We start from the raw sequence: 55,219 nt of genomic DNA, 5'->3' as shown, positions 1-55,219 counted from the left end.
TCTGGGGGCCATACTACGGCGCCGCGCTGCCAAAGCTGTGGCTGTCGGAAGGCGGCCAGTCGGCCACCGGCGCCCTGCTCGACCACATCATCCGCTGGCACGGCGCGGGCGGCGAGCCGAACGCGGCCATGCATGCGAGGATTGCAAGCCGCGTCGCCGAGCTGCGCGCGGCGGAGGGCGATGCACTTGCCGGCCGGCTGCATGTGCTGCCCGACTTTCACGGCAACCGCTCGCCGCTCGCCGATCCACATGCGGTCGGCGTGGTCAGCGGCCTTACGCTGGATTCCTCCTTCGACAGCCTGTGCCGGCTTTACTGGCGCACCGCCGTCGGCATCGCGCTCGGCGTGCGCCATGTGCTGGAAGCGCTGAACGAGAATGGCTATCTGATCGACACGCTGCATGTCACCGGCGGCCACACCAAAAACCCGCTCTTGATGGAACTCTATGCCGACGCCACCGGCTGCACGGTGGTCGAGCCGCTGGCGGACGAAGCGGTGTTGCTTGGCACCGGCATGGTGGCGGCGACGGCCGCCGGGCTTTTCCCCGACCTCAATGCGGCCTGTCTGGCCATGCAGCAGGGCGGCAGGACGCGCGCCGCCAACCCGGCCGCCGGCGCCCGCTTCGATCGCGACTACCGGATTTTCCTGGAGATGCACCGGCAACGCCAGGCGCTCGACGCGATCCAGTAGAACGCGCCTTACCGTGTCAACAAGGATAGGCCGGACTTGGCATCGAACAGATGCATATCCGATTCGTCAAACGTATAGCGGACATCGCTGCGGATAGTTGGGCAGACGCGGCTGGGAACGAGTGCGCTGATCTCCTTGCCGCCAAGAGCGAATGTCACCAGTGCATCGTTGCCATGAAACTCGATGAGATCGGCCGTTCCCGCCAGGAAATTTCCGGCGCTGTCGGGGTTCGCGGGCTTGAGATCCGGGGGCCTGATGCCAAGCACCGCCTGCTCGCCATGTTGGAGCTTGAAGCGCGAGCCGTTGACGGTGAAGACAGTTCCGCCATTGGTCAGCGTCCAGCCATTTCCTTTCCGGGCCATCGTCACGTCGACAAAATTCATGTTCGGCGTGCCGATGAAGCCGGCAACGAACAGATTGCCCGGCCGCTCGTAGATCTCCGCCGGCGAGCCGACCTGCTCGATGACGCCGTCCTTGAGCAGCACGATGCGGTCGGCGAGCGTCATCGCTTCGAGCTGGTCATGGGTGACATAGACGGTGGTGGTCTTCAGCGACTGGTGCAGCCGCGCGATCTCGACGCGCATGTGGTTGCGCAGCTTGGCGTCGAGATTGGACAGCGGCTCGTCGAACAGGAAGACTTTCGGCGTCTTGATCATGGCGCGCGCGATCGCCACGCGCTGCTGCTGGCCGCCGGAAAGCTCGGCCGGCTTGCGGCCGAGATAGGGTTCCAGCCCGAGCGTCCTTGACACCGCTTCGACCCGCTTCTGGATCTCGGCCGCCGGCACTTTCTGGCGCCGCAGCCCAAAGGCGATGTTGTCGAAGATCGTCATGTGGGGGTAGAGTGCGTAGTTCTGGAACACCATGGCGATGCCGCGGTCGCCCGGATCGAGATCGTTGACCACCTTGCCGCCGATCGAGACCTCGCCGCCGCTGATGTCCTCCAGCCCCGCCAACATGCGCAGCAAGGTCGACTTGCCACAGCCGGACGGGCCAAGGAACACGACGAACTCGTGCTCCTCGATCGAGAGATTGAGGTCGCGGATGACCGTCGTGGTGCCATAGGCCTTGTCGACATGAGAACAGGTGATCGCGGACATGGTCAGCCCTTTTCGCCGCTGAGCAGGATCTGCAGCTTGACGTCCTGCGGATGCGCTGCCGCCGCCCGCTCGAAAGCCTCGATGCTGTCGGAGAAGGGATAGGTGCCGGTGATCAGCGGCTTGAGATCGACCTTGCCGGAAGCGATGAGCTGCAAGGCGCGGTCGAAGATGTTGGCATAGCGGAACACGGTTTCGATGCGGACTTCCTTCGATATGGCCGCCGGCACGTTGAGCGCTACCGGCTCCACCGGCAGCCCGACGAGCACCACCGCGCCGCCGGGGCGCACGACGTCGAACAAATCAGCGAAGGCCTTGGGGCTGCCGCTGGCCTCGAAGACGATGTCCGCACCCCAGCCGTCGGTGGCCGCGCGCACCGCATCGACCAGCGGCTGCTCGCCGATGTTGACCGGAACGACGCCGGGATAGCGCCCGGCAATTTCGAGCTTGGGTGCGGAGAAGTCGGAAATCAGCACTTTCGAGCAACCACCGGCCAGGGCGGCCAGCGCGATCATGATGCCGATCGGGCCACAGCCGACGACAGCCGCCACGTCACCCGGAACGATGCGCGCGCGCGCCGCCGCCTGCATGCCGATGGCGAAAGGTTCGACCATCGCGCCTTCGGCGAAGGAGACGTTGTCGGGCAGCCTGTAGGTGAACGCCGCCGGATGCACGGCTTGCGGCGCCAGAATGCCGTGCACCGGCGGCGTCGCCCAGAAGGTGACGTCCGGGTCGACATTGTAGATGCCGAGTTTTGTCGCCCGCGACGACAGGTTCGGTACGCCCGGTTCCATGCAGACGCGATCGCCGACCTTCAGCGTCCGGACATTGGCGCCGATCTCGACGATCGTTCCGGACGCTTCGTGGCCGAGCACCATCGGCGCGCGCACGACATAGCTGCCGATGGCGCCATGGGTGTAGTAGTGCACGTCGCTGCCGCAGACGCCGACCGTATGGATGGCGATCCTGACGTCGTCCGGGCCTACGTCGAGCGGCAACGCGATCTCGCGCAGGGCCAGCTCGCCCTTTTTCTCAAGCACCAGTGCCCGCATCGTGTCGTCCTCGCTTCAAGTCTTTTTTTGCCGGAAAACGGAATTCAGGAATCCGCTGAGCACGCCGAGAAACAAAAGCGGCGGCAGCGACAGAAGCACGACCGAGGCGTTCAGGATTCCCCATGGCACGTTCATGCCTTGCTGGGAGAGTTCCGAGGCGACGATCGGCAAGGTCTTGGCGTTGGAGCTCGACAGCATCAGCGCTATCAGGAACTCGTTCCAGACCAGCACGAAACTGAAAGCCACCGCGCCGATCAGCGAGCGCGCCGCGACCGGCAGCGCGATCCTCCAGAACACCGAATAGGCGCCGTAGCCATCGACGAAGGCGGCTTCCTCGACCTCCTTCGGCACGGCCTGGAAGGCGGGAATGGCGAGCCACATGATCACCGAGATGGTGAGCAGGCAATAGGTGACGATCAGCGCGGCGAGCGTGTCGTAAAGCCCGAGCTGCAGCCAGATCACCATCAGCGGAATGGCGACCGCCACCGGCGGCAGGAAGCGAAGCGACAAAACGAAGAACTGGATGTCGCCGGCCCAGCGGTTCGGGTAGCGCGCTACCGCGTAGGCCGCCGGCAGGCCGAGCACCACGCCGATCAGCACCGCGCAACCGCAGGCGACGACCGAATTGTAGAGGCCGGTCATGACGCTGTCGCGGCCGACGATATAGCTGATGTTGGCCAGCGTCGGCGTGAACACCAGGCGCGGGACGCGGGTGATGATGTCGACATTGTTCTTCAACGAATTGAGCGCCGTCCACAGCAACGGAAACACGGCCATGAAGCCGGCAAACGCCAGCACGGTCTTGCCGATCAGGCGGCCGGGTCTCATGCGATATGGTCTCATGCCTGCACCCGCCTCCACAGCATGGTGAAGGTGATGACGGTGGCGATCATCATCAGCACCGCCATCGCCGAGGCGTAGGAGACCTTGCCGGACTCGATGAAACCTTGCGAGAAGGCGTACATGTCGAGCGTTTCGGTCGCCACGCCCGGACCGCCGCGGGTCATCACATAGATCAGGTCGAAGGAGCGCAGCGACTCGATCATCTTGACGAACATCAGGCTGATCAGCGGCGCCTTGAGCATCGGCAAGGTCACATAGGCGTGGATCTGCCAGCGTTTGGCATGGTCGAGCCGGGCCGCCTCGATCGGCTGCGGCGGCAGCGTTTCCAGGAGCTTCAGCACGATGACGGCGAAGAACAGGCCCCATTGCCAGACGTCGACCGAAGCGACGGCGAACAGCGCCGTCGACGGCTTGGACAGCGGATCGAAGATCAGCCCACCGGTCAGCAGCCGGTAGGGGTAAGTGGCGATGCCGTAGAGCGGATGGTAGGCGAACTTCCAGACGAAGGCCGCCGAGACGCGCGGCAGCAGGACCGGGATGATGAACAGCAGGCAATAGACGTTGCGCAGGCGCGGCGACGCGACCTCGAACATCAGGACGCCCAGTCCGATGGCGACCGTCATTGTCGCGATGACCGTGACGAATTCCCATTTCACCGACACCCAGACGGCATTGAGAAAGCGGCGGTCGACGAACAGGTCGGCGAAGTTCGAGAGCCAGACATAGGAATAGGCTGTCGAGCTGAGTTCACGGTTCTGCAGGGCGATGACGACCGCGTAGAGCGTCGGCACCATCGACAGCACCAGAAGGATGGCGAGTGTCGGCACGACGAAGGTGACCGGCAGGGATGAGCGTCGCGGCATCTGTCTAACCTCTGCTGCGTCTCGAATGATTGAGCATGACTGACCTTTCGCGCGAAGGCTGGCTCAAACCGCAATGATGAAACCAAGACCTGCGGCGCACAGGTTCCGGCGCTCCACCGAATGCCGTGGACCGCGCGCCGCAGGGGGAGGATGGCTTATTTCTTCACCAGCTCGTTGGCATAGGCCTCGAGTTCGTTGAGGCCGCCCTTGATGTCGGTGCGGGTACCGGTGACCAATTCCTCGAGGATGATACCCCAGCGGTCGCCGAGATCGGGCCAACGCGGGTCCTGCCAGAAATTGACCGCCGTGACCTTGCCGGTTTCGGCCAGTGCCTGGCCGAGATCGGCGCCGTAAATATCGGCGAATTCCTTGCTGGCCAGAATGCTGGTGCGGTTCAGCTCGCCGAACTGGTGGGCGTCGAGCCGGCGCTTCTCGTTTTCCTTCGATGTTGCCCAGGCGATGAACAGGCCGGCGCATTTCTTCGAGGCGTCGTCGGCATTGGCCTTCGCTGCGATGGCGAGGCCATGGCCGTAACCGCCGCCGGGCAGTGGCGACGGGGGCGGCAGGAAACCTATGTTGCCGACGACCTGCGAGGTCTTCGGGTCGACCGCCATGCCCGACAGCGGCGTCGATTCGACCAGGATCGCGACCTGGCCCGACAGGAAGGCGCCGGTCGATTCATCCCAGCTGCCGGTCTGCGTGCCGGGCGCCGAATCCTTGAACAGTTTCAGGTAGGTCTCGGTCGCCTTGACCGCGGCGTCGGAATTGAAGACCGGCTTGTCGCCGTCGAACCACTGGCCGCCATAGGCCTTGAAGAACGGCATCCAGCGCCAGACATTGGCGCCCGAACCGCGCGCGCCGCGCAGCGCGATGCCATACATGCCCTTGTCCGGATTGGTCAGCTTCGGCACGTCGGCGATCAGCTCGTCGAGCGTCTTCGGCGGCTGGATGCCGGCTGCCTCCAGCACGTCCTTGCGATAGACCATCAGGTCGCCGCCGCCGGTCAGCGGCGCGAACCAGACCTTGCCATCATAGGTGGCGACCTTCTGGCGGCCCGGATCGAAATCGGCATAGTCGTAGTCGGCCGGATAATAATCGCTCAGCGGCACGATCCATTTCGAGGACGCGAACAGCGCGACATTGGCTTCGTCGACATAGTAGACGTTGTAGTTGCCGACCGTGGACGCATCGGCGCGCGATTTTGCGCGGCGGTCGTTCTCGTTGAGGTAATCGATCTGGAAGCCGGCGCCGGCAAGCTTCTCGAACTCGGCCTTGGAGTCCTCCAGAAGCGTCAGGCCGTCACGTGGCTGCGCCAGCACCTTGACCGGCGCCGAGCAGACCGGCGCCTGCGCCAAAGCGATGGTGGAAACGGCAGCGGAAAGCATGAAAGCTGCACCAAGGCTGGCAGCGAGCCGAATTGGTTTCATTATTTTCTCCTCCAGGAACACGTCGCAGGAAGCGGACGTCCTCGGCTTGCGCGATCCTCACCATCGCCCGAGCGACTTGCCACCCATCGCCAAAATGCGGAGTTGCAACGGCTCGCGCTAGAAGCCCCGTTGCAGAAGACCTGTACTTTTATGCATTGTGCGGCGCAAAAACCGGCATCCGGTTGCGGCCAATCTCACATGAGTATCGATCGGACTCTGGGACAGTGATTTCAGGGCGTGCTTACGCGCGCATCGCCAACCGCTGCCGCGACAGCTTGCGATAGGATGACGGCGTCATCTTGTGCTTGCGCATGAAGGCGCGGTTGAAATTGGAGATGTTCATGTAGCCGACCTGGAAACAGATGTCGGTGATCGGAATATCGGTATCGGCCAGCAGCTTGCAGGCCTGCCACAGCCTCAGCTTGGCAAGGTGGTCACTGAAGGAATTGCCGGTGTTCTTCTGGAAGAAGCGCGAGAATGTGCTCTCGGTCATTCCCGCGAGCGCCGCCACATCAGGCAGCTTCAGATCCTCGGCGAAATGCTGGAACAGATAGGTCAGCGTGCGCTGGATGATGTCGAGCGAGGTGGCATCCAGAACAGGGGAGAAATCCGGCGAAGACAACAGCTCGTATTCGTCGGTCCTGGCGAGGAGATCGACGAGGTTCAGGAACAGGCAGAACCTGGTTAGCCCGCTGACCTCCCCCATCCGTTCCATTGTCTCGGCGCCTTCCAGTGCCGTGCGGCCATGAAAAACCATGCCGCGCAGCGACCGCTCCAGGAACGGCTCCAGTTCGCGCAGTTCGGGCAACAGGCCAGCCGAGCCGCGCAGCCTCTCGGCATCGAACTGGAGGACGATGTCGCGGCCTTCGATCAGCTCGCCCGGCTGCACCGCCGTCACCCAATCATGCGGCAGCCCGCCGCCGACGATGGTCAGATAACCCGGCCCGAACTCGCCGATGTGGTCGCCGACCAGCACCACACCGGAGGATTTTCGCAAGAGGTGGATTTCGTACTCCGGATGGAAATTCCAGACATTGCGCTCCCAGGGATAGTCGTCCAGCCGCCACAGGAAACTGTCGCTCGCCTCGGTGACGATATGTTCGAAGGCCGGCGCCGTGCGAAGCGTCGCAACCGGATTCCTTTTGCGCCTGAACTGCATCCTGCCTCCTGCAAATTTGGGTTCCGTGGCACCTCGCTCGTCCTTGCAATGCGTAGCAGCCTTGGGGCCATGTGTGAAATGGGCCGTCGGAGAGCGTCGGTCACGAGGCTTCAGCGTCATCGGCGATCCGACTGGATCAATCCGTTCCCGCCCCTCCTCCCTTGCCTTCATGTCGCGTTTCGTACAAAAGCTGACGTAAACGCCGCGAAACCGAAGGTCTCGCCGTTTGCAATGCGGCTTCCGGCTTTTTTGCCGATGCGCCGCAACCTTGAAAGAGCGGAATAATGTCTGCGATCGAAGCCGGCGCTCGCGCGCCGGAAAATCTTTGGCGTCAGGAAATCAGGGCGACTTTGGCGCTCGCCTGGCCCATGGTGCTGACCAATCTCGGCCAGACCGCCATGACGGCCACCGACGTCATGATGATGGGCAGGCTGGGGGCGGACACGCTGGCCAGCGGCGCGCTTGGCGCCAATCTCTATTTCATGCCGCTGATCTTCGGCCTCGGCCTGATGCTGGCGACCTCGCCGATGATGGCGACCGAGCTCGGCCGCCGCCGTCATTCGGTGCGCGACCTGCGCCGCACCGTGCGCCAGGGCCTGTGGCTGGCGATCCTCATCTGCGTCCCGATCTGGATCTTCCTCTGGCACGGCGAGAACGTGCTGCTCGCCATGGGCCAGGAGCCCGCTCTGGCGCACAGCGCCGGCATCTACCTGCGCTGGCTGGAATGGGCGGTGCTGCCCTTCTACGGCTATATCGTGCTGCGTTCCTTCATATCGGCGCTGGAGCGGCCGGGCTGGGCATTGATAATCGTCTTTGTCGCCGTCGCCTGCAACGCGCTCTTCAACTGGGTGTTCATGTTCGGCAATCTCGGTGTTGCGGCCATGGGCATATCAGGCTCGGGCCTTGCCACCTCGCTGTCCTCAACGCTGATGTTCGTCGGCATGGCCGCCGTGGTGATGTGGGAGAAGAAATTCAGGCGCTATCATCTGTTCGGCCGCTTCTGGCGGTCCGACTGGCCGCGCTTCAAGGGCCTGCTGCGGCTCGGCCTGCCGATCGCCGGCATCCTTGCTTTCGAGGTGACGATCTTCAATGCCGCGGCGCTGCTGATGGGCCTTATCGACGCGGATTCGCTTGCCGCGCACGCCATCGCCATCCAGATCGCGTCGATCTCCTTCATGGTGCCGCTCGGCCTCAACCAAGCGGTGACGGTGCGCGTCGGGCTTGCGCATGGCGCCGGCAATCCGGAAGGCGTCTCGCGCGCCGGCTGGACCGCCTTCGTCATCGGCGTCTCGTTCATGGCCCTGATGGGCCTGATAATGATCCTGTGGCCGCATCTCCTGATCAGCGCCTTCATCGACCTGGCCAATCCGGCCAATGCCAGGGTGATCACGCTTGCCGTATCGTTCCTGGTCTTCGCGGCCCTGTTCCAGGTCTTCGACGGCGCGCAAGCGGTTGCCGCCGGCATGCTGCGCGGCCTGCACGACACCAAGGTGCCGATGATCTATGCCGCGATCGGCTATTGGGGCGTCGGCCTGCCGCTGGGCGTGCTGCTCGCCTTCCCTTTCGGCTTCCATGGCGTCGGCATCTGGATCGGGCTGTCCAGCGGACTGGCGGTGGTGGCGGCGTTGCTTCTGGCGCGCTGGCTACGGCGGGATCGCCTCGCGCCGCCGCTGGTGTTCGAACACTGATGCAGAGGGCCGCCGGGTTGTCCGGTGGCCTTTCCGTCATTGTCGGCGTCAGCTGTTTTTGAGCGCCGGGCTGAACACCATCAGGCTCAGTATTTCGAACAGCACCTGGGCGCCGGCATGCGCGGTGTTGGTGGTCGCATCATATTGCGGCGCCACCTCGACCACGTCGCCGCCGACGATGTTGAGGCCTTTGAGGCCGCGCAGCAGTTCGAGCACTTCCCGAGTCGTCAGGCCGCCGACTTCCGGCGTGCCGGTGCCCGGCGCGAAGGCCGGATCGACGCTGTCGATGTCGAAGGAGACATAGGTCGGTCCGTCGCCGACTATTCTGCGCGCCTTCTCGATGATGGCGGGGATACCGAGGCCGGTCACCTCCTCGGCATGGATCACGGTCATGCCGGATTCGTAGGTGAACTCCCACAGATATTCGGCCGAGCCACGGATGCCGATCTGGATGGTGCGCGTCGGGTCGAGCACGCCATCGAGCACCGCGTTGCGGAACGGGCCACCATGGTGAAACTTGGTCATGTCGAACAAGCCGCTTGTATCGCAATGGGCGTCGATGTGGATGAGGCCGACCGGGGCCTTCTTGCCGACGGCCTTCAGGATCGGATGGCTGATCGAATGGTCGCCGCCGACCGACAATGGAATGACGCCGGCATCGACGATCTGGTTGGTGCGGCGCTCGATGTCCTCATGGCAGGTCTCGAGTCGGTAGCGGCTCTGGAACGGCACGTCGCCGATGTCGGCGACCCTGAGCTCATGCGTCGGTGCGCATTCCAGCACGTGATTGTAGGGGCCGATGCGCTCGATGGCGCGCAGCGCCCGCGGCCCGAAGCGGGAGCCCGGCCGGTTGGTGACGCCGAGATCCATCGGCACGCCTGTTATCGCCACCTGCAAATCGCCGAAATCCGGGTTGTCGGCCGATATTTCGCGATAGGGTGCGGCGAGGAAGGTGGGGATACCGGAATAGGGCGCCAGCCGCGTGCCTGACTTGGAGAATATCTTGTCGGCGACCTTGCGGAACTTCGGGTCGAACATCTCGCCGCCATGGCTCTCGCCATATTTGCGGCGCAACGCGTCGAGCTTGCCGCTGTCATAACCCATGTCGGTTTTCTCCTGTCTGTTTCTCCGGAGTGTCCGGTAGCGCTTTGGAAAAATCAATTGCGTTCGGACGGGTTGGCTGCCGCAGGTCTTTCTTTTTGTCGGGCCAGCCTGAAACCGGGCAGCGCTTTTGCCAATTCGATGCTATGAGGCCTGTCGCGATCATGGGCGGCAGGCAGCGAAGGCGGTAACGAGACATGGCCAGGACCGATATTGCGCGGCGCGTCTACAACCATACCTGGAAGCTCGACCCGATCGTGCGCAGCCTGCTGGACACGGATTTCTACAAGCTTCTGATGCTGCAGATGATCTGGGGCATGTACCCCAAGGTCGACGCCACCTTTTCGCTGATCAACCGCACCACTTCGGTGCGGCTGGCCGAGGAGATCGACGAGGGCGAGTTGCGCGAACAGCTTGACCACGCCCGCACCTTGCGCTTCTCCAAGAAGGAGATGATCTGGCTGGGGGGCAACAATTTCTATGGCCGCAAGCAGATATTCGAGCCGGAATTCCTGGCCTGGCTGGAGAATTTCCGGTTGCCCGAGTACGAGCTTTCCAGGCGCGGCGGGCAGTATGAACTCTCCTTCAGCGGCCCGTGGATGTACACCACGCTGTGGGAGATTCCCGCACTCGCCATCATCAACGAATTGCGCTCGCGCGCCGCCTTGCGGTCGTTCGGGCCTTTCACGCTCGACGTGCTCTACGCCCGCGCCAAGGCCAAGATGTGGGCCAAGACCGAACGGCTGAAGGCGCTGCCCGGCATCCGTATTTCCGACTTCGGCACGCGCCGGCGCCATTCCTTCCTGTGGCAGCGCTGGTGCGTGGAAGCGCTGAAGGAAGGCATCGGCGAGGCTTTCACCGGCACCTCCAACGTGCTTCTGGCCATGGACAACGACCTCGAGGCGCTGGGCACCAACGCGCATGAACTGCCGATGGTGCTTGGGGCGCTGGCCAATTCGGAAAAGGAATTGAAACAGGCGCCCTACAAGGTGCTGCAGGATTGGCAGCGCTACTATGGCGGCAATTTGCTGATCGTGCTGCCCGACGCCTTCGGTACGGCTTCCTTCCTGCGCGACGCGCCGGACTGGGTGGCCGACTGGACGGGCTTTCGCCCCGACAGCGCGCCGCCGATCGAGGGCGGCGAGAAGATCCTGTCCTGGTGGCGCGAGAAGGGCAAGGACCCCAGGCAGAAGCTGCTGATCTTCTCCGACGGGCTCGAGGTCGAGACCATCGAGGAGACCTACCGCCACTTCAAGGGCAAGGTGCGCATGTCCTTCGGCTGGGGCACGAACCTGACCAATGATTTCGAGGGCTGCGCGCCTACGGCAACCGACAGCCTCGACGCCATATCGCTGGTCTGCAAGGTGACCGAGGCCAACGGCCGGCCAGCGGTCAAGCTCTCCGACAATCCGGCCAAGGCGACGGGCGACCTCAAGGAGATCGAGCGGTATCTGCGCATCTTCGGTGAAAAGGACCGGGTGGAGCAGTTGATCAAGGTGTGAGGGCACCACCGGTGCTTCCGGCATCGCCATACGAGACGGCAAAGTCGGATAGGCTGAGTTCCTTGGCGCCCTCCTCTGTCCTGCCGGACATCTCCCCCTCAAGGGGGGAGATCATGCTGTCATCTTCGTCTTCGCGAACCTCCGGCGTTGCAAGGGAAGCGCCGACAGAGAAACCGCCAATCTCCCCCCTTGAGGGGGAGATGTCCGGCAGGACAGAGGGGGGCGCCGTAGAGTGCCGTCGTCGGTCATTAGCATCTTTGCCTATCGCTCTATTGCTCCTCTCACCCACCCCAGCCTTCGCCCACGCCTCGGACCGCGGCCACGTCCTGCTTCTCCCGACCGGCTATTACCTTGTCGGCGGCGCTTTCGCCGTGGCCGCCAGCTTCCTCGTGCTGGCGCTGCTGCCGGCGCATCGGCTCGATCGTTTCTGGCGGCGGCGCCTGCCACTGTTCACACTGGGTGATGATGCCCGCACCGCTGCCAGCCTGATATCCTTTGCCGGCTTTGCATGTCTCATTGCCGCGGGTTTTCTCGGCAGCCGCGATCCGCTCTCCAACCCGCTGCCTCTGGTGATCTGGACACTGCTGTGGGCCGGCTTCACGCTCCTGCAAGGTTTCCTCGGCGACCTCTGGTCCTGGCTCAATCCCTGGTACGGGCCGGTGCGTCTCCTGTCGCGCCTGGCCGGCAGGGGCGGTGAAGCGGCCAGGCGCCTTCCATCATGGCTCGGATACTGGCCGGCTGTCCTCCTGTTCTTCGCTTTTGCCTGGTTCGAGCTCATCGATCCGGCGCCCGACGATCCGACACGGCTGGCCCGGGCCGCCGGCCTCTACTGGTTGTTCACCTTGCTGGCGATGCTGTCGTTCGGTTATGGGGCGTGGGCCCGTAGCGGCGAATTCCTCACCGTCTTTTTCTCGATGGTGGCACGCTTCGCGCCGCTCGTGCGCGACGAGCGCGGCCGGCTTGCGCTATGCTGGCCGGGCGCCAAGCTGCTGACCGCCGCGCCTTTGCCGGCAAGCGGCGTGGCCTTCCTGCTGCTCGCCCTGTCCTCGGTTTCCTATGACGGCCTGTCGAAGACCTTCTTCTGGCTGGGCCTGTTCGGCATCAATCCGCTTGAATTCCCCGGCCGCACGGCGGTGATCGGCAGTGGCAGTTTTGGCCTCGTCCTGACATTCATGCTGCTTGCGGCGGTCTTCCTGCTTGCCGTGGTCGTCGGCCAGAAGCTCGCCGGCGACGGCCACAGGCTTGGCGAGGCGACGGGGCTGCTGGTCTGGTCGATCGTGCCGATCGCGCTCGCCTACCACATCGCGCATTACCTGACGGCGCTGCTGGTCGACGGCCAGTATGCGCTTGCGGCACTGTCCGATCCGTTTGCGCTCGGCTGGAACCTTTTCGGCACCGCCGACATGCAGATCGAAGCCGGCATCATCGCCGGCGCGGGCTCGGCATGGTGGCTGTGGAACATCCAGGCCGGTGCCATCATTCTCGGTCATCTGCTTGCCGTGCTCGTCGCCCACGGCTTCGCCGCACGCCTGCATCCGGTTCCCGCCCGCGCCGCGCTCAGCCAGTTTCCGCTCACCTTGCTGATGATCGCCTACACCGTCTTCGGCCTCTGGCTGCTCGCCACGCCGACCGTTGGCTAGACGCGGTGGAAATAAACCGGGATCCCCCTGGGGAAACGGCATTGCCGTGTCCGGACTTTGGTGATTTAGTTTGTACACATGCAATTTCGGCCGTCCGCAGGACGCGGTCTGCTACGTTCCAGCCATTGGTCAAAACTCAAAAACAGGGGAACTGCCGTGACTGACAAGAATGGGTTTTTCGATCTCTCCAAGGCCGGTCTCACCCGCCGCACCGCGCTGAAGGGTCTGGCCGCCGGCGCCGGCCTGGCGGTCGCGCCCGGTTTCGTCCGCTACTCCCAGGCGCAAAGCTCCGCCCCGATCAAGATTGGCTTCCAGTCGCACCGAACCGGCATCGGCGCCGCCTATGGCCGCTGGTACGAGAAGACCACGGCCGCGGCGGTCAAGGCGATCAACGCGGCCGGCGGCATCAATGGCCGGCCGGTCGAGGTCATCATCGAGGATGACGGCACCGATCCCGGCCGCGGTGCCGAGGTGGTCGGCAAGTTCGCCACCCAGCACAAGACCGACATCGTCTTCGGCACCTTGTTCTCGCATGTCGTCATCGGCTCGGCACCCGCCGCCGGCGAAGCCAAGATGCCCTATTTCGTCGTCAGCGAAGGCCACCATGTCGCCTCGACCAAGCTCAACCGCTATGTCTTCCAGCCCGGCATCACCGACGTAAAGAGCCAGATCCAGTCGATGGCGCCGTGGATCGCGGCCAATGCCGGCAAGAAGGTGACACAGATCTTCCCCGATTTTGCTTTCGGCTACGACCACCGCGACTACCTCCCGCCGGCGTTGAAGGCGCAGGGCGCAGAGGTCATCGCGCAAATCGCCATTCCACCGACGGAGAGCTCCTTCACCAAATACTTCCCGCAGATCCCTGCCGAGACCGAGGTGATCTACCACGTCATGGTCGGCCCGGCGGTGCTCACCTTCGTCAAGGAGCTTGGCGAGTTCTACGGCTCCAACCGGCCGCAGCTGTTCGGCTTCATCGATTCGCTCGAAGCCGTCGACATCAACAGCCCCGGGCTCGAATTCCTGGACGGCAGTCATTTCTGGGAAGGCTCGCCGCGTTATGCCCAGGCGGACGATTCCGAGGCGCAGAAGACCTATCGCGCCGCCGTCGGCATCGACGACAATGGCGCGGCCGTCGGCGACCCCAAGGATGTCTCCACCGCCGCGCACATGTTCGGCTGCTGGGAGACGCTCTACGTCGTCAAGAAAGCGATGGAAGACGCCGGCTACAAGGGCCCGGAAGACCGCGCCAAGCTGGTCGAGGCGACCGAGGCGCTGACCGAATTCGCCGAAGGTCCGGAGCATCCGCAGGGGCCAAAAACCTTCAACGGCAAGATCCACCAGTGCTTCGGCATCCAGAACATCTCCAAGGTCGACGGCGGCAAGCTCAAGGTGGTGCACAAGACCAAGATCGAGGACGGGCTTTACGAGGCCGAGGGGGATTATACGACGCAGGCGTTGTAGGCCTAGCCATCTAACAAGCGTGAGCGCCAAGCCGCCCCCCTCTGTCCTGCCGGACCCGGCCCTTCGCTGTCGCTCCGGGCGTTCGTCGTTCGGAAAGCCAAGCAATTGGCTTTCCGTCCGCTGCGCGGACCACTTCTCACCCCCCTCAAGGGGCGCGATTGCGCTATCGGTGAGTGCCTAACCCATGCATTTCGGACCCCACCTCCTCCTTGCCGCCCTCGAAGGGCTCGTCACATCCGCCGTGCTGGCGCTGACCGCGCTCGGCCTGTCGCTGGTGTTCGGCGTGATGCGCGTGGTCAACGTCGCGCATGGCGAGTTCTTCATGCTGGGAGCCGTGCTCGCCTGGGCGATCACGACTGCGATCGGAGGCCATCCGGCGCTCGGGTTCCTGGCGGCACTTATCATCGCACCGCTGGTCGTCGGCGCCCTTGCACTGGTGGCCGAGCGGCTGGTGCTGCGCCGGCTGAACTACAATCCGGAAGCCACCATCGTCGCCACCATCGGCATGCTCTACATTATCCAGCAGCTGGCGCTGACCTTCTATGGTCCGGAAGCGCGCCCGGTAGAGCCGCCCTTCAGCTATCGCATCCTTCTGCCGTGGTTCGGCTATTCGGGCTACAAGCTGTCGATCATCGCGGCATCCGTCCTTCTGCTCGTCGTGACATGGCTGGTGCTGACGCGCACCAGGGTCGGCCTCGTCATGCGTGCCACGCAGTATGACAGCGAGACGGCACAGGCCTTCGGCATCCCTGTCGATCGAGTCTATGGCGGCGTCTTCGCGCTCGGCGCCATGCTGGCGGCCATAGCGGCGGTGCTGATCGTGCCGATCAGCCAGGCGCATTATCTGATGGGGCAGGACCCGCTGCTGCTTTCCTTCATCGTCGTCATCATCGGCGGCCTCGGTTCGCTGCGCGGAACCGTCATCGCCGCCGTGCTGATCGGCCTGTCCGACGGCATCATCTCGATGTTCTTCTCGCCGACGCTGGCCAAGATCATCGCCACGCTGCTGGTCGCCATGGTGCTGGTGTTCCGGCCGCAGGGCCTGTTCGGGACGGCGACGCGATGAGCGAGACCTCGCCGGCAAAAGCCTATGGCTTGCATCTCGGCGTCATCGCGCTGCTTTTTGTCCTGAGCTTCGTGCTGCCGGATTATCATCACGGCCTCGTCGCCCGCATCATGGTGCTGGCGGTCTTCGCCATGGGCTACAACATGCTGTTCGGCTATGTCGGCCTGCTCAGTCTCGGTCATGCCATGTTCTTTGGCGCCGGCCTCTACGGCGCCGGCCTTGCCGTCATCCAGCTTGGCTGGAGCGTGCCGGCGGCTTTGTTGAGCGGTATCGCCTGCGGCGCGGTGCTGGCACTGGTGATCGGGCTGCTGGCGCTGCGCACTACGGGTGTCGCCTTCATGATCGTCACCATGATGTTCGCGCAGGTCTTTTACCTCCTCATCCTCTATTTTGCCGCGTGGACCGGCGGCGACCAGGGCATGGTGGTGCCGCAGCCGGCACGCGTCCTGAATTTCGGCGCGACGTCGCTCGATCTCACCAATCCGACGGTGCGCTACATGAGCGCGCTGGCTCTGTTCTCGCTCGTGCTTCTGGTCACGCTGGCCGTCGTCCGCTCCCGATACGGCCGCGTGCTGGTCGCCATCCGCGAGAACGAGGAACGGACCAAAATGCTGGGGTACGACACCTTCTCCAACAAGCTCGCCGCCGTGGTCGTCTCCGGCGCCATCTGCGCGGCGTCGGGCGCTGCCTATGCGCTGCTGTTCGGCTATGTCGGCTCGAGCTTCGCCTCGGTACAGTACTCGATCCTGCCGCTGCTGTGGGTGCTGCTCGGCGGCGCCGCCACCACGCTCGGACCGCTGATCGGCACGCTGTTCATGTACTATGTCATCGACGTCACCAGCGGCTTCACCTCCGCCTACCTGTTGATCGTCGGCGTCGCGTTGATCCTGCTGGTGCTGTTCTTCCCGAAAGGCATTCTGGGCAGCATCCGGCAGCGCTGGCTCGGATGGCTGCCATGACGCCGCTTCTGACCACCAAAGGCCTGTCGCGCAATTTCGGCGGCCTGCGCGCCGTCGACAGCGTCGATTTCACCTTGGTGCCGGGCGAAATCCGCGCCGTCATCGGCCCCAACGGTGCCGGGAAGACCACTTTCGTCAGCCTGATCAGCGGCCGAATCCCGCCCTCGTCCGGATCGATCGTTTTCGACGGCTCCGACATCACCGGCCTGCCGGCCTATGTCAGGGTCCGCCAAGGCATTGCCTACACGTTCCAGATCACCAGCATCTATGCCAACCTGTCCGTTTACGCCAACGTCGCGCTGCCCGTGCAACTGACGCTACGGCATGGCCATTCCAAGAGCGCGATACAGGCCGCTGTCATGTCGGCGCTCGCACGCACCGGGCTGGCCGACCGCGCCCATATGCCGGCCGGTCAATTGTCCTATGGCCACCAGCGCCTGCTGGAGGTGGCGATGGGCCTGGCGCTGAAGCCGCGCCTGCTGATCCTCGACGAGCCGACGCAGGGGCTCGCCGACAGCGAGATCGACAATTTCATCGCCCTGGTGCGCGAGATCGCCAGCGACGCCACCGTGCTCCTGATCGAGCACAACATGCCTGTCGTCATGCAGCTTGCCGACCGCATCACCGTTTTCAACGCCGGCAAGATCCTGGCAGAGGGCACGCCGGAGGCGATCCGCGAAAATGCGGCGGTGCAGGAAGCCTATCTGGGGACCGCCCCATGACCGAGACGAGCAAGACGCAAGCGTTGCGGATCGCGGGACTGGACTGCTTCTATGGCGAGATCCAGGTGCTCTATGGGCTCGACCTGGTGCTGAACAAGGGCGAGGTGCTGTGCCTGTTCGGCCGCAACGGCGCCGGCAAGACGACGACGCTGAAAGCCATCATGGGACTGGTCCGGGCGAGTGCCGGTTCGATCAGCCTCGCAGGCCAGGAATTGACCGGCCTGGCCGCCCACGAGGTGCCCAAAGCCGGCATTGCCTATGTGCCGCAAGGCAGGCGGCTGTTCGCCGAAATGACGGTGGCGGAGAACATCGAGATCGGGCTGATGGCGCGCGGCAAGGGGAAGGCCGTGCGCGAAAACGTGCTCAACCTGTTCCCGCTGCTGCGCCAGCGGCTCAGGCAGCGCTCGGGCACCTTGTCGGGCGGCGAGCAGCAGATGCTGGCCATGGCACGCGCGCTCTGCCTGGAACCGCAGGTGCTACTGCTCGACGAGCCGACCGAAGGGCTGATGCCGTCGATGATCGCAAAAATCCGCGAAACGGTGGCGAAGCTGCGCGAACTGGGCGTTTCCACCATCCTGGTGGAGCAGCGGGTCGACGCCGTGCTGTCGGTAGCCGACCGCGTCGCCTTCATCGAGAACGGCCGCAACCGCGAGACGGTCGATGTCGAGGCGTTGCGCGCCGACCCGTCGGCGGTCAGGCGCTATGTCGGCGTAGGCTGAGCACTATCTCCCCTAGTAGCCGTTCCGCGTCAACCGCTTGGCGCCATCGTGGGCTTATCCAAAGAACAAAAACCCGGCGATCAAAAACGTCGGGATCAGCACCGCGCCCGACCATGCCATGTAGCCGAAAAAACCCGGCATGTTCACGCCGCGGTGCCGGGCAATGGCGTAGACCATGAAGTTCGGCGCGTTGCCGATATAGGTGTTGGCGCCCATGAACACCGCACCCGCCGAGATCGCCGCCAAGGTCGAAGCGAGCTCCGTCATCAGATGCCGGGGAGCGCCGCCGGCCAGCTCGAAGAACACCAGGTAGGTTGGAGCGTTATCCAGGAAGGACGACAGCGCTCCGGTCAGCCAGAAATAGGCGAGATCGTTGGGCATGCCCTGCGCTGACGTGACGAGCGCGACCAGCGGCGCCAGCGCGCCTTCGTGGCCGGCCCTCAGGATGGCGACGACGGGCACGATGCAGACGAAGATGCCGGCGAACAGTTTCGCCACTTCCGCGATCGGCCCCCAGTTGAAACCGTTCGCCTGCCGATACTCCTTGCGCGAGACGGCCAGCGAAACGAAGGCAAGCGCCAGGATGACGACATCGCGCACAAGGTTCTGCAACTCGAGGTCCACCCCCTGAATGGAAAGACTGATGCCGGGCTTCCATGTGGCCGAAAGCAGGATCGCACCGATCACGCCGGCCAGCAGCGGCAGGTTGGGCAGGCCGCGGATGCGCACTTTCGTGTCCGGCGTCGGGTCCTTGATCTTTGGCGCGCCCATTTCGCGGCGATGCAGCGTGGTGTCGATCGCCAGGAAGACGGCGAGCACGACGACGCTGACGAACAGGGTCTCGCGCCAGAGGTTGGCGGTGGTCCAGAAGAAATCGACGCCGCGCAGGAAGCCGACGAACAGCGGCGGGTCGCCGAGCGGCGTCAGCGAACCGCCGATGTTGGACACCAGGAAGATGAAGAAGATGATGACATGGGCGTTGAACGGCCGGTTGTCATTGGCGCGGATGAGCGGCCGGATAAGGATCATCGAGGCGCCGGTAGTGCCGATGACGGAAGCGAGCAGGGCGCCGATGAGCAGCAGCCCGGCATTGACCAATGGCGTGCCGTGGATGTTGCCGGCCACGAGAATGCCGCCCGAAATGGTGAACAGCGCGAACAGGAGAATGATGAACGACATGTATTCGGTGAGCAGCGCATGCAGCACCGCTTCCGTTGCCACCGTCGTGCCGAAGGCCGATGCGAGCGGCACCACCACGAGAGCCGCCCAAAATGCAGCAATCTTGCCGTAATGATGCTCCCAGACATGGTTGAAAAGCAGCGGTCCCGTGGCGATCGACAGCAACAGCCCGGCAAAGGGCAGCGCCCACCACAGCGACATCGTCCGGCCTGGCAGGCCGTGCTCTTCCGCGGCGAAGGCCGTTCCCGGTAACAGCATCGCGACAGCCACCACGGCACTTGCCGTCAAAGCCGTCGCCCCTATCGACCCCTTCTCTTCTCCCACGATGAGGTCAGTCCGCCGCGTGGTCTTCGAGCGTCACGCCTGCTTGGCGCATCCTTGCCAACATCGTCTCGACCGAACCGTTGAGGTCGATCCCGCGGCAGGCATCGAGCCTGACAGTGGTCCTGAACCCCTGCTTGACCGCGTCGAGCGCCGAGAAGGCGACGCAGAAATCGGTCGCCAGGCCGACCAGGGTCAGAGTGTCGATGCCGCGCTCCCTGAGATAGCCGGCAAGGCCGGTCGGCGTCGTGTGGTCGTTCTCGAAGAAGGCCGAATAGCTGTCGATATCAGGCCGAAATCCCTTGCGGATGACGAGCTCGGCCTTGGTCCAGGCAAGACCCGAGTGAAAATCCGAGCCGAGGCTGCCCTGGATACAATGGTCCGGCCACAATGTCTGCTGGCCGTAGGGCATCTCGATGGTTTCAAAAGGCTGGGCGCCTGGATGGCTTGAGGCAAAGCTCGAATGGCCGGCTGGATGCCAGTCCTGCGTCAGCACGACATGATCGGTTCGCCGGATCAGGTCGTTGACCAGCGGCACGATCTCGTCGCCGCCGGTCACAGCCAACGCGCCGCCAGGGCAAAAGTCGTTCTGCAGGTCGATGACGACAAGCGCTTCTTCGGCCATGGGGTTCCTTCCTGTCGGTATCGGGCGCGGGCTCCCAGGGGGATCCCGGCGAAAGAAAGCCGCTGGCGCGACCGGAGGGAGAAACTTGACCAGATGGCGGGCCGCGTCAACCATTAGAGCGCCGGGCGCAACCCCGAACGCGCAAAGGGCGCCCCAGCACCTAGATTTTGCGGAGAACAAATGCGTGGCGGCGGCAGCCGTGCGGGTGCTGCGCAAACTCCGGCTTTGACAATTTCCGCCGACTTGATATCATTTGCATACGAATGAATTTAAGCCGGGCCCTGACGCCGGCAAGTTCCCTCGGAAAGGCCCTTTTTCTGGGAAGGCAAAGCGTGATCCGTTACGCGAAACCCACCACGGTCGACGAGGCGCTCGCCCTGCTTGGCGAAGCTTCGTGGCGCATCCTTGCCGGCGGCACCGACTTCTACCCGGCGCAAGGCAACAAGCCTTTCCGCGACAATGTGCTCGACGTCAACGGTCTGGCCGCGCTGCGCGGCATTGCGGAAACGGAAACGCACTGGCAGATCGGGGCGCGCACCAGCTGGACCGATATCGTTCGCCATCCCTTGCCGCCGGCCTTCGATGCGCTGAAAGCGGCCGCGCGGGAGGTCGGGTCCGTTCAGATCCAGAATGTCGCCTCGATCGCCGGCAATCTCTGCAACGCTTCGCCGGCCGCGGATGGCGTGCCGGCGCTGCTGGTGCTCGACGCCGAGATAGAACTGCGCTCGGCGCAAGCGGTGCGCCACCTGCCGCTCCGGGAATTCATCCTCGGCAATCGCCGCACGGACCTGCGGCCCGGCGAGATGGTAACCGCCATCCGCGTGCCGAAAGCGGCCGGCGCGGGTATGTCGGCTTTCGTCAAGCTCGGCGCGCGGCGCTATCTCGTCATCTCGATCGCCATGGTGGGGGCACGCCTAGTCGTGCAGGACGGCATCGTCGAGCAAGCGGCGGTCGCCGTCGGTTCCTGCTCGGCTGTTGCAAAGCGGCTCGGCGGGGTCGAGGCGGCCCTGCGCGGACTGGCGGCGGATCATGGGCTGGCTACAGCGGTCCTCGCCGCGCCGATGGAAGAGCTGTCGCCGATCGGCGACGTGCGCGGCAGCGCCGAATACCGGCAGGACGCGGCGCGCGAAATCGTTGTCCGCGCCGTGCTTGCGGCGGCGGGGCCGATGAGCGGTGACAGGGTGGCGGCATGAACAAAGCTCAGCCTCACATCAGCCAGGCTCGACCCGGCGGGGCCCTATCCGGCAGTGATGCAGTTGGCCTGGCACGCGCGGAGATCACCTTCGCGGTCAACGGCGCCGCCGTCTCGGTCAACGTGCCGCCGCTGCGCCGGCTGTCTGCGGTGCTGCGCGATGAATTGCTGCTGACCGGGACCAAGGTCGGCTGCGACGCCGGCGACTGCGGCGCCTGCACGGTGCTGGTCGATGGCGATCCGGTCTGCGCCTGCCTGATGCCTGCGGCGTCGGCCGCCGGAGCGTCGGTAACGACGGTCGAAGGGCTCGCCAATGGCCGGCTGTCGGCACTACAGGCCTCCTTCCTGGCGCATGGTGCGGCGCAGTGCGGCATCTGCACGCCGGGCCTGCTGGTGGCGGCGACGGCCCTGCTGGAGAAGAAAGCCAGGCCGAGCGAGATCGAAGTGCAGGACGCGCTTGGTGGTGTCCTCTGCCGTTGCACCGGGTACCGGAAGATCGTCGCTGCTGTGATGGATGCGTCCGCCCAGGCTGCAAGCCTGGATTTCCGTCTGCCTCGGTCCGGTCACGCCATTGGTTCCTCCCCGATCCGGCTCGATGGCGTGCCGAAGGTGACCGGCGGTGAGAAATTCGGCGGCGATTCGTTCCCGGCCGATGCGCTGGCGGTGCTGGTAATCCGCTCGCCGCACTACCATGCCAGCTTCGCCTTCGGCGACCTCGATGGCTGGGCAAAAGCTCGTCCCGGCATCGCCGGTATCTTCACGGCGGCCGATATCCCGGGAAAGAACTGTTTCGGCGTCATCGGTCCGTTCGCCGACCAGCCGGCTCTCGCCGAAGGCTTGGCGCGGTTTCGCGGCGAGGCGGTGGCGCTTGTTGCCGGCGAGCGCGAGGCGATGCTCGATCTCGACCTGTCGGATTTCCCGATCCGCTGGACCGAATTGCCACATCTGTTGCAGCCTTGCGAGGCACAGGCCGAAGGAGCGGCGCTGATCCATGTGAACCGCCCGGCCAACCTTCTGACCAAGGGCTTCGTCGAACGCGGCGATCCCGAGACGGCGCTTGCCGATGCCGCTGTCACCGTGACCGGTGCGATCGAGACGTCCTATGTCGAGCATGCCTATATCGAGCCGGAAGCCGGCCATGCCTATATGGATGGCGACACGCTGGTCGTCGTCGCCTGCACGCAGGCGCCCTATATGGACCGCGACGACACGGCGAAGGTGCTGGGCCTGCCCGTCGACAAGGTGCGCATCGTGCCGACCGCGACGGGCGGCGGTTTTGGTTCCAAACTCGACGTGTCCCTGCAACCGCTGATCGGCCTGGTGGCGATGAGGACCGGGCGGCCGGCGGCGCTTGCCTACACGCGCAATGAATCGATGATGTCGACCACCAAGCGCCACCCGGCGCAGATGCAAGCGACCATCGGCGCCGACGCCGAGGGCCATGTCACGGGCATGATTTTCTCAGGCGATTTCAACACCGGGGCGTACGCGAGCTGGGGACCGACCGTCGCCAACCGCGTGCCGGTGCATGCCTCGGGTCCCTATGCCACCCCGAACTACCGCGCCGAAGGCCGCGCCGTGCATACGCATGGGCCGATTTCCGGCGCTTTCCGGGGCTTCGGCGTGCCGCAGGCGACGATCATGCAGGAGACCTTGTACGACGAGCTGGCCGGCAAGCTCGGCATCGACCGGCTCGACTTCCGCTTGAGAAACTGCCTTCGTAACGGATCCGAAACAGTCACCGGACAGAGACTGGAATCGGGCGTCGGCATTGCCGAATGCCTCGATGCCCTGCGGCCGCATTGGGCGCGTGCAGTGGCTGACGCGGATGCCTTCAACAGTGCCAACGTGGATAAAAAGCGCGGTGTCGGCATCGCCTCCTGCTGGTATGGCTGCGGCAACACCTCGCTGCCCAATCCATCGACCATCCGGGTCGGCATCGCGGCTTCAGGCGAGATCATCCTGCACCAGGGCGCGGTCGACATCGGCCAGGGCTCCAACACCGTCATCACGCAAATCTGCGCCGACGCGCTCGGCCTGCCCCTGGAAAGGTTCCGGCTGAAAAACGCCGACACCGCGATCACTCCCGATGCCGGCAAGACCTCGGCCTCGCGCCAGACCTTCGTCACCGGCAAGGCGGCCGAGAAGGCCGGCCGCGCCTTGCGCGAAAAAATCCTGCGCTTTGCCAATGTCTCGGAAAAAGCGTCGCTTCAGCTCGAAGGTCCGGCGATCGTCATCCGTGAGGGCGAGGCGGTCCGCCGTGTCGATCTTGGCACACTCGAAGCGGATATCTACGGCTTCGTCTTCCGCGCCGAGGAGACCTACGACCCGCCGACGCTGCCGCTCGACGCCAAGGGCCAGGGCAAGCCCTATGCGGTCTATGGTTACGGCGCGCAGATCGCCGAGCTCGAGGTCGACCTCAAGCTCGGCACGGTCAAGCTGGTCAAGATCACAGCCGCGCACGATGTCGGCAAGGCGATCAACCCGCTGCTGGTCGAGGGTCAGATCGAGGGCGGCATCGCGCAAGGCATCGGCATGGCGCTGATGGAAGAGTATATTCCCGGCCGCACCGAGAATTTGCACGATTATCTCATTCCGACCATCGGCGACGTGCCGCCGATCGAGACGATATTGATCGAGGTGCCAGACCCGGAAGGGCCATTCGGCGCCAAGGGCCTGGGCGAACATGTGCTGATCCCGACGGCGCCGGCGATCCTCAACGCCATCCGCCATGCCACTGGTGTGCTGGTCACCAGAGTTCCGGCGACGCCGGCCCGGATCCGCGCCGCCATCCGCGAGAAGGAGGCATGCCGATGAGCGAGCTTGCCGAACGCTTCGAAACCCATGATCCCGGCGAGAAGCTGGTGGCGGAGAAGATCCGCTGCGATGCCTGCCCTGTGATGTGCTACATATCAGATGGCCGCACTGGCGCTTGCGACCGCTACGGCAATGCCGGCGGCCGGATCGTGCGCATGGACCCGCTGACCATTCTCGATCATACCGCCGAGATCGGCGGCGCTGTCGTGCCCTTCGTCGCCGAGGGCGAGGCCTGGGACGGCGAACTGGTCAACACCGGCCGCCGCTTCGTCACGGCGATCGGGGCAGGAACCACCTATCCCGACTACAAGCCGGCGCCCTTCATCGTCAGCCAGCAGGTCGAGGGCGTCGATCTCGTCACCGTCGTCACGGAGGGCATCTTCTCCTATTGCGGCGTCAAGGTGAAGATCGACACCGACCGTCATATCGGACCCGAAACGGCTGTCGTGCGGTCGCAAGGCGAGGCGATCGGTCATGTCACGACAGGCGAATATGGCTCGCAGATGCTGTCGCTGGGCGGCGTGCATCATCTGACCGGCGGCTCCAAGGCCGAAGGCCGCGCCACCTGCGATGCGCTGCTCGATCTGTGCAACCGCAAGCCAGTAGAACTGACCATCGACGGCGGAGCCACGATAACAGTCGAAGCCGGCAAACCGCCTGTCATCGACGGCAAGCAGGAGCACCGCATGCGGGTCGGCTGCGGGTCGGCGACCATCGGCATGTTCGCCACCCAATGGCGCGGGCTGGTCGACGAGGTGGTGGTGGTCGACGACCACATAACCGGCGTCGTCTCGGAGCATCAGGCCGGCAAGGTGCTGGGCTGGCAGGACACGGGGATAAAGATCATCGGCCGCCGCTCGACGCCTGGGCGCTATTTCAAGGTCTCCGAGCCCGGCCTCGGCTGGGGCGGCACCAGCATATCCGACCCGCTGTCGATCCTGGGCGAATGGAACGCCAAGAAGGGCGCGCGGCCCGGCCTGTCGCTGCTGATGGTTTCGACCACCGGCGAGCAGTTCGCCTATTACGAACTCGACGACCAGTTGAAGCCAGTCGAAAAGCCATTCCCCGAACGATTGCAGAAATCCGTGGGGCTGATCGAGGACAATTGCGAACCGGCGCTGTGCACCGTGCTGTTCATCGGCGGCGCCGGCGGTTCGCTGCGCGCCGGCGTCACCGAAAACCCCGTCAACCTGACGCGTTCCGTGCAGGGCCTGACCACTTATGTGACGGTCGGCGGCGCGCCGGTCTATGTCTGGCCGGGCGGCGGCATCACGCTGATGGTGGATGTGACGCGCGTGCCGGAAGGCGCCTTCGGCTATGTGCCTACGCCGGCGCTGGTGGCGCCCATCGAATTCACGCTGCGCCGCGACGACTATGTCAGGCTCGGCGGCTACGACGCCGAGATCCGCAGCGTCGAGGATGTCGTTGCCAAGGGTGGCGAGTACCTGAACGCGCGTCGGGGCGACGGTGCGCCGGCCGGCAACCCATGGCCGCCGCTGGCGCAATTGCGGCGCACGCCCGCGAACGGGGCCGCGTGACGATGAACGGCCCGCAAGCGCATTGGCTCGGGGATGGCAAGCGGCTGCACCTCAATCACGGGCCGATCGACCTGATCGTCGAGGCCTTTGGGACGCCAGGCGAATGCCGGCGAGCTTATGAGCAGGCCGTGGCGCGATTCCAGACCATCCTGCCGGAACTGGTGGAGGAATTGCCCGAGTTGCGCCGGCCGGCCACGTTGCGCCCCCGCGCCTTCGCCGGCTCGACGGCGCGGCGCATGGAAGCGGCAGTTACCCCATTGGCGGACGACTTCATCACGCCGATGGCAGCCGTCGCCGGTTCGGTAGCCGACGAAATACTTGCCGCACTGATTGCCGGGCGAAAACTCGATCGCGCCTATGTCAACAACGGTGGCGACAGCGCGCTTCATCTCGGTGCCGGCCAATCGATCACTCTTGCCATTGCCGGCACCGGCCATGGCCTTGCCGACCGCATCGTCATCAGCGCCGAGGACGGCGTGCAAGGCATTGCCACCAGTGGCTGGCGCGGGCGCTCGTTTTCGCTCGGCATCGCCGACGCCGTCACCGTGCTGGCGAGGACCGGCGCAGAGGCCGATGCCGCGGCGACGCTGATCGCCAATGCCGTCGACTTGGCCCACCATCCCGCTATTCGGCGTGTGCCCGCGCATGATCTGGTGCCGGATAACGACCTTGGCGACAGGCTGGTGACGCAAGAAGTCGGGCCGCTTTCTGCCGAAGAGATTGCCACGGCGCTGGACAGCGGACTTGCCGTCGCCGAAGATTTCCGCCGCAGGGGACTGATCGCCGCATCGGCGCTGTTCCTCGCCGGCCAGACTCGCATCGAGGGCTCCATGGCGCTTGCCGCGCCCGACAAAAGTCCAGGGAAGGAAGTTGCCCATGCCTGAGTTTCCGCTCCGCAAGATCGTGGTGCTGACCGAAGAGATCTTTCATGAGGGCGGGCCGGCGACCAAGGTGCCGCGCCGCCGTGCCGCCGCCATGGCACTGGTGAAGAACCCGTTCGCCGGGCGCTATGTCGAGGAGTTGCAGAGCGCCATGGACGATCTGAAGCCGCTTGGCCTGCTGCTCGCCGACCGGCTGATAGCGGCATTGGGTGGCGACGTGAAGCAGATCGACGGCTATGGCAAAGGCGCCATCGTCGGCATATCGGGCGAACTCGAGCATGGCGCGCTTTGGCATGTGCCGGGCGGCTACGCCATGCGCGAGCGGCTCGGCGACGCCAAGGCGATCGTGCCGTCGGCCAAGAAGGTCGGCGCCTTCGGCTCGCGGCTGGATGTGCCTCTCGGCCACATCAACGCCGCCTATGTGCGCAGCCATTTCGATGCGATGGAAGTCGGCGTCAGCGACGGACCGCGTCCCGACGAGATCCTGTTCTGCCTCGCCATGACCTGCGGTCCGCGCGTGCACAATCGCATGGGCGGCCTGGCCGCCGACGACATCAAGGCATGGGACGGGCTGCGGTGAGCGGCGAGGACAATCTGCTGAAGCTGGTCGAGGTCGAGGAGGCGGACGATCAGGACTACCACCTGCAGGAGCAGGTCGGCTTCATCCTGCGCAAGGCGCATCAGCGCCACGTCTCGATCTTCGCTGCCCATATCGGCGACCTGACGCCACCGCAATTCGCGGCATTGGCCAAGCTGCGCGATGTCGGCGAGACTTCGCAGAACCAGCTCGGCACGCTGATCGCCATGGATGCGGCGACGGTGAAGGGCGTGATCGACAGGCTGAAGGCGCGCGGCCTTGTCGAGCTCTCCAAGCACGAGGGCGACAAGCGGCGGCTGCTGGTCAATTTGACCGCCGAAGGGCGCGAGGCGATCGAACGCCTGATCCCGCTGGCGCGCGAGATTACCGAGGAAACCTTGGCACCGCTCACGGCCAGGGAGATCGCCACCTTCATGAAGCTGCTGGCGAAATTGGCGTAGGCCGGCGACGAGGTCCTTTCCTCTCCCTCCGGACGGGAACCACCTGGCCACCGCCGCCGACGGATATTGAAAGGGGACTAGGGCGCAAGAACCTTCCTGCACCGCGCCAAGGGTCGACTCCCACTCCGTCGAGCTTCGCTCGACACCTCTCCCCCGATCGACGGGGGAGAGGTGGGCGCCAAGCTGTCCTGGGACGAAGAACCTGGACCTTGGGCCGGCGCTTATCTCCGGCGAAATCTCAGAGGCCGTTGTCCTTCAGCACCTGGGCGGCGTTTTCCTTGGTGATCTTCTGCGTCGGCAAGGTGATGGTCTTTTCGACCTTCTCGCCATTGAGGAACTTGATCGCCTGCCGAAGGCCCTCGGCGCCCGGGGTGACATAGGTGAAGGTCGCCGTCAGCTCGCCCTTGTTCACCATCTGCACGCCTTCGTTGGGCAGGCCGTCGATGCCGATGAACTTGATGTCCTTCTCGCGGCCGACATCCTTGGCGGCAAGATAGGCGCCATAGGCCATCGGGTCGTTGTGGCCGTAGACGAGATCGATCTTCTCGTTGCTCTTCAGCGCGTTGGCCATCAGATTATAGGCCTGGTCCTGCTTCCAGTCGCCCGACTGCTGGTCGAGCAGGTACTTGATGCCCGGCTCCTTGTCGGTGAACTCATGGAAGCCGTCATGGCGGTCATGCGCCGGCTGGGTGCCCATGCCGCCCCAGATCTCGACGACATTGCCCGATGCCTTGCCCTTGCCGCCGAGCAGCTCGACGGCATATTCGCCGGCCGCGCGGCCGATCAGCTTGTTGTCGCCGCCGACGAACTGGGTGTAGTCCTTGGTGTCGACATTGCGGTCGAGCACGAAGACCGGGATCTTGGCGTCGATCGCCTGCTGCACGACGCCGGTCAGGCCGGCCGATTCCTTCGGCGACACCAAGAGCGCATCGACCTCCTGGCGGATCAGGTTCTCGACATCGGCAACCTGCTTCTCGGTCTTATCCTCGCCGTCGGTGACGATCAGCTCGACCTCGGGGTGCTTGGCGGCCTCAGCCAGTATGTCCTTGTTGAACTGCGCGCGCCAAGGCTCGATGGTCGTCACCTGCGAGAAGCCGATCTTCCACTTCTTGTCCTGGGCCATGGCGTGGCCGGTGGAGAGCAGCGCGGTGGTGGTCAGCAATGCCGCGCCAAGGGCGGCAAGCTTCAGCGTGTCACGTCGTTTCATTTCTTGTTTCCTCCGAGATTGAGAGACCGGGTCTCTTGCGACGGCCGTTTTGCCGCGGCCGTTTCCTTGTGCGCCGCTCCGGGCAGGCGCAGATAGGCTAGGAGATCACCGGCATTGCGCTCCTGCACGAGCACTGTGCCGATGATGATCATCCCCTTCAGCACCAGCTGAAGGTTCGAATTGATGTTGTGGAGCTGCAATATGTTGGACAGCAGCCCGAAGATCAGCACGCCGCAGAATGTCCCCGTGAGGCTGCCGCGCCCACCCATCAGGCTGGTGCCGCCGATGACCACGGCGGCGATGGCGTCGAGCTCCAGGCCGGCGCCGGCATCGGGCTTGCCTTGCCGGTACTGCGCGACATAGAGCACCGCGGCAATGCCGGCGAGCAGGCCCGAAACGGCGTAGGTGACGATCTTGACCCGGCCGGCGGCGATGCCGGAAAGCCTGGCCGCCTCCTCATTGCCGCCGATGGCGTAGACATAGCGGCCGAACGGCGTGAAGCGCAGCACCGCGCCATAGATCAGGATGGCGCCGAGGAAGAACAGGCCTGGCATCGGAATGACGCCGAACACCATCGAGCGCAGCAGCTCGAAATCCTCGGTGGCGTTCGAGCCGGTATAGACCGGCAGCACAGCATTGTTCTGGCCGGCGGTCAGCCGGGCGATGCCCAACGCCGTCACCATCATCGCCAGGGTGACGATGAAGGGCTGCAGCCGCCCGGCAACGATGATGAAGCCGTTGAGCGCACCGAACAGCAGGCCCACGCATGGCGCGACCAGCAGCACGCCGAGGACGCCGAATTTGGGCTCGACCTGCGGCAGCAGGTACCACAGGGAAAGACAGCACAGGACCACGCCGACGATTGCCGGCGTGACCAGGCCGCGGGCGCGGTCCAGCCTTGCGTCGCGCGAGGCATCGGCGCCGGCGCGCGACTTTTCAAGATTGAGGAAAATGAAGCGGGTGACGATGAAGCCGAGACAGAGCGCCACCACGGCGACGGTGGGCACGCCAAGCACCACTCCCGGCGTCACGCCCGGAACCGTCAGCAGCATGGCGCAGACCACCGAACAGATTGCCATCAGCGAGCCGACCGAAAGATCGATGCCGCCGGTGATGATCACCGCCGTCATGCCGGTGGCGATCAGGCCGGTGGTCGACACCTGGCGCAGCACGTCGAGCAGATTGCCGTAGGACAGGAAGATGTTGTTGCCCTTGGAGCTGACCGGCGAGCCCAGCACGCCGATCAGGAAAATGGCGATCAGGCCCCAGTAGAGCTTGGTGCGGGACAGGAGTTTCAAGGCGGTCATGCGGCAGGTCTCGAAATCGTGCGGCGCGGCGCGGCGAGACGCATGATGGCCTCCTCGCTCGCCGCATCGCGGGAAAGGATGCCGGTCTGGCGGCCATCGGCCATCACCAGAATGCGGTCGGAGAGGTGCAGCAGTTCCGGCAATTCGGAGCTGATGACGGCAATGGCCAGCCCGTCGCGCGCAAGCTTGAAGATGAGATCGTAGATCTCGCGCTTGGCGCCGACGTCGATGCCGCGCGTCGGCTCGTCGAGAAGAAGCACGCGCGGCCGTGTCGCCAGCCATTTGCCGATGACGACCTTCTGCTGGTTGCCGCCCGACAGCGTGCCGGCTGGCTGGTCGATGTCCTCGCAGCGTATGCCGAGCGCCCGGACCGCGTGGCGCGCCAGCTCCTGTTCGCCGGCCAGCGAACGGATGCCGAAGCGCGCCAGCGATCCGACCAGCGGCAATGCGACGTTGTCTGTAATGGAGGCCTGGAGATGCAGGCCTTGCGTCTTGCGGTCCTCGGTCACCAGCGCAATGCCGAGGCGCCTGGCATCGCGCGGCGAGCGGATCTCGACCGGCGCGCCGTCGAGCCGGACCTCGCCGCCGGTGCGGCCATCGCTCGAGCCGAAGATCGCCTCCAGGATCTCGGTGCGCCCTGAACCCAGCAGCCCGCCAATGCCAAGGATCTCGCCTTCGGCGAGTTCGAAGTTGACGCCGTCGATCACGGTGCGCCAGCCATGGGCGTCGGGTTTCGTCAGCGACAGGTTCTCGACGGAAAGCACGACTTCGCCGCCGGAACGGCGCTCCTCTTCCGAGGAGGCCAGCAGGTCTCGCCCGACCATTGCCGAAATGATGGCGTTCTCGTCGAGCTCGCCCATGGGCCGCGTCAGCACGTGGCGTCCGTCGCGAAACACCGTGACCCTGCCCGCCAGGTGCATGACCTCGTCGATGCGGTGCGAGATGTAGACGATGGCGACGCCGCTGTCGGCAAGCTGGCGGATGATGCGGAACAGCCTCTGGCATTCGGCTGGAGAAAGCGCCGAGGTCGGCTCGTCCATGATCAGGATGCGCGCCGACATCGACAGCGCCTTGGCGATCTCGACCAGTTGCTGTTCGCCGACGCGCAAGGCGCCGACACGGGCTTCCGGGTCGAGCTCGATGCCCAGCCGCTGCAGAAGGGCGCTGGCGGCGCGGCTGCTCGCCTTGCGGTCGACGATCAGCCCGGCGATCAGCTTCTCGCGTCCGAGAAAGATGTTGTCGGCGACGCTGAGTTCGGGAACCAGATTGAGCTCCTGGTGGATGATGGCAATGCCGGCGGCCTCGGCGTCGCGCACGCCGGCGAAATTCGCGGCTACGCCGTCGACGCGAACCGTGCCTTCATAACCCGTGTAGACACCGGAAAGGATTTTCATCAGCGTCGACTTGCCGGCGCCGTTCTCGCCCATCAAGGCGTGGACCTCGCCGCGCCGCAGCTCGAAACCGACGTCGACCAAGGCGGCAATGCCGCCGAAGCTCTTGGATACGTGCTCAGCGCTTAGGACGACATCCGAACGATCCGCCGCAACATCCCGACGCGCGATGGAATTTCCGTGCTCCATGACAAAGGCGGCCTCCCTTCCGTCGTCGTCTGACCTCATGAACGCTATTCTAAACGTTTCGATCCTGTCAAGCTTCTATCTGGTCACGTGAGATTGGCTCATTTCAATTCTTGCGAAAAACCGCGATATTCCGTAGGTATGATGCATAGAGAGGCGGCGAAACGTTTCGAAAATGGCAGGGCCAAGCAAGACAAGGCAGCGAAAATCGACGGCGCCGACCATGCTTCACGTGGCCGAAGCGGCGCGCGTGTCGGTCGCCACGGTTTCGGCGCTGATCAACGGCACGGCGACCGTCAGCCCGGAGCTCAGCCAGCGCATCGAGCAGGCGATCCGCGATATCGGCTACAAGCGCAATGCGATCGCCCGCAGCCTGAAAATGGGCACCACGCGCACCATCGGATTGACTGTCCCGCACATCACCAATCCGTTCTTCACCGATGTCGTGTCAGTCATCCAGCAGGCCTTCGACCGCGCCGGCTATGCGGTCATGCTGTGCTGCACGGACGAGGACCTCAATACGCAGGACGACCAGATCAGGCTGCTGCTCGACCGTATGGTCGACGGGCTGATCGTGGCGCGCGTCGGCGATGGGACGATCCTCAAGCGCATCGTCGACGACGCCAACGTGCCGGTCGTCCTGCTTGACCGCATCTGTGACGGCGTCGACACGGATGCCGTAGTGCTCGACAACCAGCGCGCCGTGTTCGACGCCATCACCTACCTGATCCATCTCGGGCACCGGCGCATCGGCTACATCACCGGAACGTCGGATATCTCACCGATGCATGATCGCATGGCCGGATATCGCGAAGCGCTTCAGGCAGCCGGCCTGCCGGTCGCCGAAGAGCTGGTACGTTCCGGCAATTTTCACGAGATCGACGGCTATAACGCGGCCATGCAGCTGTTGTCGCTGCACGACAGGCCGAGCGCGATCTTCTCCGCCAACAATCCGATGGTGATCGGCACCATGAAGGCAATCCGCGATATCGGCCTGTCCTGCCCGGAAGATGTTTCAATCGCCTGTTTCGACGATTTTCCGTGGTCGGACGTGTTTGTCCCGCAACTGACCACGGTGGCACAGCCGGTGCAGGCGATCGGCGAACAGGCGGCCAATTTGCTGCTCGACCGCCTTGCCGGAAATCGCGACGCGCCGCCGCGCAAGCTGGTGCTCAAGGGCCGGCTGATGATCCGCAATTCATGCCGACCGCTGGGAGCGGTGGCGCAGAGCGTGAGTGCGTAGAGCGGTTCAGCGGTTGAATCGCTATCGGCAAGCGCTGAGCTGGAAATCTCACGCCGCTTGCGTCAGCGATTTGTGGGCGTCGGCCAGGATTTCGAAGGACCTCACCCGAGCCGCATGATCGAATATCTGCGCGGTGACCATCAATTCGTCGGCGCCGGTGCGGCGAACGAAGGCGTCGATGCCTTGCCGCACCGTTTCCGGCGAGCCGACGACGGCGCAGGACAGCGCCTGGCCGAGCATGGACTTGGCCATCGGATCGAGGTCGCGGTCATAATTCTCGACCGGTGGCGGCAATTTTCCGGGGCGGCCGGTGCGCAGATTGACGAAAGCCTGCTGCAGCGAGGTGAACAGCAGCCGCGCCTCAGTGTCGGTGGGCGCCGCAAAGACGTTGAGGCCGAGCATGACATAGGGCTTGTCGAGCTGTTCCGACGGCTGGAAGCGCGAGCGGTAGATTTCCAGCGCATGGTCTAGCTCGGCCGGCGCGAAATGCGAAGCGAAGGCGTAGGGCAGGCCGAGCATGGCGGCAAGCTGGGCGCCATACAGGCTGGAGCCGAGGATCCAGACCGGCACGGTCTGCCCTTCACCCGGCACGGCGCGCAGCCGCTGGCCCTCTTCCGCCGGCAGGAAATAGCCCATCAGCTCGACGACGTCCTGCGGGAAATTGTCGGCACCGGCCTCGAGATTGCGGCGCAAGGCGCGCGCCGTGTTCATGTCCGTGCCGGGCGCTCTGCCGAGGCCGAGATCGATGCGGCCGGGGAACAAGGCGGCCAGCGTGCCGAACTGCTCGGCGATGACCAGCGGCGAGTGATTGGGCAGCATGATGCCGCCGGCGCCAACGCGAATAGTCTTGGTGCCGCCCGCGACATGGGCAATGACGACCGAGGTGGCGGCACTTGCGATGCCCGGCATGTTATGATGCTCGGCCAGCCAATAGCGCTTGTAGCCCAGCCGCTCGGCATGGCAGGCAAGATCGAGCGAATTGGCCAGCGACTGCGAGGCATCGCTGCCTTCGACGATCGGCGATAGGTCGAGGACGGAAAGGGCTGCCATGTCAGGTCTCCACGAGGTTTATCTCAAGCACCCTGCCTCGAAGGCCGTGCGGTCGGGAATGAGGATGCCAAGCCGCCCCCGAGCGCATCGCCAAATCCGCTGGCCGCGGCCATGCGCTTCTGCTCGGCGGGGCTGCCGCGATGATGGACAGGAAATGCAAGCCCGGATCTGTCGACAGCAAATGTTGGCGACGCGCCCAGCGGCGCATCGCGCAAGCCGGCATGGCCGATGCGAGCGAAACAGTCGTCGAGGTCGAAGGAAGCATCGCTCATGGGAAGGGCACCGGCCATTGGACCGGCCGGATATAGGCATTCGAGCCAGGCGCCGCAAACCAGACGCGCGGCTTTATGCCGGAGCCTTACCTTCCTCGGTGGCCTCATCTTCCACCGCCGAGAGATGTTGTGCCGCCAGGAAGTTGCCGACATGGCTCAGACCGTCGAAGTGATCGCAGAACACCTTGATGAGGACCAGCAGCGGCACCGCCATCAGCGCGCCGACAAAGCCCCATAGCCATGACCAGAAGGCAATGGCGATGAAGATCGCCACGGCGTTGATCTCGAGCCGCCGGCCGACAACCATCGGCGTTACGAATTGGCCTTCGACGATGTCGCACAAAAGCAGGAAGGCAGGCGCCAACAACGCATAGGAGATCGTGTCGAAGCTGATCAGCGCGATGATCGTGACCACGATGAGCGTGATCATGGCGCCGACATAGGGCAGGAAATTAAGCAGAGCGGCCGTGGCGCCCCAGACGAGCGGGTTGGGCATGCCGAGTGCCCACAGACCAAGGCCAATGATCGTGCCGAGGCCGATATTGATGATGGTGACGGTGAGCAGATAGTGCGAGATTTCCCGTTCCACGTCGTAAACGACCCGCAGCGCCCGCTTCTTCTCGGTAAGGCTGGCGAAGGACTGGATGATCTTTTCATAGAACATCGTGCCTGAAGCGAGCAGGAACAGCGACAGCACGAAGATGATGGTCAGGCTTGTTCCCGCCGAAAGAATGTTCGAGGCCGCCGACGACAGGAAGCCAGACTGGGCTACCGCGACTTTCTGTATGCCCGGCTCCTGCGACGTCTCGGTGAGGCCTTCGATCTGATGTGTAACCTCCATGATCCTCTCGAGCGGAGGCCGCAAATGCGCCAGCCGCTCGGTCAGCCGCTGGCCGATCGACGAGGTGTTGTTGATGAGATCGATCACCGGGCCGCTCAGCAGGTAGCCGGCGCTGGCGAAGAGGCAGAGGGACAGAAGCACCAGAAGCGTCGCCGAAATCACCTCGGGGATGCCGCGCTTGCGCAGAAGCCTGACGATCGGCGTCAGCGTCAATGCCAGCAGAAAAGCCAGTATGACCGGCATGAAGAAGGCACGGGCGAAATAGAGCGCATAGATGGCCATGAAAATGAAGATGCCGACGAGCAGCGAGCGTATCATATGGGTGTCGGCGCGGGCGGCGATGCGCGCCTCTTCTGCTTCGGAAACGCCCGCGACCGAAGCGGTGGGGTCAGCTTTCATCACGGTCCCTCGGCGGCGCACCGCAATTGGCGCAACCGCTGAGAAAACGCCCCTGCCGGTCCAAAGTTCCGTTAGCCGGCGTTGACGGCGAGCCCACGAGGCCCGCCGTCGCGGTTACTGTTCCCGCGCAATTTTTCGCGGAAGTGCAATACTACGCGGCAGGCGCCGGGGCCGGGACGGCGTCAGCCGTTTCCTTGCGCACGATCGGCGCCACCCTGGTGCCGTAGAGTTCAATCGCCTTCATGACCTTGGCATGCGGCATGATGCCGATCGCCATCTGCAGCAAAAAGCGGTCATTGCCGAAGATCTTGTGCTGGGCGACGATCTTCTCGGCCACCTGCTCGGGATTGCCGACGAACAAGGCGCCGCCCGGGCCGCGTGACTGGTCGAAATGCGCCCGCGAGGTCGGACCCCAGCCGCGCTCGCGGCCGATGCGGTTCATCACCTCGGCCTGTGGGCCATAGAAATCGTCGGCCGCCTTCTCGGTCGTGTCGGCGATGAAGCCGTGGACGTTGATGCTGGTGGCAAGACCCTTCGGATCGGCGCCCGCGCGCCTGGCGGCCTCGCGATAGAGGTCAAACAGCGGCGCGAACCGCGCCGGCTCGCCGCCGATGATGGCGAGCGCCAGCGGCAGGCCGAGCGCGCCCGCGCGGGCGGCGGACTGCGGCGTGCCGCCGATGGCGATCCAGATCGGCAGTTTTTCCTGCAAGGGGCGTGGGTAGACGCCGCGATCGTTGATCGGCGCGCGCAGATTGCCGGACCAGGTGATCTTCACCTGATCGCGGATGGCGAGCAGCAGGTCGAGCTTTTCGGCGAACAGCTCGTCATAATCCTCAAGATTGTAGCCGAACAGCGGAAAGGATTCGATGAACGAGCCGCGCCCGGCCATGATCTCGGCCCGGCCGCCGGAAAGAAGGTCGAGCGTGGCGAATTGCTGGAAGACGCGGACCGGATCGTCCGAAGACAGGACAGTGACGGCGCTGGTCAGTTTTATGCGTTTGGTTTGCTCGGCCGCCGCGGCCAGAGCCACGACAGGCGCGGACGCGGCATAGTCCGGCCGGTGATGCTCGCCAAGGCCGAAAACGTCAAGGCCGACCTGATCGGCCAGTTCGATCTCCTCGATCAGGTTGCGCAGCCGCTCGTGCGGGCCGATTGCGCCGGGGCCCGGCTGCGGGCTGACGTCGGCGAAAGTGTAGAGACCGAGTTCCATCTGGTGTCATCCTGGCGTTTGATTTTCGCGCTAGAGGTAGCGATCAGCCCGTATCACCACCAGAGGGTCTGACTGCGAACAGTGCGTGTCCGTTTCGGCCGCGAAGGCGTCTCCCGGCTGCAACAGCACGGAATTTCATGGCTGGCATACCGTTTTGGCGCTTGAACTCCCGGTTTTCGCGCGTATGTAAGCGTCGCGAATTGACTTCAGGGAAGTGGACTTGGCTATCTACAGGGAAAAAGACATTTTCGAGCGGCGCAACGCCGCGAACGAGGCAAAGAAGGCGCTTCTGGAGCGCTTCAAGTCGAAGCCGGCGGCGGACGATCCCGCGGTGCTGGCGCGACAGGCCGAACGCAAGGCTATCCTTGCGGCGCGTGAGATACGCGAGGCCGAGAAGGCGAGGCTGAAGCAGGAAAGGCTGGCACGCGAGGCAATCGAGAAGGCCGAGCGCGAGGCCGCAGCCGAAGCCGCACGGGTCGCGGCCGAAGAGGCGGCGCAGGCGGAAGCCAGGATTCGGGAAGCCGAAGAGGCCGAGCGCATCGCGCGTCTGCTGGCCGACGAGGCCGAGCGCAAGGCGAAGCGCGACGCGCGCTATGCGGCGCGCAAGGCGCGCACCGGCAGGACACCGCCAGGCTTTACCGGCCGCTAGCCTCAGACCGCCGGAGCAACCTGCTTCGAGGATCAGGGTCGCTGCGAAGCGGCCCTGCATGCGTTTGTCCGCGCGCCAATTCGTGCGATTGCCGACGCCGTTCGTGATGCGACTTTCGCAAAATTGCTCTGTTTGCTTCGACGCAATTTCGGATGGAAAACCGCTTCGCTTCCTGGATTGCTTTATGCCGCGAATTTCAGCCCCATAATGCCGCAGACGATGAGCGCGATGCAGGCGAGCCTGATGACGGTCGCCGGCTCGCCGAGCAGCCAGATACCGAGCAGCGCCGTGCCGACCGTGCCGATGCCGGTCCACACCGCATAGGCGGTGCCGACGGGCAGCGCTTTCAGCGCCAGTCCAAGCAGCGTGAGGCTGACGATCATCGAGGCGACCGTGAGCACGGTCGGGACGAGGCGGGTGAATCCGTCGGTATATTTGAGGCCGATTGCCCAGCCGATCTCGAACAGGCCGGCGAAAAACAGAAAAATCCATGACATGGGGAACGCTCCATCCAAGCATCGCACCGACGTCCGTTCAGGACGATGCAATGCGCGATCGACCGAGCACCGCGGCAGCCGATGCCCTGTCAGACAGTGGGCGGGTCGTCCCGACCGGATTTCAGGAGATGTGGGGTCGTCCCCGCACCAGATATAGGGTGTCTTAACGCCCGATCAACAAACTGCCGGCGGTGTTCCGAACGCCGCCGGCGAACTCCATCCGAGGCACGCGACTATTTTTCCTTGAGCCTCGTTGCCTTGACCGGCGGCGCCTTGAGCGTGGGAGCAGCGGCCGGCTTCTTGGCGTCCTTCTTCGGCTTGCGGGCCTCCTTGCCTGCCTTCATCGCACCTTTTGCCATGATTCGTTCCTCCAGTTGCGGGAAGTGAAGTGAAACAAGAGAAATGCCTGTAGGCAAGGGCCGTTCGCGGTCACGGCCGCGAAAACCGGCAACCTGTTTCGGCGGCCTTATGAATCCGAACCGGCGCGCAGCGACTTGAACGGACGGGGTGTTGGTGCGTCGCGATGGCCGCGGAATTTCGGCGGGCCCGCAGCATGATCTCAAGGAAATCGGCTCCCACTTTTCCTGCAATTACTCTAGACTTCGCGTGTCGGACAGGACGACAGGGAAGCAATGGCGGGGCATGGCGGCTCTCGAACGGTCATTTACGCGGCGCTCGCCGGCAATCTCGCGATCGCGCTGACCAAATTCGTCGCAGCCTTCTTCACCGGCAGTTCGGCGATGTTTTCGGAAGGCGTGCATTCGCTGGTCGATACCGGCAATGGTAGCCTGCTGCTTTATGGCATGCATCGCGCCGCACGCCCGGCCACCCGCGCGCATCCGCTCGGCCATGGCCGCGAGCTCTACTTCTGGAGCTTCATCGTGGCGCTTCTCGTCTTCGCGCTCGGCGCCGGCGTATCGTTCTACGAAGGCGTGACGCACATCATTGCGCCCGAACCGGCCGCCAATGTCAGGGTCAACTACATCGTGCTCGGCCTGTCGTTTCTGTTCGAGGGCAGCTCATGGCTGGTGGCGCTGAGGGAATTCCGCCGGCAGAAGGGCCAGCAGGGCTGGCTGCAGGCCGTGCAATCGAGCAAGGATCCAAGCGTCTACACAGTGCTGTTCGAGGACAGTGCCGCGCTTCTCGGCCTGATCGTCGCCTTTGCCGGCATATTGGCGGCGGAGATTTTCGAGATGCCGGAACTGGACGGCGCCGCCTCGATCGGCATTGCGCTGATCCTGGGTGCGACCGCGGCCTTCCTGGCGCGCGAGAGCAAGGGGCTGCTCATCGGCGAGCCTGCTTCGCCCGCGGTGCAGAAAGAAGTGCTGGCGATCGCGCAGCAGGATCCGGCGGTGCAGCGGGCGAACGGCGTCCTGACGGTCCACCTGGGGCCGGAAGAAATCGTTGCCGGCCTGAGCATCGAATTCGAGGACCATCTGTCCGCGCCGGAAATCGAAGCCTGCGTCGAGCGCCTCGAAGCGCAGCTAAGGAAGGAAATGCCCGAGATCACCCGGCTGTTCGTCAAGCCGCAGACGTCAGGCACCTGGGAACAGCGACGCAAGCTGATCGAATCAGCATCCGAGTAGACTTTGAGCATAGCCTCGAAACCCGCGTTCCATTCCTCGGGATCATGCCTCTGGATCAGCGTCGCGTCGTTGCCTTGCGACGCTGCGCCGCTAAAATCAGCCGATCGAGTTTTGGAGGACTGATTATGAAGATCGACGGCGGCTGTCATTGTGGTGCCATCACCTATGAGGCGGAGGTCGAACCGGAAAAGACCTCGATCTGCCATTGTACCGATTGCCAACAGTTGACCGGTACGGCCTTTCGCGTCACCGTTCCGGCGCCTGAAGATCACTACCGGATCACAAAGGGTACACCGAAGGTCTACATCAAGACCGTGGCAAGCGGCGCCAAGCGCGTCCAGGCCTTTTGCGCCGACTGCGGTTCGCACCTTTACGCCACGTCGGTCGGAGATGGCCCAAAGGTCTACGGCATTCGAGTGGGAACCGCGCGGCAACGCCAGGATTTGATTCCGACACTGCAAAAATGGCACCGCTCGGCGCTTCACTGGCTACCTGAATTTCACGGCATGACCACAGTGGAGGAGCAGTAGCGCCGTCCGGTGCGGCGCCTCATTCGTCGCCTTCGACGACCCTCAGCCTGAGCTGGCCGGTCTTTGAATCGGCAACGCGTGGGGAATCGACAACGCGCGGGCCGGGTTCCGGCTTCGCAGGGGCTGGTGACGCCATGTCAGGGTCGGCATCGCCTCCGGGCTGCGCCCCAAACTCCAGAGCTTCGATCTTCTGGCCGCGTTTGGTCACCTTCGACGTCGAGACGAGGATGTCGTCTATATCCTTGGCCGACTGGGCAAAATGGCCCTGCAATTTGCGCACCCGCTCGTCGACGCGCGAAACATCCTCCATCAGCCGGATCACCTCGCCCTGGATCAGGTGTGCCTGCTCGCGCATACGGGCATCCTTCAGGATCGCCTGGATGACCTGGATCGACAGCATCAGGAGCGACGGCGAGACGATGACGACGCGGGCGCGGTGCGCCTTCTGCACCACCGCCTCGAAATTTTCGTGGATCTCGGCAAACACCGATTCCGACGGCACGAACATGAAGGCGGTATCCTGCGTCTCGCCCTGGATCAGATATTTATCCGCGATATCGCGGACATGCACCTCGATGTCGCGGCGGAAGGCCTGCGACGCGACCTTCTGCTGTTCGGCGCCTTCGGCGGCGCGGATGGCGTTCCAGGCTTCCAGCGGAAACTTGGCGTCGACGGCAAGCGCCGGCGCGCCGTTGGGCATCTTCACCAGGCAATCGGGACGGCTGCCGTTGGACAAGGTCGCCTGGAACTCGTAGGCGCCGTGCGGCAGACCGTCGGCGACGATCGCTTCCATGCGCGACTGGCCGAAGGCGCCGCGCGTCTGCTTGTTGGAGAGGATCGCCTGCAATTGCACGACCTGGCCGGCGAGCGACTGGATGTTGCCTTGCGCGGTGTCGATGACGGCCAGCCGCTCCTGCAATTTGGCCAGGCTCTCATGAGTGGATTTGGTTTGCTCGGTCATGGTCTGGCCGAGGCGGCCGGTCATGGCATCGAGGCGCTGGCCGATCGATTGCGTCAGTTCCGCCTGCCGCGCGCCGAAGACTTCCGCGATGGCGCCCATGCGGCCCTGCATCTCGGCTTGGCTTTGCAATATGCCGGCCATCCGCGCCTCGGCGTCGCGGGCATGGTCGGCGGCTTCGGCAGCGGCCACGGCGCGCGCCTTGGCCGAGCGCCACAGCGCGACGACAAGCGCCACGAACAGGCCAAGAAACACAAAGGCCCCGAACGCCAGCGCATGGCCGAGCGTGATCGTGGTCGCGCCAAGCCGGGCGACAGGTTCCGAAAGGATGGATGTCAGGTCGTTCATGCACACAGCATAGACGATTCGGCCGGCCAGCACAGATCAAAACGTGAACGATCCCCCGGCGTACCGGTTGACGCCCTTTATTCAAGGTCTTAGGTGAGACGCCATGCCGATCAAGCCGCTCATCATCCTTCCCGACCCCATCCTGCGCCAGGTTTCCAAGCCGGTGGAGCGCGTCGACGCGCCCTTGCGCAAACTGGCCGACGACATGCTGGCGACCATGTATGACGCGCCCGGCATCGGGCTGGCCGCGATCCAGATCGGCGAGCCGCTGCGCATGCTGGTGATCGACCTCGCCAAGGAGGACGAGACGCCGGCGCCGCATGTCTTCATCAATCCCGAAATCCTGGAAAGCGCCGACCAGCGCTCCGTCTACGAGGAAGGTTGCCTGTCGATTCCCGACTATTATGCCGAGGTCGAACGCCCGGCTTCCGTGCGGGTCAAGTATCTCGACCGCGATGGCAAGCTGCAGGAAATGGAGGCCGAGGGGCTGATGGCAACCTGCCTGCAGCATGAGATCGACCATCTCAACGGCGTGCTGTTCATCGACCACATTTCGAAGCTGAAGCGCGACATGGTGGTGAAGAAGTTCAAGAAGCTGGCCAAGGACAAGGCTCCGGGCAAGCTGGTGGGATAGGGGACAATGCCCCTTCGCGTCATTTTCATGGGGACGCCGGAGTTTTCGGTGCCGACATTGCGCGCAATTGCCGATGCCGGACATGAGGTCGCGGCCGTCTACACGCAGCCGCCGCGAGCCGCCGGCCGGCGCGGCCTTGAGCTGACGCCGTCGCCGGTACAGCGCGAGGCGGAACGGCTGGGCATCGAGACGCGCACGCCGACGTCGCTCAAGGGCGAGGCCGAACAGGCAGCTTTTCGCGCGCTGCAAGCCGATATCGGCGTGGTCGTGGCTTACGGCCTGCTGCTGCCCAGGGCGGTGCTTGAGGCGCCGCGACTGGGCTGCATCAACGGCCATGCCTCGCTGTTGCCGCGGTGGCGCGGTGCGGCGCCCATCCAACGGGCGATTATGGCGGGCGACAGCGAAACCGGCATGATGGTCATGCGCATGGAAGAAGGCCTCGACACCGGCCCGGTGGGGCTGGTTGAAAAATGCGTCATCGAACCCGATATGACCGCCGGCGATCTGCATGATCGATTGATGAGCGTCAGCGCCGCACTGATCGTGGAAGCGCTGGCGCGGCTGGAAAGGAATAGCCTGGCGTTCACCGCCCAAGCGGTTGAGGGGGTGACCTACGCCAAAAAGATCGATAAATCCGATACGCACGTGGATTGGACGCGACCCGCGGCCGAAGTCCACAATAACATTCGCGGCCTGTCGCCCTTCCCCGGCGCCTGGTGCGAGGTTGAAATTGGTGGCCGGGTGGAACGGCTGAAACTGCTTCGCTCGACGCTTGCGCAAGGCATGGGCGAACCGGGAGGAATTCTCGACGACCGCCTGACGGTCGCCTGCGGAGCGGGCGCGATCCGGCTGGTCGAAGTTCAACGGGCGGGCGGAAGGCCCGCCGCCGCGCAAGAATTCCTGCGCGGGACCAAGATCGAAAAAGGAATGAAATTGTCATGAGCATGATGTCGATACGCGCGGCGACGCCGCGGGATCGCGAGGCCATCCGCCTCGTCGAGGAACACGCTTTCGGCCAGCAGGCGGAGGCCGGGCTGGTTGACGCGCTGGTTTCCGGCGGCGACGCCGTTGTCGAACTGGTGGCGGAAGAAGACGGGCAAGTGGTTGGCCACATCCTGTTTTCGCGGCTTTTCGCCCGCACCGGCGGCAAGGATTTCCCGGCGGTGGCACTGGCGCCGCTGGCGGTGGAGCCCTCCTTTCACGGCACCGGCATTGGCGGCGCGCTGATCCGCGAGGCTCACATCCGCCTGCGCGACGCCGGCGAGATGCTGGCCGTGGTGCTGGGCGACCCCACCTACTACGGCCGTTTCGGCTACAGCCACGCGCGCGCCGAAGGATTCGAGAGCGAGTACCAGGGCGAGGCGCTGCAGGCGCTGGCCTGGGGCGACGCTCCCGAAACCGGCCGGCTGGTCTACGCCTCGGCCTTCACCGCACTCGCCGCCTAGGCGAGTGCGTATAGCCGCCCGACATGCCGCGTTTTCGCCTCGACATCGAATATGACGGCAGCCTGTTTGCCGGCTGGCAGCACCAGGCGGACCAGCCTTCGGTGCAGCAGGCGATCGAGCAGGCGATCGAAAAATTCTGCGGCCAGCAGGTCCGCTTGCGCGCTGCCGGCCGTACCGATGCGGGCGTGCATGCGACGGCCCAGGTGGCGCATGTCGACCTGGCCAAGGCCTGGCCGGACGACAAGGTGCGCGATGCCGTCAACGCGCATCTGCAGGGCGCGGGCAATCGCATCGCGATCTTGAAAGCCACGACCGTCGTCGACGGCTTCGATGCCCGCTTCTCGGCTATCGGCCGTCACTACCTCTACCGCATCCTCAACCGGCGCGCGCCCTCGGCGCTGGAAAAGGGCAAGGTATGGTGGGTGCCGAAGCAGCTTGACGCCGCTGCCATGCACGAAGCCGCCAAAGTGCTGCTTGGACGGCACGATTTCACCACCTTCCGTTCCACGCAATGCCAAGCCGAGAGCCCGGTGCGCACGCTCGACCGTCTTGACGTCAGCCGTTCGGGCGACATGATCGAAGTCAGAGCCTCGGCGCGTTCCTTCCTGCACAACCAGGTGCGCTCGATGGTCGGCTCGCTCAAGCGCGTCGGCGAAGGCGCATGGACGGCGGGCGATCTCAAGGCGGCGCTCGAGGCGCACGACCGCGCCGCCTGCGGCCAGGTGGCGCCGCCCGACGGGCTTTTTCTGGTCGGCGTCGATTATCCCGGATAGAGTCCCGAAAGGCTCTGAGCTCCGGTGTCCGGAACCGTGATGCCAAGCAGTGCCTGCAGCCCGAACAGCACGATCAGCGAAGCGATGAACATGCCAACGAAGACAGCGGTCCCGATTGCGGCCCCCCTGCCGATGGTCGCGTTGGTCATGCGCCAGGTCAGCACCATCGACAGCGCGAACAACAGCAGCGACACAAGGCTGGAGATCTGGCTTGCCGAGGTCAGGAAAAGCCTGATCAGCGCGGACGGCAGCATCAGCCAGGCGGTGATGGCCGAAGCCCAGTTCGAGGCCACGACATAGTGGACGAAGCGGCCGCCGATGCCGGCGCGCGGCGCGACCAGAGCGAGTGCGACCAGAGGCAGCACCCAGGAACCGATATCGACTGTCGCCAGCCGCAACAGCATGCTGAAGCGGCCCGCGAAGGCATCGGGATCGCCGATCTCGTTGGCGATGCCGACCCAGCCGACGATCAATGCCGGCGCCGCGACGACGATGGCGAAAAAGGAATTCCAGAAACCATCGGCAGACAGGTCGAGCAGACGCAGGCCATCGGCCCTGCCGAGCATCAGTCGCCAGGCGCCGGTCAGCGAAACTTGGGTCTCGTCCGCCGAAAGCATGCTGCTCAGTCCTGTCCGAACCAGTCTTCGATGAAGCGCTGATAGATTTGCGTCAGCGTCTCGAGATCGGCAAGGGCAACGCGCTCGTCGACCATGTGCATGGTCTTGCCGACCAGGCCGAATTCGACCACCGGGCAATAGTCCTTGATGAAGCGCGCATCCGAGGTGCCGCCGGAGGTGGATAGCGCCGGTTCTCTGCCTACCACCGCCTTGACCGAGCCGCTCAACGTCTCGATCAGCCTGTCGTCGCGGGTCAGGAAGACATGGCTCGGCCGGTCGCGCCAGACGAGTTCGTAGTCGACCGGCATCTCCTTGCCGGGCCGATATTTCCTGCGGCCCGCCGCCTGGTCGAGACGGTTGTGGATTTCGGCCTGTATGGTCTCGGCGGTCCAGCTGTCATTGAAGCGGATGTTGAAGGTGGCGGTTGCCTTGGCTGGAATGACGTTGGTGGCCGGGTTGCCTACGTCGATGGATGTCACCTCCAGATTGGTCGGCTGGAAATCCTTCGTGCCCTCATCGAAGACGGGATGCAGCAAAGCATCGACCAGGCTCATCAGCCCGCGTATCGGATTGTCGGCAAGCAAGGGATAAGCGACATGGCCCTGGCGGCCATTGACGATGACGTCGCCCGACAGCGAGCCGCGCCGGCCGATTTTTATCATGTCGCCAAGCGCAGCCGGGTTGGTCGGCTCGCCGACGATCGATGCGTCCCATTTTTCGCCCCTGGAAGCCGCCCATTCGAGCAGCTTCGTGGTACCGTTGATGGCCGGGCCTTCCTCGTCGCCGGTGATCAGCAGCGAGACCGAGCCCTTCGGGCCGCCATTCGCCTCGACATGGCGCGCTACCGCGGCGATGAAACAGGCGATGCCGCCCTTCATGTCGACCGCACCCCGGCCATACATCTCGCCATTGGCGATCTCGGCGCCGAAGGGCGGATGCGTCCAGGCGGCTTCGTCGCCGACCGGCACCACGTCGGTGTGTCCGGCGAACATCAGATGAGGGCCATTGCCGGAGCGCCTGGCATAAAGGTTCTCGATGTCGGGCGTGCCGTCTTCCGAAAACACCGGGCGATCGACGAGGAAGCCGAGCGGTTCCAGCATCGTCTGCAACGCGGTCAGCGCACCGCCTTCGGCCGGCGTCACGGAGGCGCAACGGATGAGGGCGGCGAGGTTTGCGGCGGGATCGATCGGCAGCGTCATGGCAAAAGCGATAGTCGAAAGCTGAAGGCCTGTCACGGCCAGACGTAGGGGCCAGTCCTATGACCGGCGATACCGCCGACATTATGGTTTTCATGTCGTATAGTCGTGGGCCCGGTGCGGAGCGACAGGATGGCAAACGGGGGCAAGAGAATCGTCATTGCCGGCGCCGGCAGCATCGGCTGCTATGCCGGCGGCTGTCTGGCGCTCGCCGGGCGCAAGGTCATCCTGCTGGCCCGGCCGCGCGTCGAGGCGGCTCTGCGGCAAGGCGGATTGCGGATCAGCGACCTTGAGGGCCGCGATCGAGGCCTCGAGCCGCAAGCGCTTGCCGTCACCACCGAACCAGCCGCTGCCTTGCCGCAGGCGGGCGTGATCCTGGTCACCGTCAAGAGCGGCGCGACGCGGGAGATGGCTGCGCTCATCGCCGCCCACGCCCCGCCGGACGCCGTGGTGGTGAGCCTGCAGAACGGCATCGACAATGCCGACAGGCTGCGCGCCGGTGTCGGCGGGCGACCAGTGCTGGCCGGCATGGTGCCGTTCAATGTCGTGCAATCGGCCGACGGCGAATTACCGCTGCGTGTCCACCGCGCCAGCGACGGCAAGGTCATGATCGAGGACAGCGATGCCGGTCTGATCAGCCTTATCGGCGTCGAAGGGTTCCGGGTTGAAGTCCATGCCGACATGAAAGCCGTGCTGTGGGGCAAGCTTTTGATGAATTTGAACAATGCGCTGGTGGCGCTTTCGGGCCTGCCGCTGGCGAGCGAGCTTGCCGACCGGCGCTGGAGGCTGATCCTGGCAAGACAGATCGACGAGGCGCTCCAGGCCATGAAGGCGTCGGGCATCGAGCCGGCGCGGATCGCCGGCTTGCGGCCGGCGCTGTTGCCGATAGTGCTCCGCCTCCCCGATTGGCTGTTCAGGCTGCTGGCGAGGCGGATGCTGGCCATCGACCGGGAGGCGCGTTCCTCCATGTGGGACGATCTGCAGCGCGGCCGGCCGACGGAGATCGGCGATTTGCAAGGCGCCGTTCTTCGCCTGGCGCAAGAAGCGGGCACGCCGGCGCCGACGGTCCGACGGATCATCGCCCTGGTGCGTGAGGCGGAAGCGGCCGGCTGCGGATCGCCCGGTTTCAGCGCGGATCAGGTCGCCGCGCCTGAAGCGCGTCGCGTCTGAATGAATTCAGGCGACGCGCTTCAGGCCTTCCTTTTCATGCATACCGTCAGTAGCGCATCGCGATGATGGGCGCTCAGGGTTCGGCCGGTGCATTGGTGCGCTTGCCATAGCGGTTGGGTCCGGGCTGGCCCGGAAACAGGCAAAGCACGACGAAGGCGACGATCGAGACGACCGGCACGAACAGGATCAACGCCGCGATGCCGGGCTTGTCGAGGTCGTGCAGCCGCTTCACCGCCAGTGCGATGTTTGACCACAGCGAGGCGATGAAGGCGATGAAGAAGACGAACGACCACATGTTGCTCTCGGGCGAGCCTTCCGGCACCAGCGTGAAACGATAGAGCGGGAAGGCCTGGATGATGGCCACGAGCAGCCCGCCAAGAAAATAGGCCGCGCGACTGACGCGGCCCGATGTCTTGAAGAAAAGCCAAGTGAAGTTGGATCTGTCAGGCAAGCGGGTCCCGTCCATATTGATTGACACCCTGGGCGCCTTCGAGAACGCCGAATCCGACCAGCAGCCAGATGCCGAGACCGATCAGCGTCCGCCAGCCCGACTTGTCGCGGTCGTGCCAGCGTTTTGCACAGAGAGCAATCGCGAAATAGAGCGACGCCAGCGCGACGAGCATGCCGATGATGCCGATCCTGCCGCCGCCTGCGGTCGTGAAGCGCGTGCCGAGAATCGCATCGAGAATGAAGGCAACAATACCGATGACGATGAATATACCGATGCCGGCCCAGAACTTGGCGTGATCGATGCGGCCGTCGAAGCTCGTCAGCAGACATCTCCAGTCCATGCCACCCTCCATGTTGAACCGGCGCGACCGATCGTCGCGCCGGCGGAAGGTGCGCCCGCTTTCCAAAAAGATCAATCGCGCAGCAATTCGTTGATCGAGGTCTTGGACCGGGTCCTGGCATCGACCCGCTTGACGATGACCGCGCAATAGAGGCTTGGACCCGGCTCATTGTTCGGAAACGGCTTGCCCGGCAGCGAACCGGCTACGACGACGGAATTCGGCGGCACTTCGCCGTAGAAAATCTCGCCGGTGGCGCGGTCGACGATCTTGGTCGACTGGCCAATGAAGACGCCCATGCCGAGCACCGAGCCCTCGCGCACGATGCAGCCTTCGACCACTTCCGAGCGCGCGCCGATGAAGCAATTGTCCTCGATGATGGTGGGACCGGCCTGCATCGGCTCCAGCACGCCGCCGATGCCGACGCCGCCCGACAGGTGCACATTCTTGCCGATCTGGGCGCAGGAGCCCACCGAAGCCCAGGTATCGACCATGGTGCCCGAATCGACATAGGCGCCGACATTGACGAAGGACGGCATCAGCACGGCGCCCGGCGCGACATAGGCCGAGCGGCGCACGATCGACGACGGCACGGCGCGGAAACCGGCCTTCTCGAAATCGACGGCGCTCCAGCCGTCGAACTTCGACGGCACCTTGTCCCACCACACGGCCTGGCCGGGACCGCCCTTGATGATCTCCATCGGGTTCAGCCGGAAGGACAAAAGGACGGCTTTCTTCAGCCATTGGTTGACATGCCACTGGCCATCGGCCTGGCGCTCGGCAACGCGGGCGGTGCCGCGGTCGAGCAGATCGAGCGCCGACTGGATGGCGTCGCGTGTCTCGCCTCTGGTCGCCGTCGAAATCGCGTCACGTTCCTCGAAGGCCTTGTCGATGGTCTTTTCGAGGCTCGCCAGATCCGGCTTCGACATGAATTCGCTCCATTACCAGGCTGTTAAGGGGCTGAGCCTTAACCTGTTTTGAAAATCGCGCGGACCCTATGTGAAGGCAGAGTAGGGGTCAATCGCGACTGCGCCATGGGACGGCGCAAGTGAATGAAATGGACGGACCTGACATCATGACACCCATGGAAAAGGCGGGCTGGACGCCGCTGCCGCATTCGGACGAGGATCTGGAGCGGGCCAGGAGCGTGCCGGACACGCCGCAGACGCGCGCCGAGACCTACCGCCTGGCGTGGAACGATCCCGACTTCATGACGCGGCGCGAACTGCGCGCGGTCAGGCTGCAGCTCGAACTCCTGAAGCCGGAGATGATCCTGGCCGAGCGCGGTATCCGCTCGACCGTGGTCCTGTTCGGGGGCGCGCGGCTGCCTGAACCCGGCGGCGAGGCCTGGGCGGCCAAAAACGAGACGCAGAAGAAGAACCTCGAGGAAAACAGCAAATATTACGAGGAGGCGCGCAAATTCGCCCGCCTCTGCTCGCAGCAATCGGCCAGTTCATACTACCGCGAATATGTCGTGGTGACCGGCGGCGGGCCCGGCGTGATGGAAGCGGGCAATCGCGGCGCCGACGATGTCGGCGCGCCCTCTATCGGCCTTAACATCGTTCTGCCGCACGAGCAGGCGCCCAATGCCTATGTGACGCCGGAACTCTGTTTCAACTTCCACTATTTCGCCATCCGCAAGATGCATTTCGTCATGCGCGCGAAGGCCGTCGCGGTGTTTCCCGGCGGCTTCGGCACGATGGACGAATTCTTCGAGACGCTGACGCTGATCCAGACCGGGCGCATGGAGCGCGTGCCGGTGATCCTGTTCGGCAAATCCTTCTGGAAACGGGCGATCGATCTCGACTTCCTCGCCGAGCAAGGCACGATCAGTCCCGGCGACCAGGACATCATCGATTTCGTCGACACCGCCGACGAGGCCTGGGGCATCGTCAGCCGGTTCTATAAGTTAGGGGAGTAAGGGAGTAGGGCAGTAAGGCAGTATATCTAGAATCAAGGGCTGAGAGCGCCCCTCATCTTCCTACTGCCCTACTGCCCTACTGCCCTACTGCCCTACTGCCCTACTGCCCTACTGCCCTACTGCCTACTGCCTTATCCCCACGACTATCTCCGTCAGAAACCCGGCCAAATCGTCGGTGACGAAGTCGACATCATCTTCCTGCGCCGGATCGCGCTCCCAGATTTCGGAGAATGTCGGCTCGAAATTGCGCGGCACCACCAGGACCGTCGTCATGCCCAGTGACTTCGGCACGGACAGGTTGCGCGCGAGATCCTCGAACATCACCGCATTGTGGCCGGTGACGGCGTGAAGTTCGGCGAATTTCTCGTAGGTCTGGCGCGCAGGCTTGGGGTTGAGCCCGGCAGCGACGATATCGAAGATGTCGTCGAAATGATCAAGGATGCCAAGCTGGCGCGCAGTGCGCTCGGCATGCCTGCGGTCGCCGTTGGTGAAGATGAACTTGCGGCCGGGAAGCTGGCGAATGGCGGTGCCGAGGACGGGATCCGGCACCAGCCAGGAATAGTCGATGTCGTGGACCTTCTCGAGGAAATCGTCGGGGTCTATGCCATGGCGCGTCATCAGCCCGTTCAGTGTCGTGCCATATTCCCGATAAAGTTCCTTTTGCAGCTTGCGCGCGTCCTCGCGCGGCAGCGACAGCAGTTCCCCGACATAGGCGGTCATCTTGACGTCGATCTGCGAGAACAGATTCGAATGATGCGGATAGAGCGTGTTGTCCAGGTCGAACACCCAGTCGGTGACATGGGCGAAGCGAGCGGGGTCGGGGTGTGTAGCCATGCGCCCCTTATGGCACGAAACGGACGATCTTGAAGGGGCTTTATCCACAACTTCTACGCGCCGAAAGTGGCAGAACAGTCTCACCGTTCAAATTTTAGGCATCCTGGAAAGGTGGCCTTCAGGGCTTGCTGGCACAGAGGCGGTCCAGTGGGAGCCAGCGATGAGCAGTATAATTCTGAAGTCCGCCACCATTGCTTTCGTCTCCGTCGCGGTTTCGCTCCTTCTGACCCTGATCATCGTCCCCGCCATGGGATTCCCGGTCAACCGCATGATCTGGCTGACCTCGACATTGTGTCCGCTGGTTCTTGCATGGGCGGCCTGCGCAAGCACGTTCTGGCACAGCGACAGGCTGAAGTCGGCGCATCGCGACCTTGCCCGCACGCACGCCCAGCTTGCCGCAGCGCATCGCCGGCTGGCGGAAAAGGCCAGCCGCGACGACATGACGGGCATGCTCAACCGGGAAAGCTTCTTTGCCGTGCTCAACGGCTCCCGGCACAAGCCCGATCGCGGCGCCTTGCTGATCATCGATGCCGACCATTTCAAGATGATCAATGACAGCTTCGGCCATCTGACCGGCGACGACGCGCTGCTCCTGATCGCCAGCGCGATCAAGCGCGGGGTGCGCGACGGCGACGTCCTCGGCCGCATCGGCGGCGAGGAGTTCGGCGCATTGCTGGTCGGAGCCACGGAACGGGAAGCCAAGCGCGTCGCCGAGCACATCCGCCGCGAAGTCGAGCTGATCCGCTTCCGGCCCGTGGACGAGCGGACCATTCCGCTGACCGTCAGCATCGGCGGAACCCTCTGCGACGAAAGCGCCAGCGTGTCGGAGCTGATGCGGGCCGCCGACCGGCGCCTCTACCAGGCCAAACATCGGGGACGCAACCTGGTGATCCTCGACACCGACATCTCCGAGGCGGCCTGAACGGGCTGATCCAGCATATCGGCTTGTTAAGGAGTCTCTAACCCTGTTTGCACTCGGCTGCGCATTGTTCCGGCTTGCAACCAGTTTTGGCACGCTTCTGGCTTCGATGATGAAGCATGTGCCGTTCAGGGAACATGCCTGGATGTTCAGAGAACATGCCTGGATAGAGACCCCGTCGAGAGACCTGTCATGAGTTTCCTTATCAAGAAGATATCGCGCCGAATGATCATGCAGACGCTGATCGCGGTGCCTGCCCTGTCGCTGTTCCGCAAATTGCCCGATGCGGGTTCTTCCGAAGCCGCCCCCGATGAGATCGTCGAGGTCAATGGCTGGATCCTGAAGCGGAGCGACCTGGCATGATCTTCGACAGTTATGAGGCGTTTCGCGCCGCGAATTTCACGCCTAGGGTCTGCGTTCTCGGCTCCGGCCCGGCCGGCACCACGATCGCCAGAAAGCTCGGTGCCGCCGGCATACCGGTCGTGGTGCTGGAGGCCGGCGGCAGGGAGTTCAGCGACACCTCGCAGGATTTCTACCGCGGCACCACGGTCGGCGATTTCTATTTCGATCTCGATATCACCCGGCTGCGGTTCATGGGCGGCAGCTCGAACCACTGGGCCGGCTGGTGCCGCGTGCTCGACAAACAGGATTTCGAGCCGAAGGCGTGGGTGCCGGACACGGGCTGGCCGATCCGGCGCAGCGACATCGAACCGTATCTGGGCGAAGTGCGCGACATCCTGGAACTGCCGGATTTCCGGCCGGACGCGCCGATCTCGGACGACATCCGCTGGGTGCAGCTGATCAAGAGCGGTGCGGTGCGCTTCGCTGAAAAATACGCCGACGAGCTCGACAAGAGCAGGAACATCGCTGTCGTGCTCAACACCTGCGCCACCGAGCTTGCCGGCGACGGCAGACGCGTGACCGGCGCCAGGCTGTGGTCGCAGGGGCAGGATGCCGGCTTCTTTAGCGCCGATTATTTTATCGTCAGTACCGGGGGGCTGGAGAATTCGCGGCTGCTTTTATGGTCGAACCAGCGCTCCAATGGCGGCGTCGTGCCGAACGCGACGGCACTTGGCCGCTACTGGATGGAACACCCGACCTTCCAGGGCGGCAACGCCATCCTGGCCGACTATGGCGCATTCGAGGTCGATGCGGTGAACGAGGCCTTCTTCTCGCCGATGCCGGCCGCGATGGAGCGGCTGCGGATCATGAATTTCGGCATCAGGCTGATCGAGACGCCCTATCCCGGCGTCAAGGACCTGATCGCGGATCTCGCCTGTACGGCGCCCAACATGGCGGAGTGGCTATCGGGCAGGCTCAACCAGAACCTGCGCTGCGCGGCCCAGCTCTATGTCGCCTGGGAGCAGGCGCCGCTGGCCTCGAATCGGGTCGAGCTGTCGAAGACCGTGGTCGACCACGCCGGCGTGCCGCGCATCGAGCTGCACTGGAAGAAATCGGACCTGGAACGCCGCACGCTGCTCGAAGGGCTGAGGCTTTTCGGGACGACGCTAGCCCAGAAGAACCTGGGCCGGGTGCGTATAGCCGACTGGATTTCGAATGGCGGCGACTACCCGACGGACGAGGAGACGGCCGGTCACCATCACATGGGCGGTACGCGCATGGGCACCGATGTCGCCACGAGCGTCGTGGATGCCAATTGCAAGGTGCACGGGATGGACAATCTCTATGTCGGCGGCTCCTCGGTGTTCTGCACCTCGGGCCAATGCAACCCGACGACGACGATCACGGCGTTGGCCTGCCGGCTCGGCGAGCATCTCGGCAAGGTGGTCGCCGCCTGATCGTTCCGCAGCCCCGCGAAATCACCTCATCCCGGCAAGGCCGCGTCACATGATGGCGCCGGAGCGGCTTAAAAGCCGTTTATGGCGATGCGCACCAGCACCACGGCGGCAGCCAGCGAGCGCTTCAGCGCTTGAGGGATCGCCGAGCTCCCAGCTCTTTGCCTCACGCTATTCTGGACGGAAAACCGTGAGCAGTTTTCCTGGTATTGCTCCTACGCCCGCCGCTCCGACCGGCCGAAACGCCGTTCGAGATAGGCCTGGCCGAACTCCAGCGTGATCGACAGGATCCAGTAGATCATCGAGGCGGTGATCAACATCTCGATATGGCGGAACTCCGTCTGGCCCATGGTGCGGGCGAGATACATGATCTCCCAGACGCCGACGACCGACACCAGGGACGAGTCCTTCAGCATGGCGATGAACTGGTTGCCGGTCGGCGGGATGATGACGCGCATGGCCTGCGGCAGGATGACCAGCGCCATGGTCTGGCCGGGACTCAGTCCAAGCGCGGTGGCGCCTTCGCTCTGTCCGCGCGGAATGCTTTCGATGCCGGCGCGGAAGATCTCGGTCATGTAGGCGCCATAACACAGCGACAACGCCAGAATGCCGGCCGGCACCGCGCCGATCACGTAACCGACCTGCGGCAGGCCGAGATAGATGATGTAGATCTGCATCAGCAAAGGAAGGCCGCGGAACAACGAGGTGTAGAAAGTGGCCAGCCCGTACACAATGCCGTTTCCGGTCAGTTTGGCGATCGCGCCGACAAGTGCGATGGCTGTCGCGATCAGGATCGAGATTGCCGAAATGTAGAGCGTGGTGGTGACGCCCTGGGTGATCAGGAAGCCGATCTTCCTGGCGATGAAGGCAAGCGACAGGTCGAAGGAATAGAAGAACAGCATCAGGAGCACGAACAGTTCGATCCACACGCCGACGATCTGCTGCCGTCGGGGCAAAAGCAGCAGCAGCTTGCAATTCACCAGCACAACGAGCGCGATCAGCACTGCGGAAAGCGCGCGCGACAGGGCAGGGTTGGCCTGCAGCCAGCCGGATGCAACTGGAATCACCGAGCCGATCCAGCTTGACTTGATGCCCATCGCGTAAAGGCCGGCGGCCAACAGCGCCAGCACGAGCGCCGCCGCTGCGCGGCGGGTGATCCCCGGATAGAAGAGCATCAGCCTGCCGATCATGCCGTCACCTTGTCTTTCGTGGCGGCATGACGTTCTCGCCACCAGTCCTGCGCCTGCAATTTCCAGTAGGTGAGCTGCGCGGCCGCCAGGCCGGCGGCGCCGCCGGCCCAGCTCAATCCGAATGGCGCGAACTGCCGGTACCGGTCCGAAACGCCCAGAATGCCTTCCGCAACGACTTTTCCGGCGATGGCCGTGGTGTTGAGACCATGGCCGCCGAAAGCCGTGCAATACCAGACGCCCGGCTGCAATTCGCCGATCTGGGGCATCAGGTGACGGGCATAGGACATCAATCCGGACCAGGCCAGTTCGGTCTTGAGGTCCGCAAGCTGCGGATAGGTACCGATCATCTCGCGGCGCAACTCGCGCGCCAGCGCGTAGGCGGAAGCGGCGCGCGTGGTGATGCGCCCGCCCCACAAAAGGCGATTGCCGCCATCGACCAGCCGATAGTAGTCGCCGGCCCGCCGGTTGTCGCCGACCGCGTCCGTGGTCGCAACGGCTTGCGCGATCAGGCGCGGCGCCGGCTCGGAAACCATCACATAGGTCGCGATGGGCAGGAAGGCGCGGTGGAGCTGGGTGAATACCGGGCCGGTGTAGCCGCCGGTAGCCAGCACGACGCGAGTTGCCCGAAGCGTGCCCTCTCGCGTGCGCAGCATCTTTTGCGGCCCCGACAGATCACATTGCACGAC

General features: G+C 64.2%; 55 protein-coding genes (2 of these 55 running past the window's edge). 28 read left to right on the top strand and 27 right to left on the bottom strand.

Going from position 1 to position 55,219, the window contains the following annotated elements; genetic code table 11:
* On the top strand, positions 1-689 hold the 3' end of the coding sequence (locus FJ951_RS08410) for an FGGY-family carbohydrate kinase (RefSeq protein WP_140514362.1). The gene continues 898 nt to the left of window position 1, outside the view; 689 of the gene's 1,587 nt are visible here — the last part of the coding sequence; the start codon falls outside the window, past its left edge; its stop codon occupies positions 687-689.
* An 8-nt stretch (positions 690-697) separates the two neighbouring features.
* Here the strand turns inward: FJ951_RS08410 and ugpC are convergent, their stop codons facing one another.
* The 6 genes from ugpC to FJ951_RS08380 form a co-directional block, all read right to left on the bottom strand.
* Positions 698-1,786, bottom strand: coding sequence for a sn-glycerol-3-phosphate ABC transporter ATP-binding protein UgpC (gene ugpC / locus FJ951_RS08405; RefSeq protein WP_140514360.1), 1,089 nt, complete (start codon positions 1,784-1,786; stop codon positions 698-700).
* 2 nt (positions 1,787-1,788) lie between these two features.
* Entirely contained in the window at positions 1,789-2,835 is a 1,047-nt protein-coding gene (locus tag FJ951_RS08400) for an NAD(P)-dependent alcohol dehydrogenase (protein WP_140514358.1), read from the bottom strand.
* Positions 2,836-2,850: 15 nt separating this feature from the next.
* Entirely contained in the window at positions 2,851-3,663 is an 813-nt protein-coding gene (locus tag FJ951_RS08395) for a carbohydrate ABC transporter permease (protein WP_140491365.1), read from the bottom strand.
* A gap of 11 nt (positions 3,664-3,674) precedes the next feature.
* A complete protein-coding gene (locus tag FJ951_RS08390) occupies positions 3,675-4,541 on the bottom strand; it encodes a sugar ABC transporter permease (protein ID WP_140514356.1) in 867 nt (288 codons plus the stop codon).
* 155 nt (positions 4,542-4,696) lie between these two features.
* Positions 4,697-5,926 carry an extracellular solute-binding protein gene (locus tag FJ951_RS08385; RefSeq protein ID WP_246671695.1) on the bottom strand — a complete coding sequence of 410 codons (1,230 nt, stop codon included), beginning with the start codon at positions 5,924-5,926 and terminating at the stop codon, positions 4,697-4,699.
* A gap of 283 nt (positions 5,927-6,209) precedes the next feature.
* A complete protein-coding gene (locus FJ951_RS08380) occupies positions 6,210-7,127 on the bottom strand; it encodes an AraC family transcriptional regulator (protein ID WP_140514353.1) in 918 nt (305 codons plus the stop codon).
* Positions 7,128-7,411: 284 nt separating this feature from the next.
* On the opposite strand from FJ951_RS08380, the gene FJ951_RS08375 reads away from it, so the two are divergent.
* The gene (locus tag FJ951_RS08375) at positions 7,412-8,815 is read left to right on the top strand and encodes an MATE family efflux transporter (RefSeq protein WP_140514351.1); all 1,404 of its coding nucleotides are present in this window, start codon (positions 7,412-7,414) and stop codon (positions 8,813-8,815) included.
* A gap of 48 nt (positions 8,816-8,863) precedes the next feature.
* Here FJ951_RS08375 and speB read toward each other — a convergent pair whose 3' ends face one another.
* Entirely contained in the window at positions 8,864-9,919 is a 1,056-nt protein-coding gene (gene speB / locus FJ951_RS08370; protein WP_140491375.1) for an agmatinase, read from the bottom strand.
* Positions 9,920-10,113: 194 nt separating this feature from the next.
* Between speB and pncB the strand changes: the two genes are divergently transcribed.
* From pncB to FJ951_RS08330, 7 genes are all read left to right on the top strand, one after another.
* The gene (gene pncB, locus FJ951_RS08365) at positions 10,114-11,418 is read left to right on the top strand and encodes a nicotinate phosphoribosyltransferase (protein WP_140514349.1); all 1,305 of its coding nucleotides are present in this window, start codon (positions 10,114-10,116) and stop codon (positions 11,416-11,418) included.
* Positions 11,419-11,618: 200 nt separating this feature from the next.
* The gene (locus tag FJ951_RS08355) at positions 11,619-13,058 is read left to right on the top strand and encodes a hypothetical protein (RefSeq protein ID WP_140514347.1); all 1,440 of its coding nucleotides are present in this window, start codon (positions 11,619-11,621) and stop codon (positions 13,056-13,058) included.
* A 156-nt stretch (positions 13,059-13,214) separates the two neighbouring features.
* Positions 13,215-14,519: an ABC transporter substrate-binding protein gene (locus FJ951_RS08350; protein ID WP_140514345.1), complete on the top strand. Its 1,305-nt coding sequence runs from the start codon at positions 13,215-13,217 to the stop codon at positions 14,517-14,519.
* A 184-nt stretch (positions 14,520-14,703) separates the two neighbouring features.
* The gene (locus tag FJ951_RS08345) at positions 14,704-15,585 is read left to right on the top strand and encodes a branched-chain amino acid ABC transporter permease (protein ID WP_140491384.1); all 882 of its coding nucleotides are present in this window, start codon (positions 14,704-14,706) and stop codon (positions 15,583-15,585) included.
* The gene (locus tag FJ951_RS08340; protein ID WP_140491386.1) at positions 15,582-16,544 is read left to right on the top strand and encodes a branched-chain amino acid ABC transporter permease; all 963 of its coding nucleotides are present in this window, start codon (positions 15,582-15,584) and stop codon (positions 16,542-16,544) included. The genes FJ951_RS08345 and FJ951_RS08340 overlap by 4 nt, the downstream gene beginning before the upstream one ends.
* On the top strand, positions 16,541-17,266 hold the full coding sequence (locus FJ951_RS08335; RefSeq protein ID WP_140514343.1) for an ABC transporter ATP-binding protein: 726 nt from the start codon (positions 16,541-16,543) through the stop codon (positions 17,264-17,266). Before FJ951_RS08340 ends, FJ951_RS08335 begins: the two co-directional genes overlap by 4 nt.
* A complete protein-coding gene (locus FJ951_RS08330) occupies positions 17,263-17,985 on the top strand; it encodes an ABC transporter ATP-binding protein (protein ID WP_140514341.1) in 723 nt (240 codons plus the stop codon). Before FJ951_RS08335 ends, FJ951_RS08330 begins: the two co-directional genes overlap by 4 nt.
* A 54-nt stretch (positions 17,986-18,039) precedes the next feature.
* On the opposite strand, the gene FJ951_RS08325 is transcribed toward FJ951_RS08330, so the two are convergent.
* Together FJ951_RS08325 and pncA are read right to left on the bottom strand one after the other, a co-directional pair.
* Entirely contained in the window at positions 18,040-19,422 is a 1,383-nt protein-coding gene (locus tag FJ951_RS08325; RefSeq protein WP_140514449.1) for a sodium:proton antiporter, read from the bottom strand.
* A gap of 73 nt (positions 19,423-19,495) precedes the next feature.
* Positions 19,496-20,110, bottom strand: a complete 615-nt coding sequence (gene pncA / locus FJ951_RS08320; protein WP_140514339.1) for a bifunctional nicotinamidase/pyrazinamidase — start codon at positions 20,108-20,110, stop codon at positions 19,496-19,498.
* 332 nt (positions 20,111-20,442) lie between these two features.
* Between pncA and FJ951_RS08315 the strand changes: the two genes are divergently transcribed.
* Genes FJ951_RS08315 through FJ951_RS08290 form a run of 6 tightly spaced genes read left to right on the top strand, consistent with a single transcriptional unit; the run spans position 20,443 to position 27,576 of the window.
* Positions 20,443-21,303 (top strand): xanthine dehydrogenase family protein subunit M, encoded by an 861-nt coding sequence (locus tag FJ951_RS08315; RefSeq protein ID WP_140491394.1) that lies wholly within the window; start codon positions 20,443-20,445, stop codon positions 21,301-21,303.
* A complete protein-coding gene (locus FJ951_RS08310; RefSeq protein ID WP_140514337.1) occupies positions 21,300-24,119 on the top strand; it encodes a molybdopterin-dependent oxidoreductase in 2,820 nt (939 codons plus the stop codon). Before FJ951_RS08315 ends, FJ951_RS08310 begins: the two co-directional genes overlap by 4 nt.
* Complete coding sequence (locus FJ951_RS08305) at positions 24,116-25,657, top strand: 6-hydroxynicotinate reductase (protein ID WP_140491398.1); 1,542 nt, start codon at positions 24,116-24,118, stop codon at positions 25,655-25,657. Before FJ951_RS08310 ends, FJ951_RS08305 begins: the two co-directional genes overlap by 4 nt.
* Before the next feature lie 2 nt (positions 25,658-25,659).
* Positions 25,660-26,541 carry a UPF0280 family protein gene (locus FJ951_RS08300; protein ID WP_140491400.1) on the top strand — a complete coding sequence of 294 codons (882 nt, stop codon included), beginning with the start codon at positions 25,660-25,662 and terminating at the stop codon, positions 26,539-26,541.
* A complete protein-coding gene (locus FJ951_RS08295; RefSeq protein ID WP_140491402.1) occupies positions 26,534-27,118 on the top strand; it encodes an amino acid synthesis family protein in 585 nt (194 codons plus the stop codon). The genes FJ951_RS08300 and FJ951_RS08295 overlap by 8 nt, the downstream gene beginning before the upstream one ends.
* Positions 27,115-27,576 carry a MarR family transcriptional regulator gene (locus tag FJ951_RS08290; RefSeq protein WP_140493433.1) on the top strand — a complete coding sequence of 154 codons (462 nt, stop codon included), beginning with the start codon at positions 27,115-27,117 and terminating at the stop codon, positions 27,574-27,576. The genes FJ951_RS08295 and FJ951_RS08290 overlap by 4 nt, the downstream gene beginning before the upstream one ends.
* Positions 27,577-27,814: 238 nt before the next feature.
* Here FJ951_RS08290 and FJ951_RS08285 read toward each other — a convergent pair whose 3' ends face one another.
* The 3 genes from FJ951_RS08285 to FJ951_RS08275 are packed head-to-tail and all read right to left on the bottom strand — an operon-like array spanning position 27,815 to position 31,670.
* Positions 27,815-28,783, bottom strand: coding sequence for a substrate-binding domain-containing protein (locus FJ951_RS08285; RefSeq protein WP_140514335.1), 969 nt, complete (start codon positions 28,781-28,783; stop codon positions 27,815-27,817).
* Positions 28,780-30,090, bottom strand: coding sequence for an ABC transporter permease (locus FJ951_RS08280; protein WP_140491407.1), 1,311 nt, complete (start codon positions 30,088-30,090; stop codon positions 28,780-28,782). The genes FJ951_RS08285 and FJ951_RS08280 overlap by 4 nt, the downstream gene beginning before the upstream one ends.
* The gene (locus FJ951_RS08275) at positions 30,087-31,670 is read right to left on the bottom strand and encodes a sugar ABC transporter ATP-binding protein (RefSeq protein ID WP_140514447.1); all 1,584 of its coding nucleotides are present in this window, start codon (positions 31,668-31,670) and stop codon (positions 30,087-30,089) included. The genes FJ951_RS08280 and FJ951_RS08275 overlap by 4 nt, the downstream gene beginning before the upstream one ends.
* 220 nt (positions 31,671-31,890) lie before the next feature.
* On the opposite strand from FJ951_RS08275, the gene FJ951_RS08270 reads away from it, so the two are divergent.
* Positions 31,891-32,910, top strand: coding sequence for a LacI family DNA-binding transcriptional regulator (locus FJ951_RS08270; protein WP_140491411.1), 1,020 nt, complete (start codon positions 31,891-31,893; stop codon positions 32,908-32,910).
* A 48-nt stretch (positions 32,911-32,958) separates the two neighbouring features.
* Here FJ951_RS08270 and FJ951_RS08265 read toward each other — a convergent pair whose 3' ends face one another.
* The 4 genes from FJ951_RS08265 to FJ951_RS08250 all read right to left on the bottom strand — a co-directional run bounded on the left by FJ951_RS08265 (position 32,959) and on the right by FJ951_RS08250 (position 36,682).
* Positions 32,959-33,960, bottom strand: coding sequence for an LLM class flavin-dependent oxidoreductase (locus FJ951_RS08265; protein ID WP_140514333.1), 1,002 nt, complete (start codon positions 33,958-33,960; stop codon positions 32,959-32,961).
* A gap of 23 nt (positions 33,961-33,983) precedes the next feature.
* The gene (locus tag FJ951_RS08260; RefSeq protein ID WP_140514331.1) at positions 33,984-34,232 is read right to left on the bottom strand and encodes a hypothetical protein; all 249 of its coding nucleotides are present in this window, start codon (positions 34,230-34,232) and stop codon (positions 33,984-33,986) included.
* A gap of 73 nt (positions 34,233-34,305) precedes the next feature.
* Positions 34,306-35,472 carry an AI-2E family transporter gene (locus FJ951_RS08255; protein WP_140514329.1) on the bottom strand — a complete coding sequence of 389 codons (1,167 nt, stop codon included), beginning with the start codon at positions 35,470-35,472 and terminating at the stop codon, positions 34,306-34,308.
* Between the two features lie 151 nt (positions 35,473-35,623).
* Positions 35,624-36,682 carry an LLM class flavin-dependent oxidoreductase gene (locus FJ951_RS08250; RefSeq protein WP_140491419.1) on the bottom strand — a complete coding sequence of 353 codons (1,059 nt, stop codon included), beginning with the start codon at positions 36,680-36,682 and terminating at the stop codon, positions 35,624-35,626.
* 220 nt (positions 36,683-36,902) lie between these two features.
* Between FJ951_RS08250 and FJ951_RS08245 the strand changes: the two genes are divergently transcribed.
* A complete protein-coding gene (locus FJ951_RS08245; protein ID WP_140491421.1) occupies positions 36,903-37,331 on the top strand; it encodes a DUF6481 family protein in 429 nt (142 codons plus the stop codon).
* Positions 37,332-37,513: 182 nt separating this feature from the next.
* On the opposite strand, the gene sugE is transcribed toward FJ951_RS08245, so the two are convergent.
* Together sugE and FJ951_RS28985 are read right to left on the bottom strand one after the other, a co-directional pair.
* Entirely contained in the window at positions 37,514-37,828 is a 315-nt protein-coding gene (gene sugE, locus FJ951_RS08240) for a quaternary ammonium compound efflux SMR transporter SugE (protein ID WP_140491423.1), read from the bottom strand.
* A gap of 233 nt (positions 37,829-38,061) precedes the next feature.
* Positions 38,062-38,187 carry a hypothetical protein gene (locus FJ951_RS28985; protein WP_140491427.1) on the bottom strand — a complete coding sequence of 42 codons (126 nt, stop codon included), beginning with the start codon at positions 38,185-38,187 and terminating at the stop codon, positions 38,062-38,064.
* 273 nt (positions 38,188-38,460) lie between these two features.
* On the opposite strand from FJ951_RS28985, the gene FJ951_RS08230 reads away from it, so the two are divergent.
* A complete protein-coding gene (locus tag FJ951_RS08230; protein WP_140514327.1) occupies positions 38,461-39,414 on the top strand; it encodes a cation diffusion facilitator family transporter in 954 nt (317 codons plus the stop codon).
* A 125-nt stretch (positions 39,415-39,539) separates the two neighbouring features.
* Positions 39,540-39,944, top strand: coding sequence for a GFA family protein (locus tag FJ951_RS08225; protein ID WP_140491431.1), 405 nt, complete (start codon positions 39,540-39,542; stop codon positions 39,942-39,944).
* A 19-nt stretch (positions 39,945-39,963) separates the two neighbouring features.
* Here FJ951_RS08225 and FJ951_RS08220 read toward each other — a convergent pair whose 3' ends face one another.
* Positions 39,964-41,250, bottom strand: coding sequence for a DNA recombination protein RmuC (locus tag FJ951_RS08220; protein WP_140491433.1), 1,287 nt, complete (start codon positions 41,248-41,250; stop codon positions 39,964-39,966).
* A gap of 103 nt (positions 41,251-41,353) precedes the next feature.
* On the opposite strand from FJ951_RS08220, the gene def reads away from it, so the two are divergent.
* The 4 genes from def to truA are packed head-to-tail and all read left to right on the top strand — an operon-like array spanning position 41,354 to position 44,102.
* On the top strand, positions 41,354-41,884 hold the full coding sequence (gene def, locus FJ951_RS08215) for a peptide deformylase (protein WP_056573548.1): 531 nt from the start codon (positions 41,354-41,356) through the stop codon (positions 41,882-41,884).
* A gap of 6 nt (positions 41,885-41,890) precedes the next feature.
* A complete protein-coding gene (fmt, locus tag FJ951_RS08210; RefSeq protein WP_140514325.1) occupies positions 41,891-42,826 on the top strand; it encodes a methionyl-tRNA formyltransferase in 936 nt (311 codons plus the stop codon).
* Entirely contained in the window at positions 42,823-43,329 is a 507-nt protein-coding gene (locus FJ951_RS08205) for an N-acetyltransferase (protein ID WP_140514323.1), read from the top strand. Before fmt ends, FJ951_RS08205 begins: the two co-directional genes overlap by 4 nt.
* A 23-nt stretch (positions 43,330-43,352) precedes the next feature.
* Positions 43,353-44,102: a tRNA pseudouridine(38-40) synthase TruA gene (gene truA / locus FJ951_RS08200; protein WP_140514322.1), complete on the top strand. Its 750-nt coding sequence runs from the start codon at positions 43,353-43,355 to the stop codon at positions 44,100-44,102.
* Here truA and FJ951_RS08195 read toward each other — a convergent pair.
* The gene (locus tag FJ951_RS08195; RefSeq protein WP_140514320.1) at positions 44,090-44,719 is read right to left on the bottom strand and encodes a transporter; all 630 of its coding nucleotides are present in this window, start codon (positions 44,717-44,719) and stop codon (positions 44,090-44,092) included. The two genes, truA and FJ951_RS08195, sit on opposite strands and share 13 nt — an antisense overlap.
* Positions 44,720-44,724: 5 nt before the next feature.
* Positions 44,725-45,918 carry a succinyl-diaminopimelate desuccinylase gene (dapE, locus tag FJ951_RS08190; protein WP_140514318.1) on the bottom strand — a complete coding sequence of 398 codons (1,194 nt, stop codon included), beginning with the start codon at positions 45,916-45,918 and terminating at the stop codon, positions 44,725-44,727.
* 129 nt (positions 45,919-46,047) lie between these two features.
* Here dapE and FJ951_RS08185 point away from each other — a divergent pair, with 129 nt between their 5' ends.
* Entirely contained in the window at positions 46,048-47,085 is a 1,038-nt protein-coding gene (locus FJ951_RS08185; protein ID WP_140514317.1) for a 2-dehydropantoate 2-reductase, read from the top strand.
* Between the two features lie 73 nt (positions 47,086-47,158).
* On the opposite strand, the gene FJ951_RS08180 is transcribed toward FJ951_RS08185, so the two are convergent.
* The 3 genes from FJ951_RS08180 to dapD form a co-directional block, all read right to left on the bottom strand.
* On the bottom strand, positions 47,159-47,536 hold the full coding sequence (locus FJ951_RS08180) for a DUF805 domain-containing protein (protein WP_246671692.1): 378 nt from the start codon (positions 47,534-47,536) through the stop codon (positions 47,159-47,161).
* The gene (locus FJ951_RS08175) at positions 47,529-47,876 is read right to left on the bottom strand and encodes a DUF805 domain-containing protein (RefSeq protein ID WP_140514313.1); all 348 of its coding nucleotides are present in this window, start codon (positions 47,874-47,876) and stop codon (positions 47,529-47,531) included. Before FJ951_RS08175 ends, FJ951_RS08180 begins: the two co-directional genes overlap by 8 nt.
* Positions 47,877-47,947: 71 nt before the next feature.
* Complete coding sequence (gene dapD, locus FJ951_RS08170) at positions 47,948-48,802, bottom strand: 2,3,4,5-tetrahydropyridine-2,6-dicarboxylate N-succinyltransferase (RefSeq protein WP_140491451.1); 855 nt, start codon at positions 48,800-48,802, stop codon at positions 47,948-47,950.
* A 146-nt stretch (positions 48,803-48,948) separates the two neighbouring features.
* Here dapD and FJ951_RS08165 point away from each other — a divergent pair, with 146 nt between their 5' ends.
* Positions 48,949-49,794 (top strand): LOG family protein, encoded by an 846-nt coding sequence (locus FJ951_RS08165; RefSeq protein ID WP_140491453.1) that lies wholly within the window; start codon positions 48,949-48,951, stop codon positions 49,792-49,794.
* 123 nt (positions 49,795-49,917) lie between these two features.
* Here the strand turns inward: FJ951_RS08165 and FJ951_RS08160 are convergent, their stop codons facing one another.
* Positions 49,918-50,628 (bottom strand): pyrimidine 5'-nucleotidase, encoded by a 711-nt coding sequence (locus FJ951_RS08160; protein ID WP_140491455.1) that lies wholly within the window; start codon positions 50,626-50,628, stop codon positions 49,918-49,920.
* A 160-nt stretch (positions 50,629-50,788) separates the two neighbouring features.
* Between FJ951_RS08160 and FJ951_RS08155 the strand changes: the two genes are divergently transcribed.
* The 3 genes from FJ951_RS08155 (at position 50,789) to FJ951_RS08150 (ending at position 53,346) form a co-directional block, all read left to right on the top strand.
* A complete protein-coding gene (locus FJ951_RS08155; RefSeq protein ID WP_140491457.1) occupies positions 50,789-51,550 on the top strand; it encodes a GGDEF domain-containing protein in 762 nt (253 codons plus the stop codon).
* A gap of 189 nt (positions 51,551-51,739) precedes the next feature.
* Positions 51,740-51,910, top strand: coding sequence for a hypothetical protein (locus tag FJ951_RS28395; RefSeq protein WP_181165184.1), 171 nt, complete (start codon positions 51,740-51,742; stop codon positions 51,908-51,910).
* On the top strand, positions 51,907-53,346 hold the full coding sequence (locus FJ951_RS08150) for a GMC family oxidoreductase (protein ID WP_140514312.1): 1,440 nt from the start codon (positions 51,907-51,909) through the stop codon (positions 53,344-53,346). Before FJ951_RS28395 ends, FJ951_RS08150 begins: the two co-directional genes overlap by 4 nt.
* Positions 53,347-53,558: 212 nt before the next feature.
* Here the strand turns inward: FJ951_RS08150 and FJ951_RS08145 are convergent, their stop codons facing one another.
* Both FJ951_RS08145 and FJ951_RS08140 read right to left on the bottom strand, forming a co-directional pair.
* Entirely contained in the window at positions 53,559-54,533 is a 975-nt protein-coding gene (locus tag FJ951_RS08145; protein WP_140514310.1) for an amino acid ABC transporter permease, read from the bottom strand.
* Positions 54,530-55,219, bottom strand: the 3' portion of a protein-coding gene (locus tag FJ951_RS08140; RefSeq protein ID WP_140514308.1) for an FAD-binding oxidoreductase. The gene runs 615 nt beyond the window's last position; only the last 690 of its 1,305 coding nucleotides appear in the window; its start codon lies beyond the right edge, outside the window; the stop codon is at positions 54,530-54,532. The genes FJ951_RS08145 and FJ951_RS08140 overlap by 4 nt, the downstream gene beginning before the upstream one ends.

The organism is Mesorhizobium sp. B2-2-3 (assembly GCF_006442405.1).
In the GTDB taxonomy this organism is placed as follows: domain Bacteria; phylum Pseudomonadota; class Alphaproteobacteria; order Rhizobiales; family Rhizobiaceae; genus Mesorhizobium.
This window is presented reverse-complemented; position numbering and strand designations above follow the sequence as displayed.

What these genes read in the sequence shown, in the direction of transcription:
- ugpC (WP_140514360.1), bottom strand. Translation starts at nt 1,786, where the DNA reads ATGTCCGCGATCACCTGTTCTCATGTCGACAAGGCCTATGGCACCACG.
- FJ951_RS08400 (WP_140514358.1), bottom strand. Translation starts at nt 2,835, where the DNA reads ATGCGGGCACTGGTGCTTGAGAAAAAGGGCGAGCTGGCCCTGCGCGAG.
- FJ951_RS08395 (WP_140491365.1), bottom strand. Translation starts at nt 3,663, where the DNA reads ATGAGACCCGGCCGCCTGATCGGCAAGACCGTGCTGGCGTTTGCCGGC.
- FJ951_RS08390 (WP_140514356.1), bottom strand. Translation starts at nt 4,541, where the DNA reads ATGCCGCGACGCTCATCCCTGCCGGTCACCTTCGTCGTGCCGACACTC.
- FJ951_RS08385 (WP_246671695.1), bottom strand. Translation starts at nt 5,926, where the DNA reads ATGCTTTCCGCTGCCGTTTCCACCATCGCTTTGGCGCAGGCGCCGGTC.
- FJ951_RS08380 (WP_140514353.1), bottom strand. Translation starts at nt 7,127, where the DNA reads ATGCAGTTCAGGCGCAAAAGGAATCCGGTTGCGACGCTTCGCACGGCG.
- FJ951_RS08375 (WP_140514351.1), top strand. Translation starts at nt 7,412, where the DNA reads ATGTCTGCGATCGAAGCCGGCGCTCGCGCGCCGGAAAATCTTTGGCGT.
- speB (WP_140491375.1), bottom strand. Translation starts at nt 9,919, where the DNA reads ATGGGTTATGACAGCGGCAAGCTCGACGCGTTGCGCCGCAAATATGGC.
- pncB (WP_140514349.1), top strand. Translation starts at nt 10,114, where the DNA reads ATGGCCAGGACCGATATTGCGCGGCGCGTCTACAACCATACCTGGAAG.
- FJ951_RS08355 (WP_140514347.1), top strand. Translation starts at nt 11,619, where the DNA reads ATGTCCGGCAGGACAGAGGGGGGCGCCGTAGAGTGCCGTCGTCGGTCA.
- FJ951_RS08345 (WP_140491384.1), top strand. Translation starts at nt 14,704, where the DNA reads ATGCATTTCGGACCCCACCTCCTCCTTGCCGCCCTCGAAGGGCTCGTC.
- FJ951_RS08340 (WP_140491386.1), top strand. Translation starts at nt 15,582, where the DNA reads ATGAGCGAGACCTCGCCGGCAAAAGCCTATGGCTTGCATCTCGGCGTC.
- FJ951_RS08335 (WP_140514343.1), top strand. Translation starts at nt 16,541, where the DNA reads ATGACGCCGCTTCTGACCACCAAAGGCCTGTCGCGCAATTTCGGCGGC.
- FJ951_RS08330 (WP_140514341.1), top strand. Translation starts at nt 17,263, where the DNA reads ATGACCGAGACGAGCAAGACGCAAGCGTTGCGGATCGCGGGACTGGAC.
- FJ951_RS08325 (WP_140514449.1), bottom strand. Translation starts at nt 19,422, where the DNA reads ATGCTGTTACCGGGAACGGCCTTCGCCGCGGAAGAGCACGGCCTGCCA.
- pncA (WP_140514339.1), bottom strand. Translation starts at nt 20,110, where the DNA reads ATGGCCGAAGAAGCGCTTGTCGTCATCGACCTGCAGAACGACTTTTGC.
- FJ951_RS08310 (WP_140514337.1), top strand. Translation starts at nt 21,300, where the DNA reads ATGAACAAAGCTCAGCCTCACATCAGCCAGGCTCGACCCGGCGGGGCC.
- FJ951_RS08305 (WP_140491398.1), top strand. Translation starts at nt 24,116, where the DNA reads ATGAGCGAGCTTGCCGAACGCTTCGAAACCCATGATCCCGGCGAGAAG.
- FJ951_RS08300 (WP_140491400.1), top strand. Translation starts at nt 25,660, where the DNA reads ATGAACGGCCCGCAAGCGCATTGGCTCGGGGATGGCAAGCGGCTGCAC.
- FJ951_RS08295 (WP_140491402.1), top strand. Translation starts at nt 26,534, where the DNA reads ATGCCTGAGTTTCCGCTCCGCAAGATCGTGGTGCTGACCGAAGAGATC.
- FJ951_RS08285 (WP_140514335.1), bottom strand. Translation starts at nt 28,783, where the DNA reads ATGAAACGACGTGACACGCTGAAGCTTGCCGCCCTTGGCGCGGCATTG.
- FJ951_RS08280 (WP_140491407.1), bottom strand. Translation starts at nt 30,090, where the DNA reads ATGACCGCCTTGAAACTCCTGTCCCGCACCAAGCTCTACTGGGGCCTG.
- FJ951_RS08275 (WP_140514447.1), bottom strand. Translation starts at nt 31,670, where the DNA reads ATGGAGCACGGAAATTCCATCGCGCGTCGGGATGTTGCGGCGGATCGT.
- FJ951_RS08270 (WP_140491411.1), top strand. Translation starts at nt 31,891, where the DNA reads ATGCTTCACGTGGCCGAAGCGGCGCGCGTGTCGGTCGCCACGGTTTCG.
- FJ951_RS08265 (WP_140514333.1), bottom strand. Translation starts at nt 33,960, where the DNA reads ATGGCAGCCCTTTCCGTCCTCGACCTATCGCCGATCGTCGAAGGCAGC.
- FJ951_RS08260 (WP_140514331.1), bottom strand. Translation starts at nt 34,232, where the DNA reads ATGAGCGATGCTTCCTTCGACCTCGACGACTGTTTCGCTCGCATCGGC.
- FJ951_RS08255 (WP_140514329.1), bottom strand. Translation starts at nt 35,472, where the DNA reads ATGAAAGCTGACCCCACCGCTTCGGTCGCGGGCGTTTCCGAAGCAGAA.
- FJ951_RS08250 (WP_140491419.1), bottom strand. Translation starts at nt 36,682, where the DNA reads ATGGAACTCGGTCTCTACACTTTCGCCGACGTCAGCCCGCAGCCGGGC.
- sugE (WP_140491423.1), bottom strand. Translation starts at nt 37,828, where the DNA reads ATGTCATGGATTTTTCTGTTTTTCGCCGGCCTGTTCGAGATCGGCTGG.
- FJ951_RS28985 (WP_140491427.1), bottom strand. Translation starts at nt 38,187, where the DNA reads ATGGCAAAAGGTGCGATGAAGGCAGGCAAGGAGGCCCGCAAGCCGAAG.
- FJ951_RS08230 (WP_140514327.1), top strand. Translation starts at nt 38,461, where the DNA reads ATGGCGGGGCATGGCGGCTCTCGAACGGTCATTTACGCGGCGCTCGCC.
- FJ951_RS08225 (WP_140491431.1), top strand. Translation starts at nt 39,540, where the DNA reads ATGAAGATCGACGGCGGCTGTCATTGTGGTGCCATCACCTATGAGGCG.
- FJ951_RS08220 (WP_140491433.1), bottom strand. Translation starts at nt 41,250, where the DNA reads ATGAACGACCTGACATCCATCCTTTCGGAACCTGTCGCCCGGCTTGGC.
- def (WP_056573548.1), top strand. Translation starts at nt 41,354, where the DNA reads ATGCCGATCAAGCCGCTCATCATCCTTCCCGACCCCATCCTGCGCCAG.
- fmt (WP_140514325.1), top strand. Translation starts at nt 41,891, where the DNA reads ATGCCCCTTCGCGTCATTTTCATGGGGACGCCGGAGTTTTCGGTGCCG.
- FJ951_RS08205 (WP_140514323.1), top strand. Translation starts at nt 42,823, where the DNA reads ATGAGCATGATGTCGATACGCGCGGCGACGCCGCGGGATCGCGAGGCC.
- truA (WP_140514322.1), top strand. Translation starts at nt 43,353, where the DNA reads ATGCCGCGTTTTCGCCTCGACATCGAATATGACGGCAGCCTGTTTGCC.
- FJ951_RS08195 (WP_140514320.1), bottom strand. Translation starts at nt 44,719, where the DNA reads ATGCTTTCGGCGGACGAGACCCAAGTTTCGCTGACCGGCGCCTGGCGA.
- dapE (WP_140514318.1), bottom strand. Translation starts at nt 45,918, where the DNA reads ATGACGCTGCCGATCGATCCCGCCGCAAACCTCGCCGCCCTCATCCGT.
- FJ951_RS08185 (WP_140514317.1), top strand. Translation starts at nt 46,048, where the DNA reads ATGGCAAACGGGGGCAAGAGAATCGTCATTGCCGGCGCCGGCAGCATC.
- FJ951_RS08175 (WP_140514313.1), bottom strand. Translation starts at nt 47,876, where the DNA reads ATGGACTGGAGATGTCTGCTGACGAGCTTCGACGGCCGCATCGATCAC.
- dapD (WP_140491451.1), bottom strand. Translation starts at nt 48,802, where the DNA reads ATGTCGAAGCCGGATCTGGCGAGCCTCGAAAAGACCATCGACAAGGCC.
- FJ951_RS08165 (WP_140491453.1), top strand. Translation starts at nt 48,949, where the DNA reads ATGACACCCATGGAAAAGGCGGGCTGGACGCCGCTGCCGCATTCGGAC.
- FJ951_RS08160 (WP_140491455.1), bottom strand. Translation starts at nt 50,628, where the DNA reads ATGGCTACACACCCCGACCCCGCTCGCTTCGCCCATGTCACCGACTGG.
- FJ951_RS08155 (WP_140491457.1), top strand. Translation starts at nt 50,789, where the DNA reads ATGAGCAGTATAATTCTGAAGTCCGCCACCATTGCTTTCGTCTCCGTC.
- FJ951_RS28395 (WP_181165184.1), top strand. Translation starts at nt 51,740, where the DNA reads ATGAGTTTCCTTATCAAGAAGATATCGCGCCGAATGATCATGCAGACG.
- FJ951_RS08150 (WP_140514312.1), top strand. Translation starts at nt 51,907, where the DNA reads ATGATCTTCGACAGTTATGAGGCGTTTCGCGCCGCGAATTTCACGCCT.
- FJ951_RS08145 (WP_140514310.1), bottom strand. Translation starts at nt 54,533, where the DNA reads ATGATCGGCAGGCTGATGCTCTTCTATCCGGGGATCACCCGCCGCGCA.